Annotated in this window: 55 protein-coding genes and 2 pseudogenes (2 of these 57 cut by a window edge); 27 read left to right on the top strand and 30 right to left on the bottom strand. The window is 59.5% G+C overall.

The window, feature by feature from the left end; translation table 11 throughout:
• Together ACWPW0_RS12135 and ACWPW0_RS12130 are read left to right on the top strand one after the other, a co-directional pair.
• A protein-coding gene (locus ACWPW0_RS12135; protein ID WP_454255462.1) for a PAS domain S-box protein crosses the window boundary here: on the top strand, nt 1-1,094 show its end. The gene continues 2,767 nt to the left of window position 1, outside the view; the window shows 1,094 of its 3,861 coding nt (coding positions 2,768-3,861); its start codon lies off the left edge, out of view; its stop codon occupies nt 1,092-1,094.
• Nucleotides 1,091-2,086: a response regulator gene (locus tag ACWPW0_RS12130; protein ID WP_447591445.1), complete on the top strand. Its 996-nt coding sequence runs from the start codon at nt 1,091-1,093 to the stop codon at nt 2,084-2,086. The genes ACWPW0_RS12135 and ACWPW0_RS12130 overlap by 4 nt, the downstream gene beginning before the upstream one ends.
• Here the strand turns inward: ACWPW0_RS12130 and ACWPW0_RS12125 are convergent.
• The 5 genes and pseudogenes from ACWPW0_RS12125 to ACWPW0_RS12105 form a co-directional block, all read right to left on the bottom strand.
• Complete coding sequence (locus ACWPW0_RS12125) at nt 2,061-3,344, bottom strand: XAC2610-related protein (RefSeq protein WP_454255461.1); 1,284 nt, start codon at nt 3,342-3,344, stop codon at nt 2,061-2,063. The two genes, ACWPW0_RS12130 and ACWPW0_RS12125, sit on opposite strands and share 26 nt — an antisense overlap.
• A gap of 95 nt (nt 3,345-3,439) precedes the next feature.
• Nucleotides 3,440-4,300, bottom strand: coding sequence for a pirin family protein (locus ACWPW0_RS12120; protein WP_454255460.1), 861 nt, complete (start codon nt 4,298-4,300; stop codon nt 3,440-3,442).
• Nucleotides 4,293-4,697 (bottom strand): annotated as a pseudogene (locus ACWPW0_RS12115) (OsmC family protein). Before ACWPW0_RS12115 ends, ACWPW0_RS12120 begins: the two are co-directional and overlap by 8 nt.
• Nucleotides 4,698-4,766: 69 nt before the next feature.
• Nucleotides 4,767-5,654, bottom strand: a pseudogene (locus ACWPW0_RS12110) (methyl-accepting chemotaxis protein); the annotation flags it as partial.
• Nucleotides 5,655-6,343: 689 nt separating this feature from the next.
• Nucleotides 6,344-7,204, bottom strand: a complete 861-nt coding sequence (locus ACWPW0_RS12105) for a substrate-binding periplasmic protein (protein WP_447591455.1) — start codon at nt 7,202-7,204, stop codon at nt 6,344-6,346.
• Between the two features lie 160 nt (nt 7,205-7,364).
• Here ACWPW0_RS12105 and ACWPW0_RS12100 point away from each other — a divergent pair, with 160 nt between their 5' ends.
• From ACWPW0_RS12100 to ACWPW0_RS12090, 3 genes are all read left to right on the top strand, one after another.
• Nucleotides 7,365-8,339: an amidohydrolase family protein gene (locus tag ACWPW0_RS12100; RefSeq protein WP_454256732.1), complete on the top strand. Its 975-nt coding sequence runs from the start codon at nt 7,365-7,367 to the stop codon at nt 8,337-8,339.
• A 61-nt stretch (nt 8,340-8,400) separates the two neighbouring features.
• The gene (locus tag ACWPW0_RS12095; protein WP_454255459.1) at nt 8,401-8,862 is read left to right on the top strand and encodes a DUF3859 domain-containing protein; all 462 of its coding nucleotides are present in this window, start codon (nt 8,401-8,403) and stop codon (nt 8,860-8,862) included.
• 163 nt (nt 8,863-9,025) lie between these two features.
• Entirely contained in the window at nt 9,026-10,651 is a 1,626-nt protein-coding gene (locus ACWPW0_RS12090) for a methyl-accepting chemotaxis protein (protein ID WP_454255458.1), read from the top strand.
• A 56-nt stretch (nt 10,652-10,707) separates the two neighbouring features.
• Here ACWPW0_RS12090 and fabB read toward each other — a convergent pair whose 3' ends face one another.
• The 5 genes from fabB to ACWPW0_RS12065 all read right to left on the bottom strand — a co-directional run bounded on the left by fabB (nt 10,708) and on the right by ACWPW0_RS12065 (nt 17,605).
• Nucleotides 10,708-11,925: a beta-ketoacyl-ACP synthase I gene (gene fabB / locus ACWPW0_RS12085; protein WP_454255457.1), complete on the bottom strand. Its 1,218-nt coding sequence runs from the start codon at nt 11,923-11,925 to the stop codon at nt 10,708-10,710.
• Between the two features lie 11 nt (nt 11,926-11,936).
• Entirely contained in the window at nt 11,937-12,452 is a 516-nt protein-coding gene (gene fabA / locus ACWPW0_RS12080) for a 3-hydroxyacyl-[acyl-carrier-protein] dehydratase FabA (RefSeq protein ID WP_447591463.1), read from the bottom strand.
• Between the two features lie 173 nt (nt 12,453-12,625).
• Complete coding sequence (locus ACWPW0_RS12075; protein ID WP_454255456.1) at nt 12,626-14,524, bottom strand: ATP-binding protein; 1,899 nt, start codon at nt 14,522-14,524, stop codon at nt 12,626-12,628.
• The gene (locus tag ACWPW0_RS12070) at nt 14,521-15,453 is read right to left on the bottom strand and encodes an ABC transporter substrate-binding protein (protein ID WP_454255455.1); all 933 of its coding nucleotides are present in this window, start codon (nt 15,451-15,453) and stop codon (nt 14,521-14,523) included. The genes ACWPW0_RS12075 and ACWPW0_RS12070 overlap by 4 nt, the downstream gene beginning before the upstream one ends.
• Before the next feature lies 1 nt (nt 15,454).
• A complete protein-coding gene (locus ACWPW0_RS12065; RefSeq protein WP_454255454.1) occupies nt 15,455-17,605 on the bottom strand; it encodes a TonB-dependent receptor plug domain-containing protein in 2,151 nt (716 codons plus the stop codon).
• 161 nt (nt 17,606-17,766) lie between these two features.
• Here ACWPW0_RS12065 and ACWPW0_RS12060 point away from each other — a divergent pair, with 161 nt between their 5' ends.
• The 4 genes from ACWPW0_RS12060 (at nt 17,767) to ACWPW0_RS12045 (ending at nt 21,385) form a co-directional block, all read left to right on the top strand.
• Complete coding sequence (locus ACWPW0_RS12060) at nt 17,767-18,789, top strand: NAD(P)H-dependent glycerol-3-phosphate dehydrogenase (RefSeq protein ID WP_447591470.1); 1,023 nt, start codon at nt 17,767-17,769, stop codon at nt 18,787-18,789.
• Between the two features lie 23 nt (nt 18,790-18,812).
• Nucleotides 18,813-19,160, top strand: a complete 348-nt coding sequence (locus ACWPW0_RS12055) for a DUF4389 domain-containing protein (protein ID WP_447591472.1) — start codon at nt 18,813-18,815, stop codon at nt 19,158-19,160.
• A complete protein-coding gene (sixA, locus tag ACWPW0_RS12050; RefSeq protein ID WP_447591473.1) occupies nt 19,157-19,615 on the top strand; it encodes a phosphohistidine phosphatase SixA in 459 nt (152 codons plus the stop codon). Before ACWPW0_RS12055 ends, sixA begins: the two co-directional genes overlap by 4 nt.
• Before the next feature lie 117 nt (nt 19,616-19,732).
• Entirely contained in the window at nt 19,733-21,385 is a 1,653-nt protein-coding gene (locus ACWPW0_RS12045; protein ID WP_447591475.1) for an AMP-binding protein, read from the top strand.
• A 91-nt stretch (nt 21,386-21,476) separates the two neighbouring features.
• Here the strand turns inward: ACWPW0_RS12045 and ACWPW0_RS12040 are convergent, their stop codons facing one another.
• Nucleotides 21,477-21,917: a thioesterase family protein gene (locus tag ACWPW0_RS12040; protein WP_447591477.1), complete on the bottom strand. Its 441-nt coding sequence runs from the start codon at nt 21,915-21,917 to the stop codon at nt 21,477-21,479.
• A gap of 183 nt (nt 21,918-22,100) precedes the next feature.
• On the opposite strand from ACWPW0_RS12040, the gene pyrF reads away from it, so the two are divergent.
• Together pyrF and ACWPW0_RS12030 are read left to right on the top strand one after the other, a co-directional pair.
• Complete coding sequence (gene pyrF / locus ACWPW0_RS12035) at nt 22,101-22,796, top strand: orotidine-5'-phosphate decarboxylase (protein WP_454255453.1); 696 nt, start codon at nt 22,101-22,103, stop codon at nt 22,794-22,796.
• 142 nt (nt 22,797-22,938) lie between these two features.
• Nucleotides 22,939-23,700, top strand: coding sequence for an SDR family oxidoreductase (locus tag ACWPW0_RS12030; protein ID WP_447591481.1), 762 nt, complete (start codon nt 22,939-22,941; stop codon nt 23,698-23,700).
• Between the two features lie 46 nt (nt 23,701-23,746).
• Here ACWPW0_RS12030 and ACWPW0_RS12025 read toward each other — a convergent pair whose 3' ends face one another.
• Both ACWPW0_RS12025 and ACWPW0_RS12020 read right to left on the bottom strand, forming a co-directional pair.
• Complete coding sequence (locus ACWPW0_RS12025; protein WP_454255452.1) at nt 23,747-24,637, bottom strand: universal stress protein; 891 nt, start codon at nt 24,635-24,637, stop codon at nt 23,747-23,749.
• Between the two features lie 21 nt (nt 24,638-24,658).
• Complete coding sequence (locus ACWPW0_RS12020) at nt 24,659-27,388, bottom strand: cation-transporting P-type ATPase (RefSeq protein WP_454255451.1); 2,730 nt, start codon at nt 27,386-27,388, stop codon at nt 24,659-24,661.
• A gap of 243 nt (nt 27,389-27,631) precedes the next feature.
• On the opposite strand from ACWPW0_RS12020, the gene ACWPW0_RS12015 reads away from it, so the two are divergent.
• Nucleotides 27,632-28,537: a bile acid:sodium symporter family protein gene (locus ACWPW0_RS12015; RefSeq protein WP_454255450.1), complete on the top strand. Its 906-nt coding sequence runs from the start codon at nt 27,632-27,634 to the stop codon at nt 28,535-28,537.
• Between the two features lie 85 nt (nt 28,538-28,622).
• On the opposite strand, the gene ACWPW0_RS12010 is transcribed toward ACWPW0_RS12015, so the two are convergent.
• On the bottom strand, nt 28,623-29,813 hold the full coding sequence (locus tag ACWPW0_RS12010; protein WP_447591488.1) for a benzoate/H(+) symporter BenE family transporter: 1,191 nt from the start codon (nt 29,811-29,813) through the stop codon (nt 28,623-28,625).
• Between the two features lie 8 nt (nt 29,814-29,821).
• Nucleotides 29,822-30,424, bottom strand: a complete 603-nt coding sequence (locus tag ACWPW0_RS12005; protein ID WP_454255449.1) for a LysE family translocator — start codon at nt 30,422-30,424, stop codon at nt 29,822-29,824.
• A 138-nt stretch (nt 30,425-30,562) separates the two neighbouring features.
• On the opposite strand from ACWPW0_RS12005, the gene ACWPW0_RS12000 reads away from it, so the two are divergent.
• A complete protein-coding gene (locus ACWPW0_RS12000; protein WP_454255448.1) occupies nt 30,563-31,201 on the top strand; it encodes a hypothetical protein in 639 nt (212 codons plus the stop codon).
• Between the two features lie 8 nt (nt 31,202-31,209).
• On the opposite strand, the gene ACWPW0_RS11995 is transcribed toward ACWPW0_RS12000, so the two are convergent.
• Nucleotides 31,210-31,665 (bottom strand): MarR family winged helix-turn-helix transcriptional regulator, encoded by a 456-nt coding sequence (locus ACWPW0_RS11995; protein WP_454255447.1) that lies wholly within the window; start codon nt 31,663-31,665, stop codon nt 31,210-31,212.
• Between the two features lie 82 nt (nt 31,666-31,747).
• Between ACWPW0_RS11995 and ACWPW0_RS11990 the strand changes: the two genes are divergently transcribed.
• The 3 genes from ACWPW0_RS11990 (at nt 31,748) to ACWPW0_RS11980 (ending at nt 33,912) form a co-directional block, all read left to right on the top strand.
• Nucleotides 31,748-32,914 (top strand): aminotransferase-like domain-containing protein, encoded by a 1,167-nt coding sequence (locus tag ACWPW0_RS11990; RefSeq protein WP_454255446.1) that lies wholly within the window; start codon nt 31,748-31,750, stop codon nt 32,912-32,914.
• 11 nt (nt 32,915-32,925) lie between these two features.
• The gene (locus ACWPW0_RS11985) at nt 32,926-33,528 is read left to right on the top strand and encodes a glutathione S-transferase family protein (protein ID WP_454255445.1); all 603 of its coding nucleotides are present in this window, start codon (nt 32,926-32,928) and stop codon (nt 33,526-33,528) included.
• Between the two features lie 69 nt (nt 33,529-33,597).
• A complete protein-coding gene (locus ACWPW0_RS11980; protein WP_454255444.1) occupies nt 33,598-33,912 on the top strand; it encodes a hypothetical protein in 315 nt (104 codons plus the stop codon).
• 52 nt (nt 33,913-33,964) lie between these two features.
• Here the strand turns inward: ACWPW0_RS11980 and folE are convergent, their stop codons facing one another.
• The 4 genes from folE to ACWPW0_RS11960 form a co-directional block, all read right to left on the bottom strand.
• A complete protein-coding gene (gene folE, locus ACWPW0_RS11975; protein WP_447591501.1) occupies nt 33,965-34,510 on the bottom strand; it encodes a GTP cyclohydrolase I FolE in 546 nt (181 codons plus the stop codon).
• 94 nt (nt 34,511-34,604) lie between these two features.
• Nucleotides 34,605-35,162, bottom strand: coding sequence for a Smr/MutS family protein (locus ACWPW0_RS11970; RefSeq protein ID WP_447591502.1), 558 nt, complete (start codon nt 35,160-35,162; stop codon nt 34,605-34,607).
• Between the two features lie 34 nt (nt 35,163-35,196).
• Nucleotides 35,197-35,514 carry a hypothetical protein gene (locus tag ACWPW0_RS11965; RefSeq protein WP_447591504.1) on the bottom strand — a complete coding sequence of 106 codons (318 nt, stop codon included), beginning with the start codon at nt 35,512-35,514 and terminating at the stop codon, nt 35,197-35,199.
• An 87-nt stretch (nt 35,515-35,601) separates the two neighbouring features.
• On the bottom strand, nt 35,602-36,195 hold the full coding sequence (locus ACWPW0_RS11960; RefSeq protein WP_447591506.1) for a cysteine hydrolase family protein: 594 nt from the start codon (nt 36,193-36,195) through the stop codon (nt 35,602-35,604).
• A 181-nt stretch (nt 36,196-36,376) separates the two neighbouring features.
• Between ACWPW0_RS11960 and prmB the strand changes: the two genes are divergently transcribed.
• On the top strand, nt 36,377-37,291 hold the full coding sequence (prmB, locus tag ACWPW0_RS11955; RefSeq protein ID WP_447591507.1) for a 50S ribosomal protein L3 N(5)-glutamine methyltransferase: 915 nt from the start codon (nt 36,377-36,379) through the stop codon (nt 37,289-37,291).
• A gap of 18 nt (nt 37,292-37,309) precedes the next feature.
• Here prmB and ACWPW0_RS11950 read toward each other — a convergent pair whose 3' ends face one another.
• Both ACWPW0_RS11950 and ACWPW0_RS11945 read right to left on the bottom strand, forming a co-directional pair.
• Complete coding sequence (locus tag ACWPW0_RS11950; RefSeq protein WP_447591509.1) at nt 37,310-38,089, bottom strand: hypothetical protein; 780 nt, start codon at nt 38,087-38,089, stop codon at nt 37,310-37,312.
• Nucleotides 38,090-38,147: 58 nt separating this feature from the next.
• Nucleotides 38,148-39,116: an alpha/beta hydrolase gene (locus tag ACWPW0_RS11945; protein WP_454255443.1), complete on the bottom strand. Its 969-nt coding sequence runs from the start codon at nt 39,114-39,116 to the stop codon at nt 38,148-38,150.
• 141 nt (nt 39,117-39,257) lie between these two features.
• Between ACWPW0_RS11945 and aroC the strand changes: the two genes are divergently transcribed.
• From aroC to ACWPW0_RS11905, 8 genes are all read left to right on the top strand, one after another.
• Nucleotides 39,258-40,349 carry a chorismate synthase gene (gene aroC, locus ACWPW0_RS11940; RefSeq protein WP_454255442.1) on the top strand — a complete coding sequence of 364 codons (1,092 nt, stop codon included), beginning with the start codon at nt 39,258-39,260 and terminating at the stop codon, nt 40,347-40,349.
• A gap of 66 nt (nt 40,350-40,415) precedes the next feature.
• The gene (locus tag ACWPW0_RS11935; protein ID WP_454255441.1) at nt 40,416-41,576 is read left to right on the top strand and encodes an MFS transporter; all 1,161 of its coding nucleotides are present in this window, start codon (nt 40,416-40,418) and stop codon (nt 41,574-41,576) included.
• Nucleotides 41,573-42,184, top strand: a complete 612-nt coding sequence (locus ACWPW0_RS11930) for a methylthioribulose 1-phosphate dehydratase (protein WP_454255440.1) — start codon at nt 41,573-41,575, stop codon at nt 42,182-42,184. Before ACWPW0_RS11935 ends, ACWPW0_RS11930 begins: the two co-directional genes overlap by 4 nt.
• A gap of 90 nt (nt 42,185-42,274) precedes the next feature.
• Nucleotides 42,275-42,820 (top strand): 1,2-dihydroxy-3-keto-5-methylthiopentene dioxygenase, encoded by a 546-nt coding sequence (locus ACWPW0_RS11925; RefSeq protein ID WP_454255439.1) that lies wholly within the window; start codon nt 42,275-42,277, stop codon nt 42,818-42,820.
• A gap of 28 nt (nt 42,821-42,848) precedes the next feature.
• On the top strand, nt 42,849-43,532 hold the full coding sequence (gene mtnC, locus ACWPW0_RS11920; RefSeq protein ID WP_454255438.1) for an acireductone synthase: 684 nt from the start codon (nt 42,849-42,851) through the stop codon (nt 43,530-43,532).
• Nucleotides 43,533-43,682: 150 nt separating this feature from the next.
• On the top strand, nt 43,683-43,889 hold the full coding sequence (locus ACWPW0_RS11915; RefSeq protein ID WP_447591522.1) for a PLDc N-terminal domain-containing protein: 207 nt from the start codon (nt 43,683-43,685) through the stop codon (nt 43,887-43,889).
• Nucleotides 43,890-44,012: 123 nt separating this feature from the next.
• Nucleotides 44,013-44,300 carry a PsiF family protein gene (locus ACWPW0_RS11910; protein WP_447591524.1) on the top strand — a complete coding sequence of 96 codons (288 nt, stop codon included), beginning with the start codon at nt 44,013-44,015 and terminating at the stop codon, nt 44,298-44,300.
• Nucleotides 44,301-44,408: 108 nt separating this feature from the next.
• A complete protein-coding gene (locus tag ACWPW0_RS11905; RefSeq protein WP_447591526.1) occupies nt 44,409-45,419 on the top strand; it encodes an AI-2E family transporter in 1,011 nt (336 codons plus the stop codon).
• 124 nt (nt 45,420-45,543) lie between these two features.
• Here ACWPW0_RS11905 and ACWPW0_RS11900 read toward each other — a convergent pair whose 3' ends face one another.
• Nucleotides 45,544-46,680 carry a catalase family protein gene (locus ACWPW0_RS11900; protein ID WP_454255437.1) on the bottom strand — a complete coding sequence of 379 codons (1,137 nt, stop codon included), beginning with the start codon at nt 46,678-46,680 and terminating at the stop codon, nt 45,544-45,546.
• 31 nt (nt 46,681-46,711) lie between these two features.
• Nucleotides 46,712-48,586 (bottom strand): di-heme-cytochrome C peroxidase, encoded by a 1,875-nt coding sequence (locus tag ACWPW0_RS11895; RefSeq protein ID WP_454255436.1) that lies wholly within the window; start codon nt 48,584-48,586, stop codon nt 46,712-46,714.
• Nucleotides 48,587-48,848: 262 nt separating this feature from the next.
• Between ACWPW0_RS11895 and ACWPW0_RS11890 the strand changes: the two genes are divergently transcribed.
• Nucleotides 48,849-50,177: a sigma 54-interacting transcriptional regulator gene (locus ACWPW0_RS11890; RefSeq protein WP_454255435.1), complete on the top strand. Its 1,329-nt coding sequence runs from the start codon at nt 48,849-48,851 to the stop codon at nt 50,175-50,177.
• A 209-nt stretch (nt 50,178-50,386) separates the two neighbouring features.
• Here ACWPW0_RS11890 and ACWPW0_RS11885 read toward each other — a convergent pair whose 3' ends face one another.
• The 6 genes from ACWPW0_RS11885 to ACWPW0_RS11860 form a co-directional block, all read right to left on the bottom strand.
• On the bottom strand, nt 50,387-51,622 hold the full coding sequence (locus tag ACWPW0_RS11885; RefSeq protein ID WP_454255434.1) for a hypothetical protein: 1,236 nt from the start codon (nt 51,620-51,622) through the stop codon (nt 50,387-50,389).
• Between the two features lie 201 nt (nt 51,623-51,823).
• The gene (locus ACWPW0_RS11880; protein WP_454255433.1) at nt 51,824-52,555 is read right to left on the bottom strand and encodes a hypothetical protein; all 732 of its coding nucleotides are present in this window, start codon (nt 52,553-52,555) and stop codon (nt 51,824-51,826) included.
• Between the two features lie 38 nt (nt 52,556-52,593).
• Entirely contained in the window at nt 52,594-53,295 is a 702-nt protein-coding gene (locus tag ACWPW0_RS11875; RefSeq protein WP_447591537.1) for a C39 family peptidase, read from the bottom strand.
• A 57-nt stretch (nt 53,296-53,352) separates the two neighbouring features.
• The gene (locus tag ACWPW0_RS11870) at nt 53,353-54,156 is read right to left on the bottom strand and encodes a hypothetical protein (RefSeq protein ID WP_454255432.1); all 804 of its coding nucleotides are present in this window, start codon (nt 54,154-54,156) and stop codon (nt 53,353-53,355) included.
• Between the two features lie 42 nt (nt 54,157-54,198).
• A complete protein-coding gene (locus ACWPW0_RS11865; protein ID WP_454255431.1) occupies nt 54,199-54,783 on the bottom strand; it encodes an adhesin in 585 nt (194 codons plus the stop codon).
• A gap of 1 nt (nt 54,784) precedes the next feature.
• On the bottom strand, nt 54,785-55,243 hold the full coding sequence (locus tag ACWPW0_RS11860) for a hypothetical protein (protein WP_454255430.1): 459 nt from the start codon (nt 55,241-55,243) through the stop codon (nt 54,785-54,787).
• Nucleotides 55,244-55,939: 696 nt separating this feature from the next.
• On the opposite strand from ACWPW0_RS11860, the gene ACWPW0_RS11855 reads away from it, so the two are divergent.
• On the top strand, nt 55,940-56,038 hold the 5' portion of the coding sequence (locus ACWPW0_RS11855) for an undecaprenyl-diphosphate phosphatase (protein ID WP_447591543.1). Its footprint extends 735 nt past the window's final position; 99 of the gene's 834 nt are visible here — the first part of the coding sequence; it begins with the start codon at nt 55,940-55,942; the stop codon falls past the right edge of the window.

Genomic DNA, 56,038 nt, shown 5'->3' with positions numbered 1-56,038 from the left:
TCCATGTCGAACTGCCACTGCCAGTCGGCAAGGCAATTGCCGGTGATGCGAAGGGCATAGAAGAGGGGCTGGCGCCATTGCGCATTCTGGCTGCGGATGACGTGCCACAAAACATCGAGCTCCTGGCACTTGCCCTGGGTCAACTGGGTCATGATGTGGTGACTGCGACCGATGGTGACGAAGCCGTAACGTGCTTTCTGCAAGGTGTATACGACGTAGTACTCATGGATGTGCAGATGCCACGTACTGACGGGCTGGAAGCCACGCGGCGGATACGACGTTTCGAATCAGACAGCGGTGCTCCACGTACTCCTGTTATTGCATTGACTGCCAGCGTGCTCGATGAGGACCGCCGGGCTGCCCGCGAGGCGGGTATGGATGGTTTCGCCTCCAAGCCTCTGGAACTCAACAAGTTGCTTGAGGAAATTGCGCGGGTCATATCCGGCAGCGCGGCCAGTGTGCCCGTGGCCAATGAGCAATCTGCCGATGGCGCGGTGGGGAGCCCTGTCGACTGGGTGCAAGGTGTGCGCCTATGGGGCGATATCTCGGTGCTCAATGCTGCAATTCAGCGCTTCCGGCGTGATAACGCCACGCTGTCTTCGGATATCCAGACGCTGCTGGGGCGTAATGAGGTAAGCGCGGCTACCGAACTGGCACACCGAGTACGCGGCGCCTCGGCGAACCTGGCGTTGGTTCACCTGAGCCGCCTGACCGGAAAACTGGAACGCGCCCTCAAGGCAGGCGAGTTGAACGCCGCCAACGAGTTGGTGTCGCAGCTCCAGCTCGCCCTCGATGACTTATCCGTTGAGATGGAGACAACAACGCCACCTGACCCTGCACGACCCAGTTGCACACGCGTTGCCTTGGCTGATCTGCCGCCGCTGATCGAGAGCGTGCGCTCGGCCTTGCAGCATGGCGAGCTCGCTGATGCTGCCCTGGCCATGCTCGGTAATAGCCTGCCTGAGTTGGGGCAGGAGGCGCTGTATCAGGCGCTGGAAAGCGCTTTGCACGATTTTGATTTTGAACATGCGGAAGGGATTCTGACTGATTTACTTGCCTGGGTAGGGCAAGTAGAGGAAAGAGGCCCCCTGTGATCAAACCCGATGACGCTCGTCCAAAAGTTCTGCTGGTGGATGATGAACCGACCAACCTGCAGGTCCTGCGACATATCCTGCAGGATCACTATCGACTGCTGTTTGCCAAGGATGGCGAGAAGGCACTGGAGCTTGCCGAGCGTGAGCAGCCGGAGCTGATTCTGCTCGATGTGATGATGCCCGGTATGACCGGATACGATGTCTGTTCGGCGCTCAAACAATCGACAGCGACGCAAGCCATTCCGGTGATCTTCGTCACGGCCCTGAGTGACATTGACGATGAGGCCCGAGGGTTCGATGTCGGTGCGGTGGACTACATCACCAAGCCGGTCAGCCCTTCCATCGTCAAGGCGCGGGTGCGTACGCACTTGTCACTGGTGCGGGTCGATGAGTTGCAGCGTACGCGGCTGCAAATCGTCCAGCGCCTCGGGTTGGCGGCGGAGTACAAGGACAACGAGACCGGCCTGCATGTGATCCGCATGAGCCATTACTCAAAGATACTGGCGCTGGCGGCCGGCTTCTGCGAGAAGGCGGCGGACGATCTGCTGAATGCGGCGCCAATGCACGATGTCGGCAAGATAGGCATTCCCGACGCCATCCTGCAAAAGCAGGGCAAGCTTGACGATGCGGAGTGGCAGGTCATGCGTAACCATGCGCAGATTGGTGCCGACATCATCGGCGAGCATGACTCCGGGCTGCTGCAGATGGCCCGACGCATCGCCCTGACGCATCACGAGAAGTGGGATGGTAGTGGCTATCCCAATGGGCTGAGTGGTGAGGATATTCCCCTGGAAGGGCGCATTGTCGCCGTTGCCGATGTCTTCGATGCGTTGACCAGTGTGCGGCCCTATAAGACCGCCTGGTCAGTCGAGGATACGCTGGCACTGCTTCAGCGCGAGAGCGGCCGGCATTTCGATCCGCAACTGGTCGAGCTGTTCATACAGCAGATGCCGGCGATCCTTGAGGTCAAGGCGTGCTGGGCGGAGTGCTGAGCGACTCCTCGGCAATGGCTGGCGGGTAGTCGATCAACGCGTCCTCATCCGAGTACAGCGGTGCACTGAGGCTCGGATCGGTTAGCGCTGCTCGGACACGGTAGCGTCCTGGCGCAAGGTCGGGGAAGAACGGTACATAGGCGTCCTGCTCGTTTTCGTCGACGTGGTAGATGACGAATTGCCCGTCGCGCTGCTCGATGAAGTTGTCGTCGAGCAGGTGGCCTTCGCTAGCGCTCAGCTCAATCGGATAATTGGCTGCATATAGGCGATGGCTGTACTGCGTGCCGTCTTCGGCAGTGAACAGCAGGTGGACCTCGGCGTGCTCCAGGGTCAGGGTTCTGTCCGCCTCGAGGCCTAGGTTGAAAAGTGGCGAAGCCGGGTCGGAGAAGTCACTCAGGCTCAAGGTCAGTCCATCTGGATGGGGAACTGCGCTGTAGCGCTGATGCAGGTCGTAAGCCTGTGTGAGCGAAACCCAGCGCTCCAGCGGCCCCTGGTTGGAGGCGTAGCGGATCTGCAGCCATTGACCTTCCCGTGCCAGCACTTCACAGGTATCGCCTTGAATCAGGTAGGCCTTGGTGCGGCTGTCCAGATTCGGCCGTTGGTACAGGTCCATGCGGGCGGTCGGTACCGTCCAGGTTTGCGTCTGATCATCATCGTCGACAGCCCGGCTGGCCACTTCATTGCCTGCGGCGTCGAACGTCTTTTCGAACAGCTGAAAGTTCAGGTAGGGGTAATTCTGGCTATCGACTTCCTGAACATGCAGCGCCTTGTATAACCAGGGTTTGCCCTGCTCGTCGAAACGCAAAGCGTCGTAGTACCAGCGTGGGCCGCTGCGGCAACTGCTGTAGAGCGCGCGCTCCTCGACGTTGACGTGCAGGCCAAGCAATTCACCGCAGTTGAGGGCGTCGCTGAGTGCTGTCGGTAGCGTTAGCAGGGCATAGCGGTGGGTTGCGGGATCATACAGGTAGAGGCTGTAGTTTTCGTTAACCATGCCGGCTGGCAGGCGAATCGCAAGGTCGGCGTGGCCGTCGAAGTTGTAATCGGCGACTTCGAAGGCTGGCTTCTGGTCAAGATCACTCTCGGGAAGCAACAAGTCGATGCGACTGCCGTCAGGTTGCAGTAACTGGTAGTGATCACCTTTCTGTTCCACTTGAGCGAACAGGCCGGGTTCGGACTCCAGGCGCGGCAAGTCAGCCGCCTGGCTGAGCAGCGGCGAGAATGACAGGGCGGCAAGGAGCAGGGAGCGAATGGATGACACGATGACAATCCTGAACGTGTGAGCGCGCAATGGTACTGTCTTGAGCGGTTTCTGGCATGTGACCGGGCTTGCAAATTCCGTGAGCCGAAAGCTGATCACCCAGGCAGTTCGATGCGTGCGGTTTCGCCGGGTACGGTGGGCCAGTCATGGGCTGCCCAGCGTTGACGTGCCTGCTCGATCAGGGCCGAATTGCTGGCCACGAAGTTCCAGTTCATCCGGCGTGGGCCAAGGGGTTCTCCGCCAATCAGCATCAGATGGCATTCGCTACGGGCGAGCAGGGTCAGTTCATCCTCTTCGGGCAGCACCGCCAGGCAGCGGATGGGCAGGTCGATATCCTCCAACTGGGCTTCACCGTCGATCAGGTAGAGCGCGCGTTGGCGGTGTTCGTTGGGGATCGTCAGGCTGGCACCGGTCTGCAAATGCAGTTCTGCATACAAGGTCGGTGAGCGCACGGCTACTGGCGATTGCAGGCAGAAGCCGTTGCCGGCGATCAGGCGAATTCTTACGCCCAGGCTGTCGCTGCTCGGTAGGCTGGCTGCCGGGTAATGGGCGTAGCTCGGCTCGCCCTGTTCCTCGGCTTCCGGGAGTGCCAGCCAGACCTGCAACCCATGCAGCCGTGAGCCGCTGGCCAGCAGGTGGGCGGGGGTTCGTTCGACATGGGCCACTGCTCGGCCTGCGTTCATCCAACTGACTTCACCGGCTTGTACCTGCTGGTCAGAGCCCAGGCTGTCCTTGTGTTGCAGCGCGCCATCGAACAGGTAGGTGAGGGTGGACAGGCCGACATGCGGATGCTGGTTGATGTTCATGCCGCTGCCAGGGGCGTAGGTTTGCTCCAGCATGTGGTCGAAAAATACGAACGGGCCGATGCTGCGGCACTGGGCTGAAGGCAATGGCCGCAGAATTGCTTGTCCGTCGATGTATTCGGCTCGCGGGCGAATCAGAAGCAGATCAGTCATCCTGAGGCTCGCTGAGCTGGGTGGTGATCTGGATGTCGGTGGTCGTCATCAACTTGTGCACGGGGCACTTGTCAGCGACGCGCAGCAATTGCTGGCGCTGGTTCTCGTCCAGCGCGCCGTTCAGCCCCAGCGTCACGATCAGTTGGTAATTACCCAGGCGTTCTTCGCTGTCGTCGCGGCTGATGCTTACGTCGACGCTATCCAGCGGCAGGCCTTTCTACCGGGCATACAGCGCCAGGGTCAGCGCCTTGCAGGCGCCCAGTGCACTGTCGAAGAGGTCGTGAGGCTCTGGAGCCGAGCCGGCGCCGCCGAGCTCTTGCGGCACATCGCTATGCAGTGTGTGATCGCCAATGCTGATGCGCTGGCGCAAGCCGTTTTCCTGGGTGATACGGATCATGTCGGTCTCCGGAATGGGGTGAGCCAGTCCTGACTCTAGCGCAGGAACACGCTTCCCATAAGGTGTCCGTCAAACCAGTGCCGAGAGGCGCACGTCCGCGCCAAGCACGCGCAGTAGCCGGCCATCCGTTCCGTAGACCGGGGCGGACACCGTAAAACAGAACGCATCGGTGGCCGATGAGCGGTAGACCTGGGTGATATGGCTGCGCAGGTTGTCCGCCACGGCGCGAAACCATGGACGCTGGCCCCAATTGCGTCCCCGGCAGGACTGCCCCGTCTGGTGGGGGACATCTTCGGCGAAGATGTTCTCCGAGACTTGTACGCCCTGATTGTCGACCAGGTAGAACAGCTCGAAACGGGCATCGCGGCGCAGGGTGTCGTTGAGCAGGCGTTCCGCTGTTGCCACATCGCCAGTGAGCTGGTGATGACCAGCCAATTGCTCGACGCTGGCTTGCACGGCACGGTGCAGCTCCAGGCGAAAGTCGCCGAGCCCCTGCAGCAGACGATCACCGTCTTCGCGCACGGCCTGGCTATGGCGCAGAACCTGGCCAGCCTTGCCCAGCAGGTCGCCGGCGACCTGGGCAATCTGCTGCACGTCGCCGTTGATCGAGCGCACAGCCTGGCCGATCTGTTCGGTGCCAATGGCGATATGCCCGACTCGTTCGTCCAGGCGATCCATGGCCTGGCGGGTGCTGTCCAGCCCGTTGCCAACCTGCAGCATGCCCTGGCGGCCATCATCGACAGCCCGGTGCATACGTTCACCGGCACCACTCAACTGCAGCATGCCATCGTGAAAACGTTCGATGATGGCGCTGACCTGTCCGGTGGCTTCGGTGGTGTGGCCGGCCAGGCGACGGACCTCTTCGGCAACGACCGCAAACCCCCGGCCATGCTCGCCAGCACGGGCTGCTTCGATGGCTGCATTGAGGGCCAAAAGATTGGTTTGCTGGGAAATACTGGCGATCACGCCAATGACCTTGCTGACTTCATCCAACTGGGTGGTGAGGTTGCCGATGACGCTGCTCAACTCGCTTTCACAGATACCAATGGCGTCGACCTGGCGCAGCACGTTCTGGCCGCTCTGCTGGCAGGCCCGCAGGGTTGTGGAAACCTCCCCGGACAGCCGCGCCACCTCGGCGGCACCGGGCACAAGCTCGGCTTCCAGGGTGGTGGTGACCTGCTCGCTGGCGCTGGCAATCAGCTCTGATGATTGAGCCAGCGCCTGGCCACTCTCCTGATTGGCACTAGCGATGGAGGCCAGCTGCGGCGCATGGGCGGCGATGCCGACGGCGGCGCCCAGGCTGGCACGGATACGCTGGTGCAAGCCATCGGTGAAGCGATTGAGGCGGCCCGTCCAGGCCTGGCCCTGAGGCAGGCGGGTGGTCAGGTCATGCTGATCGAACAATGCGCTGAGGGCTTCTTCGTCCTTGTTACGTTGCGTGGGTTTTCGCAGTAACTGCAACATGGGTGTCTCCCTGGATTCTTGTCAGGGAGTACTGCAAGCAAGGTGCCATCATCAAAGCAAGGCAGGCATGGGATGCCATGCCGTCAACGTCCTGTTTGACTGCACTGGCCTGGTGCATTGCCCGCTTTATGGGCTGTTATGGTGCCAGGCATCTGGCCCTATTCGTAAACCCTAAGCAGACCTTATGGGTGATACCAGAGTTCTTTGCGGGCAAAGGGTGTCAGTGGCGGCAGGTCGGGGTTTTCCAGCTCGATCACATGGCGCCTGCCGAGCTGGGCCTGGCGTATCGCCTGGCCGTGATGGGACTCGAATAAACGATCAAAACTACCGTCCCGGATCATGGTTTCCAGGCCTCGTTCAATGTCCGCGGCGAGATCGGTTCGTTCGCGCGAGGTGAAGAAGTAGAAGGCCGAGGGGTAGTGCAGGGCGATATGTTCATCGACGGCGAGGTCCAGGCCCTGCGCCTTAGCCACGGTCTGTTCATTCCAGGCGACCACTACCTCGCGTGGGAAAACGTCAAAGCGTTTGGCATCAAGCATGCGAAACAGGCTGTCGTAGCTCTGGCTGGTGACGACCTGCAGGCCATTGCTGCGCAAGATGGCAGTGTCAGGCCAGTCACCTCTCTGGCCGATTTGCAGCGGCTTGAGATCGGCCAGGGTGCGCACGTCCTTCAACCTGTCACGCTCGCTCTGGCGAACGAGTGCTACACGCCAGCCGATCAGACCTTTGTAGATGGGCAGGCGAACAGGGAGAAGGGCTTGTTCCCGCTCACGGGTAGTCATGCACCACATCACGTGTATGGTGCCGTCGTTATGTTCGAGCGACTGCTGCGCGCGGCTTTGCGGCATATCGCGCATCGAGGGTTGCAGGGTATGCCCGGCCCCACTTTTGATCAGGGCCTCGCGCAGGAGCTCGACGACATAGGCTTCAGGGTCGGTGCCACTGGAATGCAAGGGATAGACCAGTGATTCTCCCGCCGACAAGAGCGGAAGGCAGAGCAGGGCGAGCAGCGCAGGTAAGCGTAGGGACAGCATGGTCAGCATTCCGTTGCTATCGATGAAAGCCAATGATGGCCTTTCAAGGGCGTGCTGGCTAGTGAACCTGCGCAGGCGATTACCGGTCTACCCTTGCCATAACGATCAAGGAGATTGTCACGTGCGTATCCAACGCCATCTGCTGGCCGTGACATTTGGATTGCTTGCCATGGACGGATTCGCTCGCGAGTACCGTTACAGTGATGCCCACTTGCACTACGTCGATTTCTTTCAGGAAAGCGAAGGCATGACCAGCTTGGTCGAGGCCATGGCCGCGGGTGCGATTGACCACGTGATGATTTCCGGCATTCCTGTGGCGAAGAAGTGGCACGAAGATGAGCCCAAGCGCCCACGTTATTACGCTGGAGATGATGCCGGTGCCTACTGGTATAGCGCCACGGATGTCTTCGTCGCGGCTGCGGTGAAGCAGTTGCCGGCAGTGCAGCGCGAGCGCTTGCATCCGTTCCTTTCAGGCTTCAATCCAACCGACAAGAATGCCGATGCGCATATCCGGCGCATGCTCGAGCTGGACCCTGGGTTATGGCAGGGAATCGGTGAGGTTTTCACCCGGCATGATGACCTGACAGCATTGATTTACGGCGATACTCCGCGCGCCAATAATGAGGCGATGACGCGGGTGTATCACCTGGCTGCCGAATACGATCTACCGGTCATGCTGCATTCCAATATCACCTCCAAGCGCGAGCGTAACCCCTTGTATCTGGCAGAGATCGAGGAGCCTCTGCGCAATCATCCCCATGTCCGGTTCATCTGGGCCCATGGTGGAACCAGCCTGGAAATCCACCGCCATCAGGAGAAGCTGGATTTCCTGTTGCCGACACTCACGCGAATGCTCGAGGCGTATCCGAATCTCTATATCGACCTGTCATGGAGCATGTTGCAACCGTATCTCCTGGACGAGAAAGGTCGGCCAGACCCGGCCTGGGTCGAACTGGTCAAGCGCTACCCTGCGCGCTTCATGCTGGGCTCTGACGTGGTGGGGCGGTTCGAGGGATTGGGTGATTATCTGAATGCCTTCGATCCGTTCCTCGATGCCCTGCCGGAGAAGGTGGCGCAGCAGGTGGCGCGAGACAATTTCATCGCGGTTCTGCCACGCAAGCGCCAGGCTCAGTTGAGCGACTAGTTGTCATCAACCTGTCATGCCGGTGTCATAGCCTCGCGCCATCCCAATCAAGGAGCGCGTGATGAAAGCATTCAGCTTGAGCGCACTGATGCTGAGCCTGGTTTCCAGTCTGGCTCTAGCGGATGTGCATGTCGATGGACCCATCGAGTACGGTGTATTCGCTACGCCATTCAAAGACCCACAGCCGGGTGAGCGCGTGTTGACCCGGAGCAACCAAACGATTGACCAGACCACCGAGGTGCCTGCTCGGCTGGGTACAAAATTCGGCGTGCGTTATCGCCTGACGGGCAAGCGTGAAAGCGAAGCTCCGTTGACCTTGCTGTACTTGACTCCAGGGCTGGTTGCGGCGGATGGTCGCCGTCAGGACAAGATCGAATTGGTGCAGAAACTGGTGCTTGGGGCCGAGCGCGATGTCATGGCATTCGAGTTCAGTGACCCAAGTGAAGTGGTGCCAGGGGAGTGGTTATTCATGGTGTTCCAAGGCGATCGTAAACTGCTGGAACAGCGTTTCACCGTGCGCTGAACTTGAGCGTCAACACAAAGGAACCTGGTCCTGTGGCCAGGTTTTTTTGTGTCTGCCCCTAAAGCGATTAGCGAAGGCGTCGATAGGTTGAAATATGGACTAGCCTGTATTGCTGAGGCGGCCTACTCAACTGTATGCCTGATTCCAGGGAAGGAGTTTCACCATGCTGTTACGGAACATGAAGATTGCCTTTCGCGCCACGCTTGGTTTTGCCTTCCTGGCATTGCTGGTGCTGATCATGGGCAGCTTCTCGCTGCTGCAGATGAGCCGCATGCACGACCAGTCGATCGAGATCAATGACAACTGGCTGCCGAGCATCATGGCCTTGAACCATGTCAGCGAAGACATCTTGCGTATCCGTGCTTACACCTTGCGCCTACTGGTCGGTCGTGAGGCTGCGACGTTGCGCCATAACGAGCAGCGCCTGGGTGAAATCAAGGCTGACCTGACTGGTGCATTGGCGCGCTACGAGGCCCTGATGTCCACTGAGCAGGAGCGCGAGGCTTATCAGCGCTTCGATGCCGCCAAGCAGCGCTACATGGTCGAGCAAGAGCGCATCATGAGTTATTCGAGCAAGGACATGCTGGATGAGGCGCTTGCCATTGCCGGCGGCGAACTTAACCAGCATGCCGATGCGATGTTCAAGGCATTGTCCGAACTGACTGAAATGAATCGCCTGGGCTCGACCGAGGCGGCTGAAAACAGCGAACGGGTTTTCGATAATGCCTGGGAGTTGGTAATCGGCATGATGGTCGCTGCCGCATTACTGACCATCGCCTTGGCTATCCTGCTGACACGGAGCATTGTCCAGCCTCTGCGTCAGGCTGTTAGCGTTGCCCAGGTCATCGCGTCAGGCGACCTCAGCAACACCGTTCATGCCGAAGGCAAGGATGAGCCGGCTCAGTTGCTGGAAGCCCTGGGTGCCATGCAGCGCAGCTTGCGTGAAACCATCCAGCACATTGCAGACTCCTCAAGTCAGCTGGCTTCGGCCTCTGAAGAACTTCATGCCGTAACCGAAGATTCAACCCGCGGATTGCATCAGCAGAGCAATGAAATCGAGCAGGCTGCGACGGCAGTCAACGAGATGACCGCTGCCGTCGAGGAGGTCGCCCGCAACGCCGTGAGCACCTCGGAGGCCTCGCGGGAGACAGATCGTACGGCGCAACATGGACGTGAACAGGTGCGCCTGACGGTGGACTCGATCGAAAATCTGGCCAGCGATGTGACAACGACGTCTGCCGATGTCGAGCAGTTGGCCGGTCAGGTGCGTGATATCAGCCAGGTTCTGGATGTCATTCGCTCGATTGCCGAGCAGACCAATTTGCTCGCATTGAATGCGGCTATCGAGGCTGCCCGGGCTGGCGATGCCGGTCGCGGGTTTGCTGTGGTTGCCGATGAGGTACGAGCGTTGGCGCACCGTACTCAGCAGTCGACCCAGGAGATCGAGCAAATGATCGGTGGTATTCAGCAGGGCACTGAAAAAGCCGTCACGGCCATGCAGGTCAGTAATACGCGTGCCAGTTCGACACTTGAGGTGGCGCAGGCGGCGGGGCTGGCACTTGAAGAGATTACCCAGGCCATTGCCGCGATCAACGAGCGAAATCTGGTCATTGCCAGTGCTTCCGAAGAGCAGGCGCAGGTGGCGCGTGAGGTGGATCGCAACTTGGTCAATATTCGTGACCTGTCCTTGCAGACCTCAGCGGGCGCCAACCAGACCAGTGCAGCCAGCCAGGAACTGTCACGTCTGGCCATCAACCTCAATACGCTGGTCGCCCGTTTCCGTATTTGATACATGCCACAAACAAAAACGGCGCCCTAGGGCGCCGTTTTTGTTCTAGCTGAGCGTCAGCCTTTGTAGCGCTGCAGAATCAGCGTGGCATTGGTGCCGCCAAAGCCGAAGCTGTTGCTCATCACGGTGTTCAATGTGGCGTTCTCACGGGTTTCGCGCAGGATCGGCAGATCGGCGACCTCAGGGTCCAGCTCGTCGATGTTGGCCGAACCGGCGATGAAGTTGCCTTCCATCATCAGCAGGCAGTAGATCGCCTCCTGAACGCCGGCGGCGCCGAGCGAGTGGCCAGACAGGCTCTTGGTCGAGCTGATGGCTGGTGCCTTGTCGCCAAATACCTCGCGGACGCCGCGGATTTCCGCGACGTCGCCAACCGGGGTCGAGGTGCCATGGGTGTTCAGGTAATCGATAGGCGCATCGACGGTGGCAAGCGCTTGCTGCATGCAGCGCACGGCACCTTCGCCGCTTGGCGCGACCATGTCATAGCCATCGGAGGTCGCGCCATAGCCAACCACTTCGGCGTAAATCTTGGCACCGCGCTTGAGGGCATGTTCCAGCTCCTCGACCACGACCATGCCGCCGCCACCGGCGATAACGAAACCGTCACGCTTGGCGTCATAGGCGCGGGAGGCCTTTTCCGGCGTCTCGTTGTACTGGGTGGAGAGGGCGCCCATGGCATCGAACAGGCAGCTTTGGCTCCAGTGTTCTTCCTCGCCACCGCCGGCAAACACGATGTCCTGTTTGCCTAGCTGGATCTGTTCCATCGCCTGGCCGATGCAATGCGCGCTGGTGGCGCAGGCCGAGGAGATGGAGAAGTTCACGCCCTTGATCTGGAACGGCGTGGCCAGGCAAGCCGAGACCGTGCTGCCCATGGTGCGAGTGACACGGTATGGGCCGATACGCTTGACGCCTTTTTCGCGCAGGGTATCTATGGCTTCCATCTGGTTCAGGGTAGAGGCGCCACCAGAACCGGCGATCAGACCGGTGCGGGGATTGGATACCTGTTCCGGGCTGAGACCTGCGTCTGCAATGGCCTTTTCCATCGACAGATAGGCATAGGCTGCAGCGTCGCCCATGAAGCGAAAGACCTTGCGATCGATCAGTTCTTCCAGGTTCAGGTCGATCGAGCCGGACACATGGCTGCGCAGCCCCATTTCGGCGTAGGCCGGATTGAAACGGATGCCCGCCTTGCCAGTACGCAGACTGGCGGAAACGGTGTCTTTGTCATTGCCCAGGCAAGAAACGATGCCCAGACCGGTGATCACGACGCGACGCATGCGGATAACCCTTAGAAATTGTCAGTGGAAGTGAACAGGCCGACACGCAAACCTTCGGCACTGTAGATTTCGCGGCCATCCACGCTGACGTTGCCATCGGCGATGGCCAGGATCAACGAACGGTTGATGGTGCGTTTGATGTGTATGTTGTAGGTGATTTTCTTCGCGGTAGGCAGAACCTGGCCGAAGAACTTCACTTCGCCCGAACCGAGCGCACGGCCACGTCCGGGGTTGCCCTGCCAGCCGAGGTAGAAACCGACCAGTTGCCACATGGCATCGAGGCCCAAGCAGCCTGGCATGACGGGATCGCCTTCGAAATGGCAGGCGAAGAACCACAGGTCTGGGTTGATATCGAGCTCGGCGACGATTTCGCCCTTGCCGTACTTGCCGCCGGTTTCACTGATGTGAACGATGCGGTCGATCATCAGCATGTTGGGGGCGGGCAGTTGCGCATTACCCGGGCCAAACAACTCGCCGCGGCTACAGCGCAGCAGGTCTTCCCGGGTGAAGGCGTTTTGCTTGGTCATGCGAGCTCCTCAGTGGCCCCGCCGCACGGGGCTATGCGTTACATCCTGGTCGCCATGGACGCGAGGCGTCTGTCGGCAGCGTAGTCGTAGACTGTTGCGTCTTGGTGAAAGTCACAGTTTTGTGTGAACACTTGTATACCATTGCTCACACAGTCGCTGTTTTGACTTTACTCCTAGTTCCCTGGTTTGTTCAGCCAGCGCATCAGAACCTGTTCCAGGTCTGCTCGTTTGAACGGCTTTGCCAGGTAATCGTTCATCCCGGCCTTCAGGCAGGTCTCACGGTCACCCTGTAAGGCGTTGGCCGTGAGTGCGATGATCGGGGTGGTACTGTAAAGCGCGAGCTGTCTGATCTGCCGTGTTGCTTCGTAACCATCCATGACGGGTAGCCTGCAGTCCATGAGTACGGCTGCAAAAACATGCTGACTTGCACAGTGAACGGCCTCGGCACCATCGCTGACCAGGCTGACCTGATAACCGAGACTGCGCAGCATCGATTCGATGACGGTCTGGTTAACAGGGTTATCCTCGACCAACAGTACCTGCTGCCCTTCACCTGACGGTTTTATGGATCGATCCCCGAAAGTGTCGTGCAACGAGCGCATGGTAAAGGGGAGGGGCATCTCCAAGGTAAATGTCGAGCCTTTACCTTCGTGACTTTCGGCATGCAATGTCCCACCCATACGCTCAGCCAGCGTTCTGGCTATAGACAACCCGAGCCCGGTGCCGCCATAGCGCCTTGAAATAGAGGTATCCGCTTGCTGAAAGGCATCGAACATATGTTCCAGACGCTGAGGAGCAATTCCGATACCGCTGTCATGCACGGCGCAGGTGAACCACAGGACATCCTTGTCCAAGGCGTACCAGTGCGTTTCGATACGAATTCCGCCCTCCTCGGTGAATTTCAGGGCATTACCGATAAGATTGACCAGAATCTGGCGGATTCTTGTTGGGTCGCCCTGAACTTCGCAGTGCTCCAAGCCAGGTTGATTCTCTAGTCGCAAGTACAGGCCTCGTTGATGCGCACTGTGTTGGAAAACCTGAATTGAACTCTGTAGCAACTCCTGCAAGCTGAACGGAATTCGTTCTAGCTCTAATGCGTCCCGCTCGATTCGGGAAAAATCGAGAATATCGTTGATGACTTTGAGTAGGTATTCTGTCGATTCGGTAGCTAACGCCGCATATTCGGCTTGTTCTTGAGTCATCTCGGTCGTTTCCAGCAGTTGCAACATGCCGAGTACGCCGTTCATAGGAGTGCGTAATTCATGACTCATCATTGCTAGGAAATCGGATTTTGCTTTGCTGGCTTGCTCAGCCTCTTCTCGAGTTTTGATCAACTGGGCCATGGCTTGCTGTTGTTCGTGACTTGCGGTGGCTAGGTTAGTGGCCAGGCTATTGATATGACGCGCCAGGCCACCTAGTTCACCGCCTTGTGTTTCTGGTAGTGGAGTGAAAAACTTTCCTGCCTGTATCTCATCCAGAGCATGCCCCATGCTGCTAATCGGCTGAGCCAATCGACGAGCAAGCTTGCGGGCGAGCAGATAGGTTAGAAGTAATGCCAGCAGACTCAAAGTGGTGGCTTTCAGGAGAATTGACTGCTGACGACTGGTAAATGCTTCCCCAGACATACCCACAACCACGCGCCCCAGATACTCGTCATTTTCTTTGCGACTTTCTGACGTCGAAAGAAAGTCATCTGGCAAAACAATAGGTTGCAAGCGAATAGGCGCATGGAAAATCTCGGTCTGGGATGTATCCCTATGGCCAGGCTCCTCGGCATATACAACGATATTTTCATCACGATCACGTATTTCTAAAAAACGTACATGAGGAGTTTGAAGCGTGGCTTGTAGCAAGCCTTCGAGTACCTCTGAGTTGCCCGAAATCACCCCGTACTCTGCTGCCGGGGCCAACTGATTGGCAATCAGCTGGCCAGTGTGATTCATCTCCTCGCGCAGATCCTGCAAGCGCTGATGAGTGAAAAGTCCGGTCAAGAGTAATGTCAATAATAAAGCAGGGCCGACACTTATAAGCTGAGTGCGGGTATTGATATTCCAATTGCGACCGAAGCTCATGGGCGCGGTTCTCCTGACATCAGTCGACGAGTCAGCTCTTCATCACTGGCCAGTTCGATACCCAGTGCGCGAGCAACCTGAGGATTGCCTCGTACTTTGAAATAGCGTGAGTACTGGCCCAGTGGCCAGTTCCGCGGGGACTGGTCCAGTAATTCATTAAGGGTTTTTAGCCAATCAGCTTCATCGCTATAACTACTTGCCAGACTTCCCGCCTTGACATATCCAACAGTAGGTCCAATCAGGGCGCGTTGGTGTGCATAGCTGCTTAGTAGTAGGCTCTTGATCGTTAGTGGATTAAAAAGTTTTGGGTCGTCTAGACCTATCAGCAGATCACTGCTCGTGAGCAGTTGTTGAAGTGGACGGTTATCGCGCTTTTCTGGCCACTGTTGTTCGATGATTTGCAGGCCAAGTGCTTTTGCTGCTTGTTGTAGTTCTTCAATCAGAAATACACTTTGGTCACTGTACAGAGCTCCAATACGACGTCCCCTCGGAAGCAGTTCATGAGCAAGACGCAGTTGCCGATGAAGGGGGGGGTCGCTCCACAAGAGGCTGATGTTATCCGGATGTGAGTTCTGCAGCAGGCTATAAGCTTGTACGCGCGAGACCCGTAGTATCAGCGTGGGAGGGCCTTGTTTTTGTTTCAGTCGGTGGGCCAGAGCCTGTGGCCCTAACAATATCAGACGGCTCTCAGGGGACAACTTGCTGAGATCTCCAAGCTGCTTTGATTCTACAAATCGTACAGTGTCTTGTGGGCGTTGTTCTGCAAGACTTTGAGTAAAGGAACGTAACGCACGGCTATCTTCTGTGTCACTCAGGATTATTTCAGTCGCATACACTTTTCCGGCTAACAGAGAACTAAAAAATAGTAAGAATAACCGATATACACCAGCTTTTCGGTATTGATTCATCCATGAATACGCGAACTGCATCCTAGAATTCTATCTCTGCGCTGAAATAGACCATCCTTCGTTCATCATAAAGGTTTTCCTGCCAAGTCAGGGCTTCATCATCTAGACGTTGTTGAAGCACGCCAGAAAGCTGCAAGTCTGTTTTGCCCAAAGACATACGTTTGGCTACACGTAAATCCGCACGTTCAAAACGACGCTCATTAAGCCGGTCTGCCCCATAGTAAAAAATTCCACTTGACCACCCTTGGCCCCAGTCATGCATCCAGCCGGCACTACCGCTGTTTCGGGCTGTTAGACGTCTATCGGTTTTTGCAGTCGCTTCAAAGTCTATATAGGAATAGGTAAAGCGCAGGCGATCAGATGATGTAAATCGCCAGTCAAGCTGTCCTTCAGCCCCACGAAACCACATTTGATTGTCATTGCTTGGCATGAACTCAGTGATTTTCAAGGCCTCACTGATCATACGTCGTACATCGTCGTTGAAAATTTTTATATCGAGACTTAGCCCAAAATCGAACTGACCGTTATAGCCAATCTCCCTAGAGCGGGTGCGCTCTTGTTTTAAATTTCCAGGCCCTATTCCATAGGCGTAGTAATAAGCCGAGCTCTGTCCATCAATTGGTGCTGATAGATTTTCCAGTTGATAGTGCCAATTGGCATTGTTTTCGAACATGTCGGGCGAGCGTACCGCCTCTGAGTAGACGAATCGCACGCTATGGCGAGGTGTTATAAGATAGTTCAGAGCTACTCGGGGCGTGAGAGACGACCCGCTGAGGCCATCTTTCTCATACATAAGTCCTCCTTGGAGTAGGAAGTTTTTGGTCATATACCATTCCATATGACCAAAGAGACGCCAAATATCATTACCTAAAGCGCCATTGAAATAAGTTTCAGAGTTGCTGCGGTCTCGCCTGTAGCTAACGCCACTTAAAAGGCGCAAGTCGTCTGTGATGCTCCAAGTGTCTTGAGCTTCTAGGTCAAAACGAGTTTCTGTGATGTTCTGATTGAAGTCTCCGCAGACCTTCGAGCGGTATTGACCACTGGGGTCAATGAATTTGTTGTAAATAGCCAAGGCTAGAGGCGCTTCGGCGGGAGTAAAGAACCCGCCATTTACCCAACTGGGTATTACATACCCATAGCCTTTTGATAGTAATCTTGACACTGTGTCGAGCTTGTCTGGGTCAAGAGCGAATAGCTGCCCAACTTCATTAGTAAAGGATAAGGACAAGTCGCATCCACGCCATTCCTGGACTCTTTCCCAACGCTGGAGGTCGGTTTGAAATTTAAGAGTGTGATTTGAGTCCGCGTCAAAGGTCCATGTCAGCGAGCCGGCATAGTCTCGAGCTTTTACATCCTTACCCTTGTCTACGTTGGATACCACTCCTTTAACCAAGTATTCGTTGGAATATGTACTACGTTGATCGCTCGCTTCGCTAGCGGCGAGCTGCCAGTCGATAGAGTGCTGGAAATTTAAGGTATGCGCGACACTCAGCTGGGCACGTGTATTACGTCGATTGTCTCGATATTTCATGCCTGTATCAGTGCGGTCGAAGCCATTGTCTTCCATTCCTGAAAGAGATAGGCGCGCATCACCTCCGCTCCAATTGAAGCCTTGTCTTGCATACCAGTCGTCAATACCGCGCTGACCTGTGGTGTATTTGAGGCGAGTTCCCTGACTATCCGCTGGAGAACGAGTAATGATGTTAATGACACCCATCAGTGCGTTAGCCCCAAAACTGACGGTGTTAGGACCACGGAATACCTCGATACGATCCACATCCTCCAACGCTAAGGGGAGGTCACTCCAGTCGACAGTGGCCAATCCTGGTCGATAGACCGAACGTCCATCAATGAGAACCTGTAGGCGTCGTGCATCACCCTGGCGCCCCCCATGGTAGTTGATAGTGCTCAAGTACCCCGCATAGTTGTACCCAACCATCATTCCGGGAACGAGGCGCATCAGTTCAGGAATGTCGCGGGCACCGGATGCTTCGATCAAGCTGCGGTCTAGCACCGTCATACTTCCAGGTACTGCAGCGGCAGACTGCTTCAGGCGGGTGGCAGTGAGCACTTGAGGGACGTCTGCAGCTTCAGTGAATAAATCATCTGCCCACCCTGGGGCTGGGGTAATCACGGCCAGACTCAGCAAAAGTGGCGGTAGATGTTTGCTCACAAAACAACCTTGATTAGGGGCGCAGTCGTGGCATGTTAACCGAGGCGTGGCAGTTTGCCAGTCTGAAACGAAGGTAAACCGAGCAACAGGACTGGCCGGTCAGCTGAGCCTTCGCAATAATGCCCTCATTCGCCATCTAGATGGCTTCGTATGGATACATCATGACCGAGCAACAACCTGTCGCGGTTTTAGGGGGGGGCAGTTTCGGCACTGCCATTGCCAATCTGCTGGCGAACAATGGCCAATCCGTTCGCCAATGGATGCGCGATCCGGAGCAGGCCGCCTTCATGCGCAGCGAGCGCGAAAATCCGCGTTATCTGAAAGGAGTCAAGTTACATGAGGGCGTGGAGCCGGTAACTGACCTGTCGGCTACGTTACAAGCCTGTGAGTTGATCTTCGTTGCACTGCCGTCTTCAGCTCTACGCCAGGCGTTGCAGCCGGTGGCTGGGCTGCTGGTCGACAAGTTGCTGGTGAGCACCACCAAAGGCATCGAGTCGCAAAGCTTCAAGCTGATGAGCCAGATTCTTGAGGAAGTGGCTCCCAATGCGCGCATCGGCGTGATATCGGGGCCGAATCTTGCGCGTGAAATTGCCGAGCAGGCCCTGACCGCCACTGTTGTTGCCAGTGAGCATGAAGTGCTTTGCTCGCGTGTCCAGGCGGCATTGCATGGACGGACTTTCCGTGTGTACGCCAGTCGTGACCGCTTCGGCGTGGAACTGGGGGGCGCGTTGAAAAATGTTTACGCCATTATCGCTGGTATGGCGGTCGCATTAGGTATGGGCGAAAACACCAAGAGCATGCTGATCACGCGCGCATTGGCAGAAATGACGCGTTTCGCGGTCAAACTGGGAGCGAATCCGATGACGTTTCTCGGGCTGGCCGGCGTTGGTGACTTGATCGTCACCTGTTCATCGCCGAAAAGCCGCAATTATCAGGTCGGTTTCGCCTTGGGTGAGGGGCTGAGCCTTGAAGATGCCGTGGCGCGCCTGGGTGAGGTGGCCGAAGGGGTCAATACCATCAAGGTGCTGAAGAGCAAGGCAGAAGAATTGCAGGTCTACATGCCATTGGTGGCGGGTCTGCACGCGATCCTTTTCGAAGGGCGCACCTTGTCGCAGGTGATCGAGGCGCTGATGCGCGGTGAGCCGAAAACCGATGTCGATTTTATTTCCACCAGTGATTTTTGATGCATTGAACCTAGGAGAAACTCATGAGCGAGCCAAGCAAGGAAATCGAGCGTGAATCCATTGTGCTGCGCATTCTCTGGATGGTGGTCTTTACCATTATCTGGCAACTGGCCGAGATCGTGCTGGGGTGCGTCGTGCTGCTTCAGTTGGGTTATCGGTTGTTCTACAGCGCCCCGAACGCCGGCCTGCAGTCATTCGGCGACAGCCTGAGCCAGTACCTGCGGCAGATCGGTCGCTTCGGTACATTCAACACCGAGGAAAAGCCCTGGCCGTTTTCTGATTGGCCGACGCCTGTCGCCCCGGAAAACAACGCGCCGCACTCGATTCCTCCAGCACCCCATCCCGTAAGAGACGAAGAACCCAAGCTATGAAACTGTGGCTTTTGCGTCATGGCGAAGCTGCGCCTCGTGCGCGCAGCGACGCTGAACGGCCGCTGACCGACTATGGCCGTGCTCAGGTGCTGCAGAGCGCCGAGCGCCTGCGCAATAGGCCGCTGACGAGGGTACTGGTCAGTCCTTATCTGCGGGCGCAGCAGACCGCTGAATTGCTGCGCGAGACGTTGCAGCTCACGGTCCCGTTCAGCACGGTGGACTGGATTACGCCGGATGATGACCCGCGACGGGTCATGCGCCAGCTCGATGATTACCCGGCCGATGAATACGTGTTGGTCAGCCACAACCCGTTGCTGGGAGCGCTTGCAGGCTTGCTCGTGCATGGCCACCTGCAACTGCCGATGAGTTTGCACACTGCCAGCTTGGTCGAGCTCGATGGTGAGCTGCCAATGGCGGGCGCCATGCGTCTCGCTGGATTGCACCACGCGTATTGACCATCCGTTTCCAACTGAAACATTTCTCTGCTTGCACGGCCTCTATGTCCATGGAATATTCAACCAAGCAAGTGCTTGGTTGCTCCCTGTGTACAAGAAAAATAACAAGGAGGCCTCGTGGCCAGTGCAATTCGTTTACCGCTCGAAGTGTTCTTCGAGCGTGAGTCGCGTCATCCGAACAAGACCTACCTGGTTCAGCCTCTGGGCAATGGGCAGGTCGAGGAACTGACCTGGGCCGATGTCGGCGAGCAGGCCCGGCGTACTGCCAGTTGGCTGCGCAGTCAGGAACTTCCGCCGGCCAGCCGTGTGGCAATCATTTCCAAGAATGCTGCGCACTGGATCATCACGGACCTCGCCATCTGGATGGCCGGGCATGTATCGGTTCCGCTGTACCCCAACCTGACCGGCGAAACGGTGCGCCAGGTGCTGGAGCATGCCGAGGTGCGCATTGCCTTCATCGGCAAGCTCGATGACTGGCCTTCAATGCAGAGCGGGATTCCCGAAGGGCTGACGACAGTGGCGATGCCATTGCACCCGGTCGGGACATTCGACAAGAGCTGGAGTGATGTCCAGGCCAGCTCGCCAATCCGCGATCTCCCCAGTCCACCGGCCGAGCAACTGGCGACCATCATCTACACCTCCGGAACTACCGGGATGCCGAAAGGCGTGATGCATACCTTCGCCAACTTCGGTTTCACGGCCAAGCACGCCACTGGGCTGTTTGCCGTCGACGAGACGGATCGGGTGCTGTCCTACCTGCCGCTGTGCCATGTCGCCGAACGCATGTTCGTCGAGCTCAATTCCCTGTATGGCGGGATGACCGTGTACTTCGCCGAGAGCCTCGATACCTTCGTCGAGGACCTCAAGCGTGCGCGCCCGACCGTCCTGTTTGGTGTGCCGCGCATCTGGACCAAGTTCCAGATGGGGGTGTACGCCAAGATGCCGGCCAAACGCCTCGATTTTCTCCTCGGTTTGCCGATTATCGGCAAGCTGGTCGGTCGCAAGGTGTTGAGTGGCCTTGGTCTCGACGCGGTGCGTTACGGCTTGTCCGGTGCTGCACCGGTGCCGGAAACCCTGCTCAACTGGTATCGCCGCCTGGGGCTCGAGCTGCAGGAGGTCTATGGCATGACCGAGAACTGCGGTTATTCCCATGTCTGTCGGCCGGGAGCGTTCAAACTGGGCTGGATCGGCCAGAACAACCCAGGCGTGGAAGTGCGCATCAGTGAGGAGGGCGAAGTGCTGGTACGCAGCGGGGCGACCATGCTGGGCTACTACAAAGAGCCGGAAAAAACCGCAGAAACCATGACCGAAGATGGCTTCCTGCGCACCGGTGACAAGGGCGAGCAGGATGCCAACGGTAATCTTCGCCTGACCGGTCGCATCAAGGAGATCTTCAAGACCAGCAAGGGCAAGTACGTGGCCCCGGCGCCCATCGAGAACAAGCTGGCGGTGCATACCCACATCGAGCAGGTCTGCGTGGTGGGTGATGGCCTGCCGCAACCCCTGGCACTGTGCGTGCTCTCGGAAACCGGTCGCTCGGCGCCGCGTGAGGAACTGAACGGTAGCCTCAAGCGCCTGCTCGACGATATCAACAAGGAGCTCGACAAGCATGAGCGCCTGCACGGGCTGGTCATGGTGCCGGAGGTCTGGGCCGTGGATAACGGTTTCCTGACACCGACTCTGAAGATCAAGCGCAGCGTGGTGGAAACCACCTACAGCAAGCACTTCGAGCGCTGGGGCGAGCGGGCAGGCGAGGTGGTCTGGCCGTAATCAGATCGTACCGGCCTAGCTCAGGCCGGTAGCTCAGGCTTGCTCGCTACATTCCTTTCTCTTGACGGCTGCGTGCACTGGCTGTGCGCAGTCAGTCCAGCCAGTTCACCTGCGGAAACAGCGCACGGAAGCCCTCTGGCATCTGAGTGACCTTGCCGTTGCGATAGTCGAAGAAAACGAACCCGGATTTGGCCAGGGCGATCAACGTGTCGTCGGCAGGGCGAGTGATGCGGAAGATGATGTCGCCACCATAGCGATTGAAATCCATCACACCAACTTCGAACAGCAACTGATCGCGGGCATGGGACTCGGCGCGGTACATGGTGGCGAGGTCAGTCACGATGATGCCATCGGCCTCTGCCGTTTCACGAATACCGAAATCGAACAGAAAGCGCGCCCGCGCCTCGGAAATCATTGAGATCATCGAGTCGTTGCTCAGGTGATTGCTCGCATTGATATCGGTGCTGCGTACAGTCATGTGTGTGCTGTAGCAGAATGTTTGCGTTGAAAAGTCGAGGGTTAGACGGGCCATTACTGCTGCCTGGGCGTGTTAAAAGGCGGCAGTTTAACCGCCGGCAGGGCGATTGGGCTGAGTGAGCAGGCATGCGTGACCGAGAAAGTAGAGCCGCCCAAGCCATTTCCTGCCCACGGCAGTCTGACGGCGGCAGCGGGTTTCGCTACAATGTGCCGCGTTTTCGACCTCTGTGAGCCCGCCATGTCCTGCCAGACCCCGATCATCGTCGCCCTCGATTTTCCTTCTCGTGATGCTGCCCTGGCGCTGGCTGATCAGCTCGATCCCGCACTGTGTCGGGTCAAGGTGGGCAAGGAACTGTTCACCAGTTGCGCCGCGGAGATCGTCGGCACCTTGCGTGAGCGCGGTTTCGAGGTGTTTCTCGACCTGAAATTCCACGACATCCCCAATACCACGGCCATGGCGGTCAAGGCGGCGGCTGAGATGGGCGTGTGGATGGTCAATGTGCACTGTTCGGGCGGTTTGCGCATGATGGCGGCTTGCCGGGAAACCCTGGATCGCTTTAATGGCCCCAAACCGTTGCTGATCGGCGTTACGGTGCTGACCAGCATGGAGCGTGAAGACCTCGCAGGAATAGGCCTGGATATCGAGCCCCAGGAACAGGTCCTGCGCTTGGCCGGCCTTGCCGAGCGTGCCGGTATGGATGGCCTGGTCTGCTCGGCACAGGAAGCTACTGCGCTGAAGGCTGCTCATCCGGCCCTGCAATTGGTCACTCCCGGCATCCGTCCGGCGGGCAGTGCGCAGGATGACCAGCGCCGTATCCTGACACCTGCTCAGGCTCTGCAGGCCGGCTCCGATTACCTGGTAATCGGTCGCCCCATCAGCCAGGCCGCCAATCCTGCTGAAGCGCTAGCACGGATCGTTGCTGAACTGGCTTAATCCATATCAATGATAAAGCGCCGTAGGCCTTTATCATCTGTGTGGATAAATCCCTAGACGCCTTACTGATAGTGCTGCTCGCCGTGAGTGGCGCTGACTAGACTCAGCGCACTTAATTTTCCACTCCCGCGAGGATGCACGCATGAGCACGACTTTTTCCGGCAAAGTAGTTCTGGTTACTGGCGGCGCCGCCGGCATTGGTCGTGCCACGGCACAGGCTTTTGCCGCAGAAGGGCTGCAGGTCGTGGTGTCGGATCTGGATGTCGCGGGTGGCGAAGCCACTGTGCAACTGATTCGCGATGCTGGCGGTGAGGCGACATTCGTCCGTTGCGACGTTGCTAGCGAAGCCGATGTGAAAGTCCTGATGGAGCGTACCCTGGCGGCCTATGGTCGTCTCGACTATGCGTTCAACAACGCAGGCATCGAGATCGAGAAGGGCAAGCTGGCCGAAGGCAGCGAGGCCGAGTTCGACGCCATCATGGGCGTCAACGTGAAAGGCGTTTGGTTGTGCATGAAGCACCAGATCCCGCTGATCCTGGCGCAGGGCGGCGGTGCCATCGTCAATACCGCCTCGGTAGCCGGCCTTGGCGCCGCGCCGAAAATGAGCATCTACAGCGCGTCCAAGCATGCTGTCATCGGCCTGACCAAGTCAGCTGCCATCGAATATGCGAAGAAGAAACTGCGGGTGAATGCGGTGTGCCCGGCGGTGATCGATACCGATATGTTCCGCCGCGCCTATGAAGCAGACCCGAAGAAGGGTGAGTTCGCGGCAGCCATGCACCCGGTCGGGCGTATCGGCAAGGTCGATGAAATCGCCGCGGCGGTTCTCTACCTGTGCAGCGACAATGCCGCGTTCACCACCGGTCATGCATTGGCCGTAGACGGTGGCGTCACGGCTATCTAAGGCATTTGCGGGCTGCGATTCACGGCCCGCAAACTTGCTGCTCGTCTCAACGTGCCGCCGCGGCCTTTCTCACGATCAGGGTATCGCAGGATAGCCAGTCGAGCAGGCGGGTCGCCGAACTGCCCAGCAGCATATCGAGCAGCGCACCCTTGCCTTGAGCGCCGATGATGGCGAGGTCGATGCCGCGATTGCGCACATAGCGGGCGAGGCTGCGCTCCAGAGGGCCCGGCTCGATGACCACGCGCAGTCGTTGGCGGACCTGCTCAGGCAGGTGACAGCTGGCGATGAACTCGGCGCAGGCTCCCTCCTCGATACGCTTTGCCTGCAGTTCGGCGCTGTCCTGGGCGGCAACTCCCGGCATGGGCTGGCTCAGCGCGTGATAAATCACCAGTTCACGCAGGGGAAAGAGGCGCGCGGCTGTCTGCAGCGCCTCGCGCGAGGAGTCGGAAAAGTCGCAGGCCACGACGATACGCAAGTAGCTGCCCCGTGGCCGGTTACGCACGACCAGCAGTGGCTGCGGCAGGCTGCGTGCCAGGCGCTCGACCGTCGAACCGAGGACGAATCGCCCCAGTGGCTCATCGCGGGCCATTCCAGTCACTACCAGCTCGCTACCCGTATCTGCCGCGATATCCTTGACCTGTTGCGCGGCGTCGCCCTGGGCGATGCGCAGGCTGACGGCACCGGTGAAGCCGGTCAGGTCTTCTTGCAGCTTCTGCTGGGCGATGAACTCCAGCTCCTTGAGACCTGCACCGTCGGACCAGGTGAGAATCTGGTCGGGTGCCTGAGCGGCTTCCAGAACGTTGAGGGCCACCAGTTCGGCCTGCCACTCATTGGCCAATTGGGTGCTGCGGTCCAGGGCTCTGTCGCAGCGGGCACTGAGGTCTGTGGACAGCATCAGGCGCTTGGGTGTGCTGCTTGTCTCGGGCTGTGCAGGCATGGAATGTTCTCCTTGAGTTGATTAGGCATAAGCCAGGCGATCCGCCATACTGGTACGGCGAATCAGTAATTTCTCGAGTTCAGCGAGGCCGAAGACCAACAGGCCGGCTCCCAGTACCTTGAGCCAGTCGAGCAGGCCCAGGCCGGTCGAGCCGAAAATGCCCTGCATGACCGGCGTGTAGGTAAAGGCGAGTTGCAGTGGAATGCAGACGGCAATGGCCAGCAGGACGTAACGGTTGCCGGTGAGCCCGGCGCGGTTGAGCACAGGTGCAAAGATGTAGCGGCTGTTCAGCAGGTAGAACATTTCTGCCACCACCACGGCGTTGACAGCCATGGTCCGGGCCAGCTCGACATCCGTACCGGCATGCAGCTCCCAGTAGAACAGCCCGAAGGCACCGACCATCATCAGGCAAGACACCATCAAGATGCGCCAGATGAAAAAGCCCGAGAGCAATGCACTGCCCGGTGGGCGCGGGCTGCGGTGCATGATTTTCCCTTCGGCGGGTTCGAAGGCCAGGGCCAGGCCCAGGGTGCTGGAGGTGACCATGTTGATCCACAACACCTGAACCGGGGTGAGGGGCAGAGTCAGTTCAAGCAGGATGGCGGCGATCACCACCAATGCTTCGCCGCCATTGGTTGGCAGCATGAACAGGATGAATTTTTTCAGGTTGTCGTATACCGCACGCCCTTCGCGCACGGCCCTGGCAATGGTGGCGAAGTTGTCGTCGGCCAGAACCATGTCGGCGGCTTCCTTGGCCGCCTCAGTGCCTTTCAGGCCCATGGCCACCCCGACATCGGCCCGTTTTAGCGCTGGGGCGTCATTGACCCCGTCGCCGGTCATCGCCACCACCTGGCCGTCGTCCTGCAGTGCCTGGACCAAGCGCAACTTGTGCTCTGGGCTGGCCCGCGCGAAGACGTCGACCTCCATGACCACGCGCCGCAGGGCGCCCTCGTCCATCATCGCCACCTCCGCACCGGTGACGGCAGGCTTGCCCACGCCGATGGCCAGTTGTGCTCCGATGGAGCGGGCCGTTTCGGCATGGTCGCCGGTGATCATCTTGACCCGGATACCGGCCCGGTGACATTCGCTCACCGCAGCGATGGCCTCCGCGCGTGGCGGGTCGATGATGCCAACCAGGGCGAGCAGGGTGAAGTCCTGCATGTCGTCCACGCTCAACACTTCACCCGCCGGTGCGCAGCGTTTGTAGGCTAGGGCGAGCAGGCGCAGGCCCTGGGCGGCGATATCGGTGGCCATGCGTCGCCAGTAATCGGTATCCAGGGCTTCCTCACCTTCTTGCCCGAACTGCCAGATGCACATGTCGATGATCCGTTCCGGAGCGCCCTTGACGAATATCCATGACTCATCTTCGGCATCACGGTGGTAGCTGGCCATGAAACGGTGCTGGGACTCGAAGGGAATGCTGTCCAGGCGCGGCCAGCTCAGGCGCTGCCAGTCCATACCGCCTGGCGTCTTGCCCGCAAGAACCAGCAAGGCACCCTCGGTGGGATCGCCGACGACCTGCCACAGGCCATTGTCCTGGCGCAGGTCGGCGTCGTTGCAATGGCTCCCTGCACGCAGGGCCAGCGCCAGGGCAGGGTGGTCCTGCAGATCGACAGCCTGGCCGTCGAGGCTGATATCGCCCTGCGGCGCATAGCCGACGCCGCTGACATCGAAGGCGTATCCAGCGCAGAGAATGCGCTGCACGGTCATTTCATTACGGGTGAGGGTGCCGGTCTTGTCGGAGCAGATCACGGTTACCGAGCCAAGCGTTTCCACGGCGGGCAGGCGGCGAATGATGGCGCTGTGCTTGGCCATGCGCTGGACGCCGAGCGCCAGGGTGACGGTCATGATCGCCGGCAGGCCTTCGGGAATGGCCGAAGCGACCAGGGCCACCACCATCATGAACATGTCTGCCGGCGGGTGGCCGCGCCACAAGGTACCCAGGATGAAGGTGAGGGCGGCGATCCCCAGGATGGCGAAGGCCAGCAGGCGGCCAAAACGATCGATCTGGCGCAGCAGCGGGGTGGCCAGGCCCTGGATGCCGGAGAGCATGTGATTGATCTTGCCCAGCTCGGTCGCGGCGCCCGTGCCGACCACGATGCCACTGGCCTGACCGTAGACCACCAGGGTGCCGGAGTAGGCCATGCCATAGCGATCGCCCAACGGTGCATCGACGGCCATCGCTTCCGGGCTTTTCTCCACCGCCAGCGATTCACCGGTCAACGCGGATTCATCGACGCGCAGTTCCTTGACCGCGATCAGGCGCAGGTCGGCCGGTACCCGGTCGCCAGAAGCGAGCAGGACCCGGTCACCAGGTACCAGGTCCGCCGCATCGATTTCCTGTCGGTTGCCATTGCGGATGACCGTGGCGTGGGTCGACAGCATGGCGCGGATGGCATCGAGAGCGGCCTCGGCCTTGCCCTCCTGAATGAAGCCGATGACGGCGTTGATCATCACCGCAGCCAGGAGCACCCCGGTATCGACCCAGTGGCCGAGCAGTGCGGTGATCAGTGCCGCTCCCATCATCACGTAGAGCAGGATGTTGTGAAATTGCAGCAGCAGACGCAGTAGCGGACCTTTGCGTCGGGGTGGGGCCAGCCGGTTGGCACCGTATTGTTCGAGGCGCTGCTGGGCTACGGCTTCATCGAGACCACTAGGGCCACTCTGCAGTTTTTGCTGGGTCTCGTCGGCGGAAAACGTGTGCCATTGCTGTGCGGGATTAGGCGGTGGTGCGTGCGTGTGTTCGGTCATCCGTGCGCTTCCGTCATGGGATATCTATCGGCGGACAGCAGTGGCTGCCTGGCACGATAGTGATCGGATCGGCATCGGCAAACCCTTGATGCAGGACAAGGTAGGCCGGAATGACGAGCAGCTGCAGCGGCATAATTTTTTCATTCTGTTACAGCCAAGCAAACGCTTGGTATAGATTTCACTTACAAAAAGCCGGCTACTGATGAAGAATCGGCATACACATCCGCTCGGAGAACAAAAAGAATGACCGCAAGTCCCTTGCTGACCGCTTTCCTACCCATCGCGCTAGGCATCATCATGCTTGGCCTTGGCCTGTCGCTGACCCTCGCGGATTTCGCCCGAGTCGCCAGATTTCCCAAGCCGGTGCTCATCGGCCTGGCCTGCCAGATCATTCTCCTGCCGTTTCTGTGCTTCCTGATTGCCAAGGGTTTCGGTCTGGCGCCAGCCCTGGCTGTCGGCCTCATGCTGCTCGCGGCATCGCCAGGCGGCACCTCGGCCAACCTCTACAGTCACCTGGCCCATGGTGATGTGGCGCTGAACATCACTCTGACGGCGGTGAACTCGGTGATCGCCGTGCTGACGATGCCTTTCATCGTCAACCTGTCACTGCATTACTTCATGACTGCCGATCAGGCATTGCCGCTGCAGTTCACCAAGGTCGTGCAGGTGTTCGCCATCGTCCTTGGGCCGGTGGTCATCGGTATGTTCCTGCGCAGCCGCTTCCCGAACTTTGCTGCACGCATGGACAAACCGGTGAAGATCGGCTCGGCGCTGTTCCTGGTGCTGGTGGTCGTGCTGGCTTTCGTCAAGGATTGGCAGACCGTTGTCGAGTACGCCCCGGTAGTCGGTGCGGCGGCGCTGGTCTTCAACGTGGTCAGCCTGGGTGTGGGGTATCTCGTACCGCGCCTGCTCAAGTTGCCGCTGCGTCAGGCTGTGGCGATCGGCATGGAAATCGGTATCCACAATGGCACCCTGGCGATTGCGCTGGCGCTCAGCCCGATGCTGCTGAACAACCCGACCATGGGTATTCCGGCCGCCATCTACAGCTTCATCATGTTCTTCACGGCGGCGGCATTCGGCTGGTGGGTCAATTTCGCCCACGGCAAGGAGCTGGCGGCTGAAGCTGAGAAGGCGAACACCGCCGCATAAACGCGTGCTTCACAGCAAAGCCCGGCAAGGCGAATGAGCAGCGAGTAGCTGCCGCTCGACCTGTCGGGCTTTGTCGTATCCGGGGTCAGGGCTTGCGGCTGTTGAGAATCAACAGGGTCAGGCCGCCGGCTATCAGCCCCCAGAAGGCTGAACCGATGCCTAACAGCGTCATGCCCGAAGCGGTGACCATGAAGGTGATCAACGCGGCATCACGCTCGCCTGGGTTCTGCATCGCCTGGGCCAGGCCGTTGCCGATGGAGCCCAGCAGGGCGAGGGCGGCAATCGACAGCACCAGCGCTGTCGGCAGGGCGGCGAAAAGGGCGGCGAGCGTCGCGGCAAAGACGCCAGCGATACAGTTGAACACCCCACACCAGATTGCGGCGGTATAACGCTTGCGCGGGTCCTCGTGGGCTTCCTTGCCGGTGCAGATGGCTGCACTGATGGCGGCAAGGTTGATCCCGTGGGAGCCGAGTGGCGCCAGGAACAGCGACGCGATCCCCGTGGTGGAGATCAGCGGCGAGGGTGGCACCTGGTAGCCATCGGCACGCAGCACGGCGATGCCAGGGATGTTCTGCGAAGCCATGGCGACCACGAACAGCGGCAGGCCGATGCTGATCGCGGCACTGAGAGAAAAGCTCGGTGTGGTCCACACCGGCATGGCCACCTGCAACTGGAAATGGCTGAAGTCGAGCAGACCCAGCAATCCTGCCAGGACACTGCCCACCAGCAAGGCGGCGAGGATGGCATAGCGGGGTAGCAGGCGCTTGGCGATCAGGAAGGTGAAGAACATCGCCAACACCAGCGCGGTACTGTGTTGGGCCGCGACAAAGATTTCACTGCCGATACGGAACAGGATGCCAGCCAGCAGGGCGGCAGCCAGAGAAGCAGGCAAGTGGCGCATGACCCGCTCGAAGGCGCCGGATAAGCCGATCAGGCTGAGCAGGACGGCGCAGACCACGAATGCGCCGATCGCTTCGGGATAGGTGACACCGGGTAGGCTGGTGATCAGCAGGGCGGCGCCGGGCGTCGACCAGGCGACCACGATGGGCGAGCGGTAGCGCAGCGACAGGCCGATGGTGCACAGCCCCATGCCGATCGACAGCGCCCACAGCCAGGAGGCGATCTGCTCGCTGCTAAGCCCTGCCGCCTGGCCGGCCTGGAACATCAATACCAGCGAGCTGGTATAGCCGGTGAGCATAGCGACGAAGCCGGCAGCCACGGCCGAGGGTGAGGAATCGGCTAAGGGGCGCAACGGCGCGGTTTCTACGGATTTCATGAAGCTTCCTAAGCGTCGAACAGGATGGGGTAGAGCGAGAGCACCAGCAGTAGGGCCATACCGGAATTGAAGGCGCGCAGCACGGCGGGGCGTTCGAGCCAGTGGCGCAGCAAGCTGCCGGCAATGGTCCACAAGCCGACGCTGGGGCCGTTCACCAGGGCAAAGAGTGCGGCGATAAACAGCACATTGAGCAGGAAGCCGTCTTGGGGCGTGTAGGTGGTGATGGCGCCGATGGCCATGATCCAGGCCTTGGGATTGACCCACTGAAATGCCGCCGCCTGGAGGAAGGTAAAGGGCTTGCCATGTTCCTGACTGCTGGCGTTCGGCGCCGAGGCTCCAGAGATTTTCCAGGCCAGGTAGAGCAGGTAGGCCGCGCCGGCGTAGCGCAGGATGCTGTAGAGCGGTGGGTACTGTTCGAACAGCTGACCCAGGCCGAATCCCACGGCCATTACCAGCACCATGAAACCCAGGCTGATGCCCAGCATATGTGGCAGGCTACGTCGTACCCCGAAGTTCACCCCCGAGGCGAGCAGCATCATGTTGTTGGGCCCGGGTGTTACCGAGGTGACAAAGGCAAAGGCGATAAAGGCGATCAGTAGTTCGGTGGTCATGGTTGCTCTCCGCAGGACAGCAGCCTAGGGCTTGTAACCAGATGCGTCGCTATACAGCCAGATGGACAATCATCGGTACAGTTCTTCTCGTCACGTATTGAGTCGACAACTGTTCCTTTTTAATAGGAGTGCAACCCCTTGGAGCCGAACAATCCCTATGCCTCACCTAAGGGGGCACTGGTCGAAGAGCAATCTTCCGGGACGAAACTACAGGGCTGGAGTCCGGCCTATCTGCGTACGCTGGCTTGGCTGTGCCTGGCTTCGTTGCTTGGAACCCTGGCGATCCTGGCCCTGACGTTCACCGTGGACAAGGAGGAGCAGGTCAATCTGGGGCGGGCAATGGACGCGCTGGGGATCGCGGTAGTGATAATGGGCTGCTACCTGTTGTTACGTCTGAAGCACTTCGCCGAACAGCGTTTTGCGGCGCGCTGGCTGAGCCTACCTGTCTGGTTGGTCATTGCACTCAGCCTGATGTTGGAGATGCTCGACATCGTTTGGGGCGAGGCGATTTTCTCCACGTTCGACGTGATCACGGTCGTTTATGTCGGTGTGCTCATTTTGCTCGGTGGGGCGACGTCGTGGCTGGGGATCTGTCTGCTGAGGGTGCAGAATGTGTATCCAATTTTCCGCGTCATGGCTTGGATGGAAGTGATAGGCGGCGCCATGCTGGCCACGGTGCTATTGGTGCTGGTGGCAATTATCCCCCTGCTAGGTGGCACGCTGACGATGATGCTGGTGTTCTTCCGGGCCGCCGCCGAGGTCCAGACGGCCAATTGAGTCGTCGCTCAATCAGCCTCGGCAACGCCATGCAGGGTATTGCCCAGTGCCTGGTTGACCATCAGCCAGTTGCGCATGGCGTTTTCTCCTACCTCTGCCAATACACGTTGCAGCAGTTTGCTCTGTTCCCGGCGCAAGGCCTGTTCCAGTCTGGCCCCTTCAGGCGTCAGGCCGAGCAGGCGTTTGCGTTTGTCGTCCTCGGCCGCGACGCTTTCCACCAGGTGCATTTCCATCAATTGGCGCAAGGGAATGTTGAGCGCCTGCTTGCTCACACTCAGGTAGCCCAGCAGTTCTTTCACGCTCAAACCTGGGTTGAGGGCGATGAAAAACAGGATGCGGTGATGCACGCGCGACAACCCGCGTCGGGCGAGCATCTCGTCCGGCTTGGTAGTAAAGGCCTGGTAGCCGAAGAAGAAGGCCTGCATGGCAGCTTGCTGGCTGCTCGTCTTTTTCAGGTCAAGCATATTGACGTATCTGTCCGTGGCGTCGTAGTTTCGGTCAACCAGTTTGACCCAATTTGTTCTGCCTTTGCCACCGGTGATTTGTATGGCCTTCTCTGAACGTGTTGCCCGCCTGAAAAGCTCCCTTATCCGCGAAATCCTTGCCGCCGCACAGCGCCCCGAAGTGATGTCCTTCGCCGGTGGATTGCCGGCTGAGCCCATGCTGCCGAAAGTGGACTGGAGCGAGATGCCGGCGAGCATTGGCCAGTACGGCATGAGCGAAGGAGAGCCAGCGCTGCGTGAGGCCATCGCTGCCGAGGCAAGAGCGCTTGGCGTGCCTTGCGAGGCCAGCCAGGTGCTGATCGTTTCCGGTTCGCAGCAGACGCTCGATCTGGCCAGCAAGCTGTTCATCGATCCCGGTACCGAAATTCTGGTCGAGGCGCCAACGTACCTGGCCGCCCTGCAATCGTTCCAGCTGTTCGGCGCCAACTGCCTGGCTGTACCCCAGGAGGCAGACGGCCCTGAGCTGGAGGCGTTGCGTACACGCCTGCAGCAAAGCAAGCCGGCTTTCGCCTACCTGATCCCGACATTCCAGAACCCATCGGCCGTGCGTTACAGCGAAGCCAAGCGCGCTGCCGTGGCGGCGTTGCTCGACGAGTTCAGTGTGACGCTGATCGAAGACGAGCCGTACCGTGAATTGGTCTTCGATGCCGGCAGTGCCACACCCATCGTCAGCCGCCTGCAGCGAGCCAGCTGGATCTACACCGGAACCGTGTCGAAAACGCTTCTGCCAGGGCTGCGCGTTGGTTACCTGATCGCCACGCCGGATCTGTTCCCGCACCTGCTGCGCCTCAAGCAATCCGCGGACCTGCACACCAACCGCATCGGTCAGTGGCAAGCACTGCAGTGGCTGGGCAGCGAGCAATATCGCCACCATCTGGGCGAGCTACGTGCTTTCTATCGTCAGCGTCGTGACGCCATGCAAGCGGTGCTTGAAGAGCACTTCGGCGACCTTGCTGATTGGCAGGTTCCCCAAGGTGGGCTGTTCTTCTGGTTGACCCTCAAGCGCCCGTTGGATACCCGCACGTTGTTGGCGCCGGCCCTGGCGCAGGATGTTGCCTTCATGCCGGGTGAGCCGTTCTTCGTCGATCCGGAGCAGAACCCCGGTTACCTGCGGCTCAACTTCAGCCATGTCGAACCGGCGCGCCTGAATGAGGGGCTAAAACGTCTGGCTGGGGTCGTCCGGGCAGCCTACGCTGCCCAAGGGAACTGAGGGAGAGCACCATGTACAAGGTTTACGGCGATGTCATTTCCGGCAACTGCTACAAGGTCAAGCTGGCCTTGCACCTGCTGGGCAAACCCTACGAGTGGGAAGCGGTGGATATCCTCAAGGGTGAAACGCAGAGCGAGGCGTTTCTGGCCAAGAACCCCAACGGCAAGATCCCGGTGCTCGAGCTCGATGATGGCAGCACCTTGTGGGAGTCCAATGCGATCCTCAATTTCCTGGCCGACGGCAGCGAGCTGCTCCCCACTGAGCCGCGTCTGCGCACCCAGGTGTTGCAATGGCAGTTCTTCGAGCAATACAGCCATGAGCCCTATGTGGCCGTGGCGCGCTTCATCAAGCATTACCAGGACATGCCTGCCGAGCGGCAGGAAGAGTTCGAGCGTTGCCAGGTGCGGGGCTACAAGGCATTCAAGGTCATGGAACAGCAACTGAAGCGCACGCCTTATCTGGTGGGTGATCAATATTCCATCGCCGATATCGCGCTCTATGCCTATACCCATGTGGCGGATGAGGGCGGTTTCGACCTGAGTAACTTCCCGGCAATCGGGGAATGGCTGGCGCGTGTTGTCAGTCATCCGCGTCATGTGGGCATGCGCGATTGAGAGCGATGAACTTCTCAAGGCGCCGTCACTCCCAAGGCAGTCAGGTTTTAATGGGGGCTGGAGGTCAGCTTGAACAGAGTTCTTATTCTCTCCATTGCGCTGCTGGGCTTTAGCAACTGGGCCCAGGCTTCATCCAACGAGGCTTGGCAGGCGCATGAAAAGCAGGTTATCGCCAGTTGCCAGAAGGCCAGCCAGTTGAAGCAGAGCAAGCCCTTGGGTGGGTTGATTGAGTACCCGGACGAGCTTGGCCTCACGGCGGTGCTGATGGGCGGTCGTTATTCTCAGGCGCAGATGAAGAATCAGCGTGGCCGTGAGCTGTGCCTGTATGACAAGAAGACAGGCAAGGCTTTCATCAGCGAGGCGGACACGATCAGCCGTCCCTGAACCGGCGCAATAAAAAACCGGCCTGATGGCCGGTTTTTTGTGGACGCCGGTATCAGCGGATCAGGCTGAGGAATTCGCTGCGGGTAGCGGCGTTGTCGCGGAATTCGCCGAGCATCACTGACGTGACCATGGAGGAGTTCTGCTTCTCCACGCCGCGCATCATCATGCACATGTGCTGGGCCTCAATGACCACGGCAACGCCGAGCGCGCCGGTAACCTGCTGGATGGCTTCGGCGATCTGGCGGCTGAGGTTTTCCTGGATCTGCAGGCGACGGGCGTACATGTCGACGATCCGGGCTACCTTGGACAGCCCCAGGACTTTGCCGCTCGGGATATAGGCGACGTGGGCCTTGCCGATAAAGGGCAGCAGGTGATGCTCGCACAATGAATACAGCTCGATGTTCTTGACCAGCACCATCTCGCTGTTATCGGAGCTGAACAGGGCGCCGTTGGTGACTTCCTCGAGCGTCTGCTGATAGCCACGGCAGAGGTACTGCATGGCTTTGGCGGCGCGTTTGGGGGTGTCGAGCAAGCCTTCGCGGGACACGTCCTCGCCAAGCTGGCCGAGGATCGCGGTGTATTGCTGTTCCAGGGACATGGGTCTTCCTGTGGGCTATCGGAAATGCACAGGCGCGCAGGGTAGGGTGATGCGCCGTGACTGGCAAGGGTGTGATGCTGGAAGGTCGTGTCGCTTACTCGTCTCGGCCGTCAAGCATGGTGCGTTTGAGCAAGACGTACAGGGCACCGGTACCACCGTGCCGCGGCAGGCACGACGCGAAGCCAAGGACCTGAGGATGCTGGCGCAGCCAGGTATTGACGTGGCTCTTGATCAGCGGACGCTTGCCATCCAGTCGCGCAGCCTTGCCATGGGTGATGCGGGCGCAGCGGACTTCCAGGCGCGCGGCCTCGGCAAAGAATTCCCACAGGGTTTCTCGCGCCTTTTCCACCGACATGCCATGCAGGTCGATGCTGCCTTCGAAGGCGACCTGACCCGCCTTGAGCTTGCGCATCTGGCCGTCCTGTACGCCATCGCGTGCCCAATACAGCTCGTCCTCGGCGCCTACGTCGATGACGAACTGATCGGACATGCCGTCGACCTTTACCGAGCCGGTCTTGATGGTGGCGGCTTGGCGCAGTGTACTGATGCGTTGGCGATCGGCCTTGGGTTTGCCGGTGTCGGCACGATCATGGGTGATCGGCTTGACGCCCTGCACGGCGGATTGAAACAGAGAGAAATCGTCGTCTGACATCGGAGCCTCCTCGAGGCTCGGCAGTTTACCGCTATCAGCCGCGCTTTTTCAGCAGGTTGGGTGACATGCTCAGGTCATCGCTGCGACGCAGGCGACGTCGGCAGCGACGCCAGGTGCTGATGCCGAGCCAGAGCAGAATCAGACCGCCGATAAGCACGCTGACGGCGGCACCGATGCTCTCGTTCAGCGGGCCGAGCGCGGAGGGCCGCCCCAACAATGTGGCAGCGCCGGCCATGACCATGAGTACGCCCAGAGCTGCCAGCAGGGCTCCCAGTGTGGCGAGAAAACGCCAGCGCCATATCGTTGGCCCGCGGTTACGCAGGCGGCGGGCATCGAAACCATCAAGCTTCATCCACACTTCCTCTTGAACTTATGGGCGCTATGACCGGCTGTAGCCAGCAGGGTTCCTGCCGCTCGGCGCGCAATGGCGCCCTGCGGTTCAGATCAGCTCCTGAGCATGGGGGACCAGGGTGGCGTAGTTGTCGGCCAGGGCCGCCATTTCGGCGCGGTGCAATACACCGGCTTCGATCAGGCCGCCGGCGTAGGGCAGGTCGCGGGTGGCACAGGCGGCGTCGACCAGCGTGCAGCGATAGCCGTAATCCTTGGCAGCGCGCACGGTGGTGCTGACACTGGAGTGGCTCATGAAGCCACACACGATCAGGTCGAGGTGACCGAGTTGCTGCAAGCGCTCATGCAGATCGGTCCCGGCGAAGGCATTGGGCAGGCGTTTTTCCACGATAGGCTCGCCCGGTAGTGGTTCGAGCCCGACGATGAAATGTCCACGTGGACCTTGAGGATCGAGCAGGCCGCCTGGAATACCGAGGTGGCGTACGTGCAGGACAGGTGTGCCAAGGTTGCGGGCTGCGCCCAGGAGCAAGGCGATCTGCGCAGCAGCGGCTTCCACGTCCGGAAGTTGCATCACGCCGCTGCGGTACTCCTCCTGTGCATCAATGATCAACAGGGTGGCCTTGCTCAGGGTGGCCGGCGCGTAACCGCGGCCAGTCAGCTGAAACAGGGTTTTGGGATCGGACATGACACAGACTCCAGATGCGGCAATCTCTCTATTCTCTGCTTGCCAGACGGTTATGTGAACCTCATTACGTTAATTGCTGTTTTTCCCCTCCGGTCGCGGGGCAATTAGCTGGATGATTCCTCAGGTGAAATACCCTGGCACAGTCTCTAGAATCATCATCCCGATCTAGAGGCCTGTCGTCGTGTCCGAATCCCGCCTGCGCACCCTGCGCGACCACATCCGTTGGGCTGTCAGCCGCTTTCACAGTGAGCAGCTGTTCTTCGGCCACGGTACCGATAATGCCTGGGACGATGCGCGTCAGTTGGTGCTTGGCGCCTTGAGCCTGCCCTGGGAAATTGCCGACAGCTACCTCGATTGCCGCCTCGAAGATGACGAGCGTGAACACTTGCAAACGCTGCTCAAGCGGCGAATCGAGGAGCGTGTGCCGACTGCCTACTTGTTGGGTGAGGCCTGGTTCTGCGGGTTGCCCTTCATCGTCGACGAGCGTGTACTGGTGCCTCGTTCGCCCATCGCCGAGTTGATCGATGCCCAGTTCAACCCCTGGCTGATGGCCGAGCCCGCGCGCATTCTCGATCTGTGCACGGGCTCGGGTTGCATCGGGATTGCTTGTGCCTATGCATTCCCACAGGCGGAAGTGGTGCTCGGCGATCTGTCGTTCGAGGCACTGGAGGTGGCCAATCGCAATATCGAGCGTCATGGGCTGGAAGACCGTGTGTACACGGTGCAGGGCGACGGTTTCGCAGGCCTACCAGGCCAGCGCTTCGACCTCATCGTGTCGAACCCGCCCTATGTCGATGCCGAAGATTTTGCCGATATGCCGGCCGAATACCACCACGAGCCCGAGCTGGGGCTGGCGTGTGGTGATGATGGTTTGGACCTGGTACGGCGCATGCTGGCCGAGGCCGCTGATCACCTGACGGAGATGGGCGTTTTGATCGTCGAGGTGGGCAACAGCCAGGTGCATGTCGAAAGCCTGTATCCCGAGGTCGATTTCACCTGGCTGGATTTCGAGCAGGGCGGTCATGGTGTGTTCCTGCTGGCCGCGAAGCAGTGCCGTGACCACCAGGAGTTGTTCCGCTCGCGTTTGCGGGGCTGATGCTCGCATGTAGCGGTATCAGTGCGTGGCGATCCAGATCAGCAGGCTGGCCTGGAAGACCGCGAATACGACCAGGCTGGCGATGGTGAAACGCAGGCTGCTGTCATCGCGCTTGAACTGGTCGATACGTTGTTCCAGTTTGCTGATCTTGACCTCCTGCTCGCGCAGGGTCTGGTCGGCCTGCTGCAGCATGGCCGCCGCATCCAGCAGTTCGACGACCTGGACTTTCTCGTGGGTCCATTCGGCAGACAGCGCGCTGACGCTCTTGGCCGAGTAGCTGCCCTTGAGTTGCAGCAGGTCCTGGTAATCGACGTCGAAGCCCTGGGCACGCAGAAAGTGGTCACGGCGCATGCGCGCATCGTCACTGAGCCCATCCTTGAGGGAGAGTGCCCCCCCCTCCACCTTGTAGCCGGAAGCGTACTGGCGGGCCCAGAGAATGCTGTGTGCCGCGAGGTAGCGGCCCAGACCACGGTTGACCGGTTCGATCTGCAGGCCTTTATCGGCGGCGAAGCGAACTTCGCGGCTACGATGATCGACCCAGACATCCAGAATGTTCTGTTCCCGGCGCACTTTCTGCCCAGGCAGATCTATCTCCAGGCGCAGCAGGCTCTGTTCCGGGCTGTGTCGTTCGCCACGGCGCAGTTGAACGAAGCGCAGAGGGCGGGCGCCCGTGTTGCGATCTGTCGAGAGCGGTGCGAGGCGTAACAGCCGGAACGGCTCGGCTGGCAGGTCCTGCCAGGGGTGAGCTGGTGCTGATGTTTCCGCGGGCTGTTCCGCTGTGGGGGTCTGGCTATCCATATGGCAGTCCTGTGGCCTTGAGAGCAGCATGCCAGCGACAGCGCCCCCGGCAAAGCGCTTATCGGCCGTTTTCCTCAGGACTGGAGGCTGGCACTTGGCCAATGAAGCGCGCCAGGGCTGGAATCAGCTCACCAGCAAGGGGCGCATCGGGGTTCTGGTAGGACGCCAACTGCTGCTGAAGGTCGGCTGCAACAATGCGCAGAACGTGGTTCATGCCCGAGATCACCAGCACGTCGGCGTCGGGTCTGGCGGCCTTGAGGCGGCGCGCATCGTCCAGGCTTATCTGGATATCCGTGGTGCCCTGTACGATCAGCGCCGGCTCTTTGGTTTTCGCAAAGGCCACGGCCGGGTCCTCGCGAAACAGGGAGATCAGGTAGGGCTGCACACTGGGGCGAAACAGCACCTGCAGCTCATCGCTGACCTGCTCCTGCACATGTCCGGCCTTGAGCTGGCGAATCAATTGCAGGCTTTCAGGTTGCAGCGCGGCAGGCTGACGGGTGCGAAGCTGCTCGATAAGCACTTCATCGATGGGGCGGCCACTGCCGGCAATCAGGATCAGACCGTCAACCTTAACCTGCTGTGCCGCCAGGCTGGCGATCAACGCGCCCTCGCTGTGGCCGATCAATACCAGCGATGAGAACCGCGGATCGGCGCGTAACTGGCGGACCCAGTCGGCGGCGTCTGCAGCGTAGCCCTGGACGCTGAGTTGGCGTTCATCGCGGCCGGCAGCCAGGCTGGCAGCAATGCCGCGCTTGTCGTAGCGCACGCTGGCGATGCCACGTTGCGCCAAACCTTGGGCCAGGCGCAGCAGGCTGCCGTTATTACCGAGTGGGTTGTTGCCGTTGCGATCCGTCGGGCCAGAGCCTGCGATCAGCAGGGCGACCGGCACGGGCTGGTCACTTTTGGGCAATAGCAGGCTGCCGTGCAGCGTGCCGCCTGTGTTTTCCAGCGTAGCGGGGCGGTGCAGGACGGTCTGGGCGTGCAGCAGGGGTGTCACCGTAAGCAGCAGGAGCAACAGAAAGCGCATGGAGATGTTCTTGGCGTGTGTCGCTATTGGAGCACGCTTGGCCCGGGAAGGTTCGTCGCTGCATCATGACACGGCGAAATGCCCGTCAGCTCGGGTATACTGCCGGCCTTTCGTTCGAGGCTGATTCGCGGAGCGCCCTGCATGTCCGGCAATACCTACGGCAAGCTGTTCACCGTCACCACTGCAGGCGAGAGCCATGGCCCGGCTCTGGTCGCCATCGTCGACGGTTGCCCCCCCGGCATCGACTTGTCGCTGGACGATCTGCAACGCGACCTCGACCGCCGCAAGCCGGGCACCAGCCGCCACACGACCCAGCGTCAGGAAGCCGATGAGGTCGAGATCCTTTCCGGGGTGTTCGAAGGCAAGACCACCGGCTGCTCCATTGGCCTGCTGATCCGCAACACCGACCAGAAGTCCAAGGACTACTCGGCGATCAAGGACCTGTTCCGCCCGGCACACGCCGACTACACCTACCACCACAAGTACGGCATCCGCGATTACCGTGGCGGCGGTCGCAGCTCGGCGCGGGAAACCGCCATGCGCGTGGCTGCTGGCGCCATCGCCAAGAAAGTGCTGGCCGGCTTCGGCATCCGTGTGCGCGGCTACATGAGCCAGCTCGGCCCGATCGAGATTCCGTTCAAAAGCTGGGAGGGCGTGGAAGATAACGCCTTCTTTAGCCCAGACTCGACCAAGGTGCCAGAGCTGGAGGCCTACATGGACCAGCTGCGCCGCGATCAGGACTCGGTCGGCGCGAAGATCACTGTGGTCGCCGATGGGGTCATGCCCGGCCTGGGCGAACCGATCTTCGACCGCCTGGATGCCGACCTGGCCCACGCGCTGATGAGCATCAACGCGGTCAAGGGCGTGGAAATTGGTGCCGGTTTCGCTTCGGTGGCCCAGCGTGGCACCGAGCATCGTGATGAGCTGACACCCGAAGGGTTCGTCTCCAACAATGCCGGCGGCATTCTGGGCGGGATTTCCTCGGGGCAACCCATCGTCGCCCACCTGGCGCTGAAACCAACGTCCAGCATCACCACGCCAGGACGCTCCATCGATGTCGATGGCAATCCGGTGGAATTGATCACCAAGGGCCGCCATGACCCTTGCGTCGGTATCCGTGCGACACCGATTGCCGAAGCCATGATGGCCATCGTGTTGCTTGACCATCTGCTGCGCCATCGCGGGCAGAACGCCGGCGTGCAGGTTTCCACCCCCGTACTGGGGCAGCTTTGAGGCTCTAGGCTTCAAACTGCCCGAGACGTTTTCGAGGGTATTATGCATGGTGTTTGAAGCCCGCTCATGACCGCTCTACCTTACTGGCGGTTGTCCGGCTTCTACCTGTTCTACTTCGCCTTGCTCGGTGCTACGGCGCCGTTTCTCGGTCTGTATTTCGCCCATCTCGGTTTTTCTCCCGCGCGTATTGGCGAACTGGTGGCGATTCCGATGTTGATGCGCTGTCTGGCTCCCAATCTGTGGGGGTGGCTGGGCGATTACACCGGCAGGCGCCTGCTGATCGTGCGATTGGGCGCGCTCTGTACGTTGCTCAGCCTGAGCCTGATCTTCGTCAGCCAGAGCTATGCCTGGCTGGCGCTGGTGATGGCCCTGCATGCGTTCTTCTGGCACGCGGTGCTGCCGCAGTTCGAAGTCATCACCCTGGCGCACCTGCGCGAGCAGTCGGCACGCTACGCGCAGATTCGTCTCTGGGGCTCGATTGGCTTCATCCTCAGCGTGGTGCTGCTGGGCAAGGTGTTCGAGTGGTTCAGCCTGTCAGCCTATCCTTGGGCGCTACTGCTGATCATCGCCGGTATCGTCCTGAGCAGCCTGTGGGTCCCGGATGCCCAGCCTGAGGCGTGCGAGCAGTCGAGTAGCCGTGGTGGATTTCTGCGCCAGCTGATACAGCCCGGCGTACTGGCTTTCTACGTTTGCGTGGGGCTGATGCAGCTGTCCCATGGGCCTTACTACACCTTTCTCAGCATTCATCTGGAGAACCTCGGTTATTCCCGTGGACTGATCGGCATGCTCTGGGCGCTGGGTGTGGTGGCCGAGGTGTTGATGTTCATGGGCATGGCCTGGTTGCTCAGGCATGTGAGCCTGCGCGTGGTTCTGACGGCCAGTTTTCTGATTGCCGGGGCGCGTTGGCTGTTGCTGGGCTTTCAGGCCGAGCACTTGGCCGTGTTGTTGTTTGCCCAGGTGCTGCATGCGGCGACCTTCGGCAGTTTCCATGCGGCATCCATCAGCTTCGTACAACGCAGTTTCGGCCCGCGCCAGCAAGGCCAGGGGCAGGCGCTATACGCCACGCTGGCGGGCATCGGCGGGGCGCTTGGCGCGCTGTACTCCGGCTACAGCTGGAATACCCTGGGGCCGGAGTGGACGTTTGCCCTGGCCGGTCTGGCGGCGCTGGCCGCAGCCGTTATCATGGCGGCTCATTCGTCAACCCATCAGCAGCAGGAACGAGGATGAGCCGCGAACACCTGGCCCGGCAGATCGTCGATGCTGGCCGCTTTCTCTATGGCCGAGGCTGGTCCCCGGCAACCAGCAGCAACTACTCCGTGCGCTTGAGTGCCGATCAGGTCCTGCTGACCGCATCCGGCAAGCACAAGGGACAGCTTGAGCTGGACGATGTGCTGGCCACCGACCTGCATGGCAATAGCCTGGAGCCGGGCAAGACGCCTTCAGCGGAAACCCTGCTGCATACCCAGCTGTACCACTGCAGGCCGGAGATCGGCGCGGTGCTGCACACCCATTCGGTAAATGCCACGGTGCTCTCGCGCCTGACCCTGAGCGATTCGCTGGTGTTCGCCGACTATGAACTGCAGAAGGCATTTAGTGGTATCAGTACCCATGAGTGTCAGGTCGAGGTGCCCATCTTCGACAACGATCAGGATATTGCCCGCCTGGCAGCGCGCATTAAGCCCTGGCTGAACGAGCATCCGGATTGCGTCGGCTACCTGATTCGTGGCCATGGCCTGTATACCTGGGGAGCGCAAATGAGCGATGCGCTGCGCCAGATCGAAGCGTTCGAGTTCCTCTTCGAATGCGAATTGAAAGTACGTGCGTTACAACGCTGAAACGCGGGGTACGTACGGCACATCCAACGAACCCTGAAATAAATCCAGCCACAGCATGAGCTGAGCGGAAACACCGCGAGGACGCCGCCGATGAGCAGCCTGACCGTCTACCACCAGTCCAATCCCGATGTACCGAACAAGCTGCTGACCCATGTCGAGGACATCACCAGCACCCTGGCAGCGGTTGGCATACGCTTCGAGCGCTGGCAGGCCAGCGCACCGATTCAGCCTGGTGCCAGCCAGGATGAAGTGCTCGCTGCCTATCGCCCGCAGATCGATACGCTGATGCGGGAGCAGGGCTACGTCACTGTGGACGTGGTCAGCCTGGACAAGAGCCACCCACAGAAGGATGAGCTGCGCGCCAAGTTCCTCGACGAGCACCAGCATGGTGAGGACGAGGTGCGTTTCTTCGTTGCGGGTCGTGGCTTGTTCTGCCTGCATATCGACGACTACGTCTATGCCGTGCTCTGCGAGAAGAACGACCTGCTCTCGGTACCGGCCGGCACCCGCCACTGGTTCGACATGGGTGAGTTTCCGCACTTCGTGGCGATTCGCCTGTTCAATAACCCCGAAGGTTGGGTAGTGACGTTCACCGGTGACGAAATCGCCAGCCGCTTCCCGCGCCTGGAGGACTGAACCGTACCCCGCCGCACCTGGAGATAACATGCTGATCAAGGCCATCCTTACTGACATCGAAGGCACCACCAGTGCCGTGAGCTTCGTCTTCGATGTGCTGTTTCCCTATGCCCGCGATCACCTGCCGGCATTCGTCCGCGAGCACGCAGGCAGGACGGACGTCGCCCATCAGCTGCAAGCAGTGCGCAACGAGAGCGCAGAGCAGGGCGCTGACGTCGAGCGCGTCATCGAGATACTGCTGGGGTGGATGGCTGAAGATCGCAAGGCCACGCCGCTCAAAGCTCTGCAGGGCATGGTCTGGGCGCACGGTTATCAGGCTGGGCAGCTCAAGGGGCATGTCTATCCGGATGCCGTCGAGGCGCTCAAACGCTGGAAGCAGGATGGCTACGAGCTGTATGTCTACTCATCCGGTTCGGTCCAGGCACAGAAACTGATCTTCGGCTGCTCCGAGGTGGGGGACCTTACACCGCTGTTTTCCGGCTACTTCGACACCACCAGCGGGCCGAAACGCGAGGTCGAGTCCTATCGCACCATCGCCCGCGCCATTGGCCAGCCCGTGCAGGACATTCTGTTTCTTTCCGACAGTATCGAAGAGTTGGACGCGGCACAGGCTGCCGGCCTGCAGACCGTCGGCCTGGCTCGCGAAGGTGGCGAATTGGCTGGGCATGGCACGGTAGCCAGTTTTGCCGTGATCGATCTGAGGGCCTATTAGCAATACAGCGAGAGGGCTTCTCTTCGCCATGTTGCCCTACGTGCGATCTCGGGCGCGGTCTTGGCAACGATCGGTGGAACCTTGGTTTTCGGCTGTCCCCTAAGAAGGCATAGGTCCTGATCGAGAGCGTCTACGCCCATGTCCAGTCTTATGAGTCTCCCCGATTGGCTGTTTTACGGCGTACCTGTGGTGGTGTACCTGCTGTTGATCGGCTGGGCGTTGTTCAACGTTGCAGGGAGTGCCAGTCGACGTTCACAGAAAGTCCTCTGGATCGCGTTGCTGGTGCTGTTTCCGTTGTTGGGCCTGTTCAACTGGATGTGGATCGGCCCGCGCCGGGCCAGTGTTCAGGCCCGTTAGCTACAGGGCGCTGCTAGCTGCAATTCTCGGCTAACCAACCGAATAGGGATGAAGGTGTAACAGCGCTTGTCTACACTAGCGAGGAGACCGCGCCAGGTGGCGGGGTAACGAGGAGAAAACTCCATGAAGATGATGCGAATTCCTTTGTTGATGGTCGGCCTGCTGCTGTGTTCTCAGGGAATGGCAGCCACAGAGCAGCAGAACAAAATGACCACCTGCAACGCTGAAGCCAGTGCCAAATCCTTGAAAGGGGATGAGCGCAAGGCATACATGAGCTCCTGCCTGAAGGCGGCTCCGGTCGCCAAGACACCTCAAGAAAGAATGAAATCCTGCAATGCCGACGCGACCGGAAAAGCCCTGAAGGGTGACGAACGCAAGGCTTTCATGAGCAACTGCCTCAAGGCCAAATAGGTCCTCGCGGGGGCTTCGCGGCGTGCACAGGCATGCCGCATTCCTGGGGCTACTCCATTCGCCAGTTGCGCGATTTTCGTTTTTCCATGCCGTTTGCTTTGGGGCTGTATGCCAACGTTTTCTCCGCGCCACCTCTTGTTGTCCAGTTGGGTGATTGTCTTTGGCGGCTTGCTGCTGATTTTCCCTTTGCGCTTATTGCCGAGCTTGCTGGCTGGGTTGCTGGTGTTCGAGCTGGTCAACATGCTCACGCCGAAACTGCAGCGCCTGATCGAAGGGCCGCGGGCGCGTTGGCTGGCGGTGATGTTACTGGGCACCGTAGTGGTTTGCGTGCTGACGCTGCTGTTCGCCGGGGCCATCAGTTTCCTGCTGCATGAGGCGGAGAATCCGGGCGCATCCCTGGACAAATTCATGGGCGTGGTGGACAAGGCCCGCGGGCAATTGCCGCCGTTCCTGGATGCCTATCTGCCTGCCAGCGCTGCTGAATTCCAGGTGGCGATAGGCGCCTGGGCGAGCAAGCACTTGAGCGAGCTGCAATTGGTGGGCAAGGACGCCGCGCATATGTTCGTCACCTTGCTGATCGGCATGGTGCTGGGCGCCATCATCGCGCTGCAGCGGTTGCCCGAGGTGAATGCGCGTAAACCGTTGGCCGCAGCCTTGCTCGATCGCCTGCACCTGTTGGTTCAGGCGTTTCGCAACATCGTTTTCGCACAGATCAAGATATCCCTGCTCAATACCGTCTTCACCGGGATATTCCTGGCGCTGATTCTGCCGATGTTCGGCGTCAAGCTGCCCCTGACCAAAACCCTGATCGTGCTGACCTTCCTGCTGGGGCTGCTGCCGGTGATTGGCAACCTGATCTCGAACACCCTCATCACCATCGTCGCCCTGTCGGTGTCGATCTGGGTGGCGGTGGCGGCACTGGGGTACCTGATCTTCATTCACAAGCTGGAATACTTCCTTAACGCTCGTATTGTTGGCGGACAGATCAGCGCGCGGTCATGGGAGTTGCTGCTGGCGATGCTGGTATTCGAAGCCGCATTCGGCTTGGCCGGCGTGGTCGCCGGGCCGATCTACTACGCCTACCTGAAGAGCGAGCTGAAACAGGCAGGGCTGGTCTAGATCAACACCAGCGCTTAGGTGTTAAGCCAGAACCGGGAGCGCCTGCTCGGTGCGCCATACGCACCGGGCAGACGCTCCCCAGAGGGCTAGGCATCTCTCACAGACACCTTAAAACGGGCTGTTCTTAGTCCGTGTCATTGCGTTCGTGACGGTAGACACTGACAGCCTCGTACACAGCCTTGCGCAGTCGATTGATGCCGCCGATCGGGCGGTGCTCCGGCAACGCATGCCAGGGGTTGAAGGACAGGTTGTCGCAAAACAGGTTCTGCTCGCGGCTATCGAAATCCTGGGCTGGGACCTTGATGGTGGCAACGGTTTCGAACGGGGCAATGGCTTCGCTCCATTCGACACTGGTGTCCTCAATGGGCATGTAATGGTCCGGATTCTGCCGCTGCACCTGCAGGGCGAAACAGGCCGGCACCCGGTCGAGTGACAACTGCTGGTAGAGCGCATTGCGCAGGAAATTCGGCAGGGCAGTATTCTGCGCGGGCAGCTCGTAAGGAGGGCAGCTCTGTGGATCGGGAATGACCCGGTACTTGATGGCATGGTTGCCGAGCTTGAATGGCGCGACCGAGCTATAGGTGGTGGCCACCGGGCTTTCCGGCGCAGGGCTCAGGGTCTGCAGGGCGATGAACAGATGGCGCAGCTCCCAGGTACGCGGGTCAAGGCTTGGGAAGAAGGCCAGGACCTTTTTGCCGTCTGCCTGGGCGGCGAAGTTGAGTTTGTACTCGGCCACGTCACGCACGAAGAACACCGAGTGGTTGAACATGACGAAGTCCTGATTACCGGCGCTGGCCGGTGTTTCGAGGAGCTTCTTGCCCGGTACATCGAGCAGTTTGATGGCCATGCCCCGTGCATCACGTACCCGGTCGAACTGTGGATAGGCATTGCCGTTGGACAGGCGCATCCAGGCTTGCCAGGTCTTGCCCGGTTCGCTGAATACGCCTTGGCGCAGTGCCGGGTCGAGATCGGGCAGCACGGTGAAACGTGCTTTCACGCAGCCATGTGCCTTGGCGTGGGCGTCACGCATGACGCGGGTATTGTCGCGGTGCTGTTCGACGACGCGGATGGCATCTTCGATGATGCCCTGGGTCAGCTCTGCCTCGTCGGCGGAAATCTCTTCCTCGGAAGATACCGGGCCGGAGAACTGCCAGCTGTAGTAAGCCTCACCAGCGGCCCAGCCGAGCAGGCCGATCACGATCAGGAACAGCAACACCTTGCCGAGCAGTCGACCGAGCCAGAGCCAGAAGCGTTTGAGCATGGGACGAGTCCTTGTGAGAAGTGCGAAGTGATCAGCCCTGACAGTTCGGGCCTGCAGACCAGGGTTTGCCCTCGACCGGTTGCAGTTGGCTTTCCAGCTGTGGGTCGCCCATTACTTTCAGGTATTCGATCAACGCCCAACGTTCCTCGGGCGCCAGGGCGCGGCCAATCACACCGTTCTGCCGGCAGCCGTCGCGGAATTCGTGGCCACGGTTGCTGTTGCCGGTGATCGAGGTGTCGAACAGGAAGCCGCCCGGAAACTTGTCGGTGGCGAAACCGACATGTTCGGGATCGAATTCGAAACTGCCGACCCAGAACTGCTTGGAACGCTCCGGTACGGGTGACAGCAACTGGAACAGGTTGGGGACCGAGCCGTTGTGCAGGAAGGGGGGGGTGGCCCAGATGCCGTGCAAGGGTCGGGCCTTGTAACCACGTTTTTCCTGAACGCCGATGGGCAAGCCATAGCCATCCATGCGGGCGCGCTCGCCGGCCCTGATGCTGGCATCCTGATAGGCGCGGTTCTCCACATAGGCGGTGACATAAGCCAGGCCCTTGGCGCTGGAGATGCTGCCCAGATCGACTTCATCGAGATCGGAACCGATCAGGTTGACATCCAGCTTGCTCAACTGTGACTTGTCCCAGTCGAGCTTGCGGATATCGAAGCGGTGGTCGGCGATGTTGTCCGCCGTGGTCGGATCGGTGCCGATGATGCGGGTCGGTATGATGCGCATGCGCCATTCCGGGTCGCGATCAGGTGCCAGGCGCTGGTCACGTGGTGTTGGGTCCGGGGCGTGGCAATACGCGCAGTTTTCGCTGAACAGGGCGCGTCCCTGGCTGGCCAGTTCGATATCGACCGGACCGAGAATGGCTTCGGGCCAGGTCGGCGGTTTGAGCTGCTTGAGGGTTTCTTCCAGGGTGTACAGGTCGTGCAGACGCACGCTGGAAGGGTAACGCTCGGTCTCTGGCAGAGGGGCTCCGCTTTCATCGAACAGATGCAGGGTGGCGCCAACCCCGAGGGCTTCGCCGATATTGCGTGCCATGGGCTGCATGGCTGAACCGTTCCACTGCACCCAGTCGAACTTCCAGATATCCCAGACCTGCGGATAGCTGACCGGGGCATTGGCCACCCGGTAGTTGCTCGAATCGATGGCATCGCCGAACACGCTGTTGGCGATGCGGCCAAAGGCATCGGTGCGACCAAAGCCTTCTTCGGTCGGGTAAAGGCCGCGGTGCCAGTCGTTGAAGGCAGTGCCGAGCAGGCGGTCGAGTACGGCCTTGAAGTCTTCACGCAGCTGGGCGTGGTCCTGTTCATAGTCGTCACGCAGAACGGTCTGCGCAAAACGCTTGAATTTGACCGGATTGTAATAGGTGAAGGCCATGCTCATGCCCAGCGCCTGGCCGAAGCTGCCGCCACGCAGGGTCGGTACGGTGGAGGCGAGGGAGTGCAGGGCGGCACCGCCGTCGATGCGGATGGCCTGGCCGTTATGACGCAGTTCACCGGTATGGCAGGCCGCGCAGGTGATATCGAGAAATTGTGCACCGGTCTCGTCATCTTCATGACGGGCGAACCCCACAGGCAGATTGCCGGGGTTCAGGGCCGTAGCCGTTTGTTGCGGGTCAGTGAGGAAGCCGAAGCGGGACAGGTATTCAGGCGTGGCAAAACGTTCACGGGAGAATGGCTGTTCCAGGGCAGTGAACCAGTCATAGCGCAGGCCTTTAACCTGGGTGCCTTGCGGTGTGTAGTAGTAGGTCTGGCGCGCTTCTTCTCCCCATTGCTTGAGGTAGTGCACCCGCTGGGGCTGCCCGGCTTGTGGCAAGTTGGGGTTGGCAATGTAGTAGAGCACTACGCCCCCGCCGATCAGAAGCAGCACAAGGAGCAGGTAGAGTGCGCGGCGCAAGACCCTCATGACATCAACATCCGTGTGGTTTTGTTCTGGGATGTGTTTATGCCAATCCGCAACGAGCTTTACAAGCATCTATATCGATTTGGATCAGTAATAGGCGCCTGTATGCGCAGACCCTATGTTTTGCGTTTGGCTCTCAAACCGTCGGCGAATATAGAGAAACGATCCTAGGTGCCTGTCAAATGCTTGCTAGGGTTTATGGATGTCTCGTCAACATATTGTTTTTATTAGAAATACAAAAAATTGACGCCAAGGAGCAGATATCTTGAAAACCTCGCTCTGCGCATCGCGGCGCTTGATGGTTGTAGATCCCTGCCCGGAATGTGAACGCCTGTTACCTGACCTGCAGGCCAGTGGCTGGAAGGTTCACAGCTGTGAGCTGGAGAAAGCCGGGGATGGTTCCTGTGATGTAGGACTTATCCGTCTGCATCCGTCTCATCTGGCGCGCCCGGAACGACTCAAGAAATTGATTGGCCAGAGTGGCACCGAGTGGATCGCGGTGCTCAATGCCGATGTGCTGCAGCAGCCGAAGGTCGGCGACTTCATCGGTGAATGGTTCTTCGACTACCACACGTTGCCGTTCGACATCGCACGGGTGAATGTTGCCCTCGGGCGGGCCTTCGGCATGGCTCGTCTGCGTGGCATGGGCGTACGTGAGGTCGATGACTTCGAACGAGTCCTGCTCGGCAACAGCCGGGCGACCTGTGAGCTGCGCCGCCTGCTGGAAAAGCTCGCGCCTACGGATGCACCGGTGCTTATTCGAGGGGAGAGTGGTACCGGCAAGGAGTTGGTGGCGCGCACGCTGCATCGTCTGTCGCGTCGCGCCAATGGGCCCTTCATGGCGATCAATTGCGGGGCGATCCCTGAGCACTTGATTCAGTCGGAGATGTTCGGTCATGAAAAAGGGGCTTTTACGGGCGCCCATCAGAAGAAGATCGGACGCATCGAGTCAGCTGATGGCGGTACCTTGTTTCTCGACGAGATTGGCGATCTGCCTCTGGAGCTGCAGGCCAGTCTGCTGCGTTTTCTCCAGGAAATGCAGATCGAGCGGGTTGGCAGCAGCAAGCCGATATCGGTGAACGTACGGGTGCTGGCGGCTACCCATATCGACCTGGAAGCCGCTATCGAGAAAGGGCGTTTCCGCGAGGACCTCTACTACCGCCTCAATGTGTTGCAGGTACAGACCGCACCGTTGCGTGAGCGCAAAGAGGATATTCGTTGCATGGCGGATTATTTCGCTCGGCACTACGCACTGGAGATCGGCCGGCGACCGCGCCGGTTCAGCGAGCAGGCGTTTCAGGCCATGATCGAGCACGAGTGGCCAGGCAATGTCCGCGAGTTGGCCAATCGAGTCCGGCGCGGCATGGTCCTGACGGAGGGGCGGCAGATAGAGCCTGCCGAATTGGGCCTGGCTGCGTTGCCTGTCAATACGTCACCGATAGGCACATTGGATGCCTATATCCGACTCGCCGAAAAACAGGCGCTCGACGATGTGCTGCTGCGCTACTCCAACAACCTCAGTGAAGCGGCCCGAATACTCGGGATCTCGCGGCCGACTTTCTACCGCCTGTTGCACAAGCATCAGTCCTCCTAGGGGCCGCTGAGGTTTCGGCATGGATGGCCGGATCGAGGCAGGAGCAGCCGCTCCCACATAAAGTCCGCTTGTGCCTCACAATGGCCCGTTCGAAGGGCCGGATTGAAAATGCACTTCCATCCGATTCAATGAGTTAAAGCGAAACGTCATCAGAGCCTGAGCCTTTACTCCTTGCGTGTGCAACGGATGCGTCGCCCGGGCAAACCGGATCAGAAGTAATAGGGGAATTTCAGGCTGAAGCTGAAATCCGGCGCATCCGGCGTCAGGCCAATGGCCAGGTTGGGCACGATGGTTAGCTTGTCGCTGGCGGCGAAGGTCATGCCGATATTGAAATAGGCGGCATTGGCATCGCTACCGGTGATCGACTGCCAGCTTTGCCCGTCGGGCTTGATCCGGCTTCTTTGGCTGATCAGTTCGGAAAAGGAAAACGACATGCTAGTGCGTTCGTTCAGGGCGAACGCCGTGCCGATGCCGAACTGGAACCAGTTCCCCAGATCGACCTTGCCGGGCACTTTGGCGCCGCGTTGTGCGCTGATGTCGGAGAAGCTGTCTTCGAGGTTGTAGGTGTAGGAAATGTTGCCGAACAGCACGGCCGGATCGAGCGTCTTGACCAGTGAAATGCCGGGTGTGATCGACCACACACCGTTACCGGTCGGTAAGTCCTCAGGAACGCTGAGATTATTATTGCCAGGCACCTGGTCGACCTTGATGCCGTAGGGTTCCTGACCGGTAGGGGCCTTTACGCGCAGGCTGAAGATCGCGTCTGGCCTGCCAGGGCCTTCGTCTAAGAACTTGTAGGAAACGCCGACACTGACGTCGCCCAGACGTGGATCGCCGGTCACGGTTTCTTCGGTGACCTGGGCGGTAGAGCCGCCAGCACCGGCGGATTCGTACGAGGTCTGGCGATAGATGATCGGGGCATTGATATCGAACTGCCAACGTTGCTTCAGGTTGTAGCGCCCGGTCAGGTCCAGGGTGAGCGTGTCGGCATTGATCTGGTCGACGCCCAGGTTGCCCAGGAAAATCGAGTCCAGGGCCAGGAAACCGTTGAGAAAGAGTTGCCGGGAATCGTAATGGCTATAGGTCAGGCCGGGCTCCAGGCTGAATGTGCCACCGCCGAAGAAGCCGCTGGCCTCCTGATAGATGTGTTCGACGCTGGGGGCCGGTTCTTCATCCTGCTTGAGCGCAGTGCCATAGCCGCTACCCGCGGTAGCGGTTTGTCTGCCCGGGCTTCGGGGCGCCACGGCGGGCTGCTGTGGACGCTCCTCAACCTGGCGCAGGCGCTGTTCGAGCACCATCAGCGCCTTTTGTTGCTGTTCATAGCGCTTCTGCAGGGTCTTGAGCTGGTCGAGCAGAGCCTGGACCTCGGGGTCCTCGGCGGCCAGGCAGGTCGAGGTCAGGCTGAGGGCTATCGAGGTCAGGGCAATGGAGCGCAATAGGTACATGGCAGAACATCCTTTTTCAAACGAGTTGCACGCACGTCGTTCAAGGGGCGAATAACGCTTAGAACCTGTTCACGATCTCCTGACTGTCAGCCATACGGCGTTAAAAATGTCCTCGGAATGCTCATTTACCATCCGTAAACTCCGCTTCCTCAGCCATTTTTGCCTTGTCTGGCTCTAATTCATGAGATCGTGAACAGGCTCTTAGTAACCCGCGCGTTGCAGGCCCCGCAGTTGTTCCCAGGCGCAATAGGTCGCCATATCCAGATTTGGGCTGTCACGCAGCGCGACATTCAGGGCTGCCAGGTTCTGTACGGCATTCAGCGAACCGCTGATATCGGCCTGCTGGGCGATACCGCCACTGGCAATCTGTTGCTGGGCGAAGCCTTGCCCGTTGTTGGCGGTCAGGGCCACGCGCATGCCGCCATTGACGGAGGAGATGTTCACCGATCCGGCACCGTTGCTGTCGCTGTAACTGCCCGTCCAGGCCTCACCAGAGGCTGGCGCGTTAGCGCTGCCGTTGCGGGTGATGGTGATGCTGAGGTCATTCAGGCCGCTGTTCAGGTCGCCAGCGGTGCGCACGCTCTGAGCAATGCCCTGTACCGCATCGAGGCCGGCCCCACCGATAACCTGTCCATTGCCGATGGTTACGCTGCCGTTGCCGATGGCTTGCTGAATCGGCGTGACTGTCAGGTTGGGTTGCGACTGTCCATCGATATTGAGCGCCACCTGCGCACCGATGACCTGTCCCGCACTGTTCTGCCAGAACGTCGACATCGTGACGCCGAAGCTGATGATCTGGTTGGGCAAGACATAGCGCCCTCGCAATTGGGCCAGCTCCGGGTCGGTCAATTCGATGGGTTTGAACAGCTCACTTGCGTGTATCGGCAGGCTGGCGAGGAGGATGCCACTGGCCAGTAAGGATCTGATGCTCATGTCGAGCTCCTGGGGCATTTGTGCCCCGCGTTCTCTGCTTAGAAAAAATCGCTCTGGATGAAGCCGAACTCCATTAGCTCGGCGTCGCGGACTGGACTGAAACGGTCCAGTCGGTGTCGAGCTGTCAGTGGTTCTGGCGGAGTGAGCAGGGCGTTCTGTCGGTCGTAGCCAGGGCCGATAAGGGCAAAGACGATGCCGTTCCAGCCTTTGGCGAATTCATGGGTATCCATCTTCTTGTGGCCCAGAACGGGGTCGCCGATATACACCGCGCCATCCCCACTGCGCTGCAGCACCACGAAGTGCTTGTAGCCGCGAATGTTGAGCAACACGATGGTCGGCACCTTGACCTGTTCGAGCTTCTCGGGGGCAAGCCGGTAGCCGCGTGCACGCAGGCCCAGTGATTCGGCGTAGCGCTTCATGTCGAGCATGGAGAAGCCTTGGGTGCGGATGACCTCGGCATCGCCTTCGAGCAGCATGCCCTTGATCACATCCTCTTCAGCCAGGTTCCAGCCATAGGCACCGTTGAGCAGTGTGGCCATGGCGGCCGCACCACAACTGAAATCCGTACGTTGTTCCACGAGGTTGGCAAAGCGCCTTTCACGCATGCTGACCACCGGTTTGAATGCCAATGCCCCGCCAGGAAGAATGGCCAGGGGTTTGCTCGCCGGCTGCCCTTGGGCATAAGCGGCGGCAACAAGACCCAGCGAAAGCAGGGCGACATGAACCGGTATACCCAGCATGAGCGGCTCCCCGTTTGAGAAAAAACGGGCCCGTGAGTCGGGCCCGTGTAGAGCGCTTTACTGAGCAGCAGCGCAGGCGGTGCAACCGGCTGCGATGGCGAGCGAGTTGGCTTGCTGGTTACCGGCACCGGCGGCAAGGTTGATACCCGCATTACCGGTCGTGGTCACAGTGCCGCTAAGCGAGGCGTTGTTGACGACTGGGGTCTGCGGAGTCTGATTGTTGCCGTTGTTGCCGCCAGGGCCACCCTGGCCGGTTCTGGATTGAGCCAGCGAGTCTTCCCCGGCGACCTGATAGACCTTGCCGGTGTTGTTGATGGTTTCGTTGTCGTTCAACTGCTGGTCCATGTCGACGGAGGCAGTGGCGACATAGGCCGTTTCCGAAGAGGCAATGGCCAGGTCGTTTTTCTGTTGGTTGTAGTTGCCGGCGGCCGCATTGAAGCCCAGGTTGCCGGTGCTGCTCAGCGTACCGTTGACCAGCGCATTGTTTTGCGTGCCAGTGTTGTCGACGCTGTTGTTGTTACCGTTCTGGTCAACATCGATTTTTGCATTGGCTTCGACGCCAAACACGAAGAACGAGTCGGCAGTGGCAATGGCGGCGGCGTTGGCCTGTTGGTTATTGTCGCCTGCCACCACGTTCACCCCGGTGTTGCCGGTAAAGGTGGCGTTTGCATCGACGGTGGCGTTGTTCTTGGTTTCGTGGTTGTCGACGTAGTTGTCCTCGACGGTCTGGCTATCGCTTACCTCTGCTGTCGCGCCGTCTGCCCTGTTCTGGCCATTCTGCTGGCCGCCGGCAAAGGCGCCCACGGAGAATGCGAGTGCCACGGCGATAACCAGCGGCTTGAGGATCGGTTGTGTTTTCATGGTGGATCTCCTTGCACTGTTATGTACGAGTCAAAGCGAGGGTCATTCGAGGACCCGGATGCTCAGGTTGTTGGCCGAACGGTTGCCAACCCCAGCGCTCTGGTTGAGTTGCACCACCCCACGACTGCCTGCGAATGCCTGGTCATCCATCTCAACCACGCGTTCACCACCTTGTGGTACGCCCACACCGGAGTTGGTCGCTGGCGCAGCGCTCTGGGCAAGAGCGCTGTCGTCCAGGCTTTCCGGGAGCGCATTGAGCTCCAGGCGGAAAGCATTGATCTGTTGGTTGGCAATGCCGGCGCTTTGATTGACGCCGAGTACGCCGTTGCCTTGGCTGAAGGCGGCGCCGATGATGCGGGCGTGGGCATCTAGCGCAGCTGGTGCGCTACGGTCGTTGGTTTGCCGGACTGTAATGCGCGTGCTGGCGTGATCACCGATGCTGATGGCACGGGCATTAGCTTGTTGCTGCTGGTCGCCGGCGCTCTGATTGATCATGAGGTTGCCCTGGAACCCCTGACCGCTGCCGTCGATGTTGGCCGTCATTCGCGGATTGACCGGCTGCTCGGCCCAGGCCAACGCGGTAGTGAGCGAAGAGGACAGGGCGATAAGCATGAGGAGCGTGCGCATGTCATTGCCCACCCAGTATGTTCAGGGGGCGCAGGCCTTGTTGCACGCTGCGGTTGATCTGCCCGGCAATGCCGCTGGTGCTGCCTCCCGTATGGGTGGCGGATAGTCCCGGCAGGCTCTGAGTTTGCTGCACCGTGCTGGTGGACAGATCACCGGTGCTGGTGGGGGCGAGCAGGCGCTGGGGCAGGGCGATCCCACTGTTGATGCCAGCAAAGTCACCGTCGTTCAACTCATGGGCTGGCCGAAGGTTTTTCACGGCACCGAGGGTCTGGTGATTGGGGTTGACCAGATTGGGGTTGGGATCAGGCACCAACTCGGTCCGGGTCGCCGTACGTGGCTGTACCTGACGTGTGATGATGATGTCGCCCTCGGCGGCCAGTACTGGCAAGGAGTCGGTGCTTACAGTGCAAAGCAACAACCCGAAGAGAAGACCACTTTTAAGCGCGAGCGAGCGTTCCATGAGGCGACTTCTTCTGATCGAAACTGCATCCGGCAGCGGTTCGGATGAGAGAGCAGAAGTCGTGCCGAAAGCATTTTTCCCATCAAGAACAATGGTTTGTCATATTTCAACAAAGCCTGCACGTATGGCCTGTATCAGGCGTGTTACAGGTATCGCTGGGATTGCCTCGCCTGTGTTTGCAATGTGTTTCATTTATGAGAAATAGACGAAGGCGTAGTGAGTGGAGCAAGTTCGTATCGGTAGATACGCGAGGTCTGCGCTTCGTCGGCCTCAGGCTAGACACCTCAGTTTTTTCCAGGTGAGGGTAAAGAGGGGCAAGGCAGACTGAGATCCATTGAATGGGCACTGCCACAGGTGATGCGTGTGCAAGTCGCAGAGGCTCAGGTGTAAGGCTGGTGTAACGGATGTTGTGCAATTGTCTGTTGTGGCTTTGCCGCCTAGGCAGTTCTCCGGGGCTTGGGGATAAGTATTGCCTTCACGAAATTTACAGATTTGATGGTGTAAGTTGCCTGCCGCGTCATCAGCCAGAACGGCATAGAGGCTTCTAAAGCTCCGCCTACGGATGTGGTGGCGGGATAGTCAGTCTGAAAGGTTTCAGGCGGTCGGCGAACGGCTTTTCATCTGTTAGCATGCGCAGCTTTTCGGCCTGGTTATCCAGGTTCTTCGATTAAACGCACGGCGCTCCAAGAGGATTTCATGGATTTGTGGATTGCCCTGCAGGCATTGATTTTGGGCGTTGTAGAGGGGCTTACCGAGTTCCTGCCGATATCCAGTACCGGTCACCAGATCATCGTT

This window comes from Pseudomonas sp. Marseille-Q8238, assembly GCF_965111915.1.
This window is presented reverse-complemented; position numbering and strand designations above follow the sequence as displayed.

Bases quoted from the DNA above. Each gene is read 5' to 3' on its own strand.
- ACWPW0_RS11865 (WP_454255431.1), bottom strand. From the start codon at position 54,783: ATGCGCACGCTCCTCATGCTTATCGCCCTGTCCTCTTCGCTCACTACC.
- ACWPW0_RS12105 (WP_447591455.1), bottom strand. From the start codon at position 7,204: ATGCTGACCATGCTGTCCCTACGCTTACCTGCGCTGCTCGCCCTGCTC.
- ACWPW0_RS11875 (WP_447591537.1), bottom strand. From the start codon at position 53,295: ATGCTGGGTATACCGGTTCATGTCGCCCTGCTTTCGCTGGGTCTTGTT.
- ACWPW0_RS12005 (WP_454255449.1), bottom strand. From the start codon at position 30,424: ATGACCACCGAACTACTGATCGCCTTTATCGCCTTTGCCTTTGTCACC.
- ACWPW0_RS12055 (WP_447591472.1), top strand. From the start codon at position 18,813: ATGAGCGAGCCAAGCAAGGAAATCGAGCGTGAATCCATTGTGCTGCGC.
- ACWPW0_RS12030 (WP_447591481.1), top strand. From the start codon at position 22,939: ATGAGCACGACTTTTTCCGGCAAAGTAGTTCTGGTTACTGGCGGCGCC.
- ACWPW0_RS12040 (WP_447591477.1), bottom strand. From the start codon at position 21,917: ATGGCCCGTCTAACCCTCGACTTTTCAACGCAAACATTCTGCTACAGC.
- ACWPW0_RS11985 (WP_454255445.1), top strand. From the start codon at position 32,926: ATGTACAAGGTTTACGGCGATGTCATTTCCGGCAACTGCTACAAGGTC.
- folE (WP_447591501.1), bottom strand. From the start codon at position 34,510: ATGTCCCTGGAACAGCAATACACCGCGATCCTCGGCCAGCTTGGCGAG.
- ACWPW0_RS11945 (WP_454255443.1), bottom strand. From the start codon at position 39,116: ATGCGCTTTCTGTTGCTCCTGCTGCTTACGGTGACACCCCTGCTGCAC.
- ACWPW0_RS11970 (WP_447591502.1), bottom strand. From the start codon at position 35,162: ATGTCAGACGACGATTTCTCTCTGTTTCAATCCGCCGTGCAGGGCGTC.
- ACWPW0_RS12095 (WP_454255459.1), top strand. From the start codon at position 8,401: ATGAAAGCATTCAGCTTGAGCGCACTGATGCTGAGCCTGGTTTCCAGT.
- ACWPW0_RS12025 (WP_454255452.1), bottom strand. From the start codon at position 24,637: ATGCCTGCACAGCCCGAGACAAGCAGCACACCCAAGCGCCTGATGCTG.
- ACWPW0_RS11960 (WP_447591506.1), bottom strand. From the start codon at position 36,195: ATGTCCGATCCCAAAACCCTGTTTCAGCTGACTGGCCGCGGTTACGCG.
- ACWPW0_RS12100 (WP_454256732.1), top strand. From the start codon at position 7,365: ATGGACGGATTCGCTCGCGAGTACCGTTACAGTGATGCCCACTTGCAC.
- ACWPW0_RS11870 (WP_454255432.1), bottom strand. From the start codon at position 54,156: ATGAAAACACAACCGATCCTCAAGCCGCTGGTTATCGCCGTGGCACTC.
- ACWPW0_RS11900 (WP_454255437.1), bottom strand. From the start codon at position 46,680: ATGCTCAAACGCTTCTGGCTCTGGCTCGGTCGACTGCTCGGCAAGGTG.
- ACWPW0_RS11930 (WP_454255440.1), top strand. From the start codon at position 41,573: ATGAGCCGCGAACACCTGGCCCGGCAGATCGTCGATGCTGGCCGCTTT.
- aroC (WP_454255442.1), top strand. From the start codon at position 39,258: ATGTCCGGCAATACCTACGGCAAGCTGTTCACCGTCACCACTGCAGGC.
- fabA (WP_447591463.1), bottom strand. From the start codon at position 12,452: ATGACCAAGCAAAACGCCTTCACCCGGGAAGACCTGCTGCGCTGTAGC.
- ACWPW0_RS11950 (WP_447591509.1), bottom strand. From the start codon at position 38,089: ATGGATAGCCAGACCCCCACAGCGGAACAGCCCGCGGAAACATCAGCA.
- ACWPW0_RS12015 (WP_454255450.1), top strand. From the start codon at position 27,632: ATGACCGCAAGTCCCTTGCTGACCGCTTTCCTACCCATCGCGCTAGGC.
- mtnC (WP_454255438.1), top strand. From the start codon at position 42,849: ATGCTGATCAAGGCCATCCTTACTGACATCGAAGGCACCACCAGTGCC.
- sixA (WP_447591473.1), top strand. From the start codon at position 19,157: ATGAAACTGTGGCTTTTGCGTCATGGCGAAGCTGCGCCTCGTGCGCGC.
- pyrF (WP_454255453.1), top strand. From the start codon at position 22,101: ATGTCCTGCCAGACCCCGATCATCGTCGCCCTCGATTTTCCTTCTCGT.
- ACWPW0_RS11965 (WP_447591504.1), bottom strand. From the start codon at position 35,514: ATGAAGCTTGATGGTTTCGATGCCCGCCGCCTGCGTAACCGCGGGCCA.
- ACWPW0_RS11915 (WP_447591522.1), top strand. From the start codon at position 43,683: ATGAGTCTCCCCGATTGGCTGTTTTACGGCGTACCTGTGGTGGTGTAC.
- ACWPW0_RS12120 (WP_454255460.1), bottom strand. From the start codon at position 4,300: ATGACTGATCTGCTTCTGATTCGCCCGCGAGCCGAATACATCGACGGA.
- ACWPW0_RS11990 (WP_454255446.1), top strand. From the start codon at position 31,748: ATGGCCTTCTCTGAACGTGTTGCCCGCCTGAAAAGCTCCCTTATCCGC.
- ACWPW0_RS12090 (WP_454255458.1), top strand. From the start codon at position 9,026: ATGCTGTTACGGAACATGAAGATTGCCTTTCGCGCCACGCTTGGTTTT.
- ACWPW0_RS11905 (WP_447591526.1), top strand. From the start codon at position 44,409: ATGCCAACGTTTTCTCCGCGCCACCTCTTGTTGTCCAGTTGGGTGATT.
- ACWPW0_RS11860 (WP_454255430.1), bottom strand. From the start codon at position 55,243: ATGGAACGCTCGCTCGCGCTTAAAAGTGGTCTTCTCTTCGGGTTGTTG.
- ACWPW0_RS11925 (WP_454255439.1), top strand. From the start codon at position 42,275: ATGAGCAGCCTGACCGTCTACCACCAGTCCAATCCCGATGTACCGAAC.
- fabB (WP_454255457.1), bottom strand. From the start codon at position 11,925: ATGCGTCGCGTCGTGATCACCGGTCTGGGCATCGTTTCTTGCCTGGGC.
- ACWPW0_RS11935 (WP_454255441.1), top strand. From the start codon at position 40,416: ATGACCGCTCTACCTTACTGGCGGTTGTCCGGCTTCTACCTGTTCTAC.
- ACWPW0_RS12010 (WP_447591488.1), bottom strand. From the start codon at position 29,813: ATGAAATCCGTAGAAACCGCGCCGTTGCGCCCCTTAGCCGATTCCTCA.
- ACWPW0_RS12070 (WP_454255455.1), bottom strand. From the start codon at position 15,453: ATGCAGTTCGCGTATTCATGGATGAATCAATACCGAAAAGCTGGTGTA.
- ACWPW0_RS11885 (WP_454255434.1), bottom strand. From the start codon at position 51,622: ATGTACCTATTGCGCTCCATTGCCCTGACCTCGATAGCCCTCAGCCTG.
- ACWPW0_RS11910 (WP_447591524.1), top strand. From the start codon at position 44,013: ATGAAGATGATGCGAATTCCTTTGTTGATGGTCGGCCTGCTGCTGTGT.
- ACWPW0_RS12060 (WP_447591470.1), top strand. From the start codon at position 17,767: ATGACCGAGCAACAACCTGTCGCGGTTTTAGGGGGGGGCAGTTTCGGC.
- ACWPW0_RS11995 (WP_454255447.1), bottom strand. From the start codon at position 31,665: ATGCTTGACCTGAAAAAGACGAGCAGCCAGCAAGCTGCCATGCAGGCC.
- ACWPW0_RS11880 (WP_454255433.1), bottom strand. From the start codon at position 52,555: ATGAGCATCAGATCCTTACTGGCCAGTGGCATCCTCCTCGCCAGCCTG.
- ACWPW0_RS12020 (WP_454255451.1), bottom strand. From the start codon at position 27,388: ATGACCGAACACACGCACGCACCACCGCCTAATCCCGCACAGCAATGG.
- ACWPW0_RS12075 (WP_454255456.1), bottom strand. From the start codon at position 14,524: ATGAGCTTCGGTCGCAATTGGAATATCAATACCCGCACTCAGCTTATA.
- ACWPW0_RS11895 (WP_454255436.1), bottom strand. From the start codon at position 48,586: ATGAGGGTCTTGCGCCGCGCACTCTACCTGCTCCTTGTGCTGCTTCTG.